Source organism: uncultured Cohaesibacter sp., from assembly GCF_963556055.3.
Taxonomy (GTDB): Bacteria; Pseudomonadota; Alphaproteobacteria; order Rhizobiales; family Cohaesibacteraceae; genus Cohaesibacter.
The window spans coordinates 113,139-162,837 of sequence record NZ_CAUVYE020000007.1 but is presented as its reverse complement, the minus strand read 5'-3'; the positions used below and the strand labels follow the sequence as shown (position 1 = coordinate 162,837).

The 49,699-nt window shown below is 51.2% G+C and carries 47 protein-coding genes and 3 pseudogenes; 26 read left to right on the top strand and 24 right to left on the bottom strand.

From position 1 onward, the window contains the following. Positions 1-439: 439 nt before the first annotated feature. The 6 genes and pseudogenes from dnaK (at position 440) to pyrF (ending at position 7,330) form a co-directional block, all read left to right on the top strand. Positions 440-2,361 (top strand): annotated as a pseudogene (gene dnaK / locus ACHZB8_RS02275) (molecular chaperone DnaK). Between the two features lie 218 nt (positions 2,362-2,579). Next, a complete protein-coding gene (locus ACHZB8_RS02270) occupies positions 2,580-3,434 on the top strand; it encodes a glycosyltransferase (protein ID WP_316858423.1) in 855 nt (284 codons plus the stop codon). A 316-nt stretch (positions 3,435-3,750) separates the two neighbouring features. Further along, positions 3,751-4,878, top strand: a pseudogene (gene dnaJ / locus ACHZB8_RS02265) (molecular chaperone DnaJ). Between the two features lie 311 nt (positions 4,879-5,189). Next, positions 5,190-5,792 carry an rRNA adenine N-6-methyltransferase family protein gene (locus ACHZB8_RS02260; protein ID WP_316858422.1) on the top strand — a complete coding sequence of 201 codons (603 nt, stop codon included), beginning with the start codon at positions 5,190-5,192 and terminating at the stop codon, positions 5,790-5,792. Between the two features lie 66 nt (positions 5,793-5,858). After that, the gene (locus tag ACHZB8_RS02255) at positions 5,859-6,443 is read left to right on the top strand and encodes an NAD(P)H-dependent oxidoreductase (protein WP_316858421.1); all 585 of its coding nucleotides are present in this window, start codon (positions 5,859-5,861) and stop codon (positions 6,441-6,443) included. Between the two features lie 173 nt (positions 6,444-6,616). Further along, positions 6,617-7,330 carry an orotidine-5'-phosphate decarboxylase gene (pyrF, locus tag ACHZB8_RS02250; protein ID WP_316858420.1) on the top strand — a complete coding sequence of 238 codons (714 nt, stop codon included), beginning with the start codon at positions 6,617-6,619 and terminating at the stop codon, positions 7,328-7,330. A 359-nt stretch (positions 7,331-7,689) separates the two neighbouring features. On the opposite strand, the gene ACHZB8_RS02245 is transcribed toward pyrF, so the two are convergent. After that, a complete protein-coding gene (locus tag ACHZB8_RS02245; RefSeq protein ID WP_316858419.1) occupies positions 7,690-8,355 on the bottom strand; it encodes a DUF3592 domain-containing protein in 666 nt (221 codons plus the stop codon). An 875-nt stretch (positions 8,356-9,230) separates the two neighbouring features. Here ACHZB8_RS02245 and ACHZB8_RS02240 point away from each other — a divergent pair. From ACHZB8_RS02240 to ACHZB8_RS02230, 3 genes and pseudogenes are all read left to right on the top strand, one after another. Next, positions 9,231-10,019 carry a glycosyltransferase family 2 protein gene (locus ACHZB8_RS02240; RefSeq protein ID WP_316858418.1) on the top strand — a complete coding sequence of 263 codons (789 nt, stop codon included), beginning with the start codon at positions 9,231-9,233 and terminating at the stop codon, positions 10,017-10,019. Between the two features lie 256 nt (positions 10,020-10,275). Further along, a pseudogene (gene dapB / locus ACHZB8_RS02235) lies at positions 10,276-11,080 on the top strand (4-hydroxy-tetrahydrodipicolinate reductase). A 160-nt stretch (positions 11,081-11,240) separates the two neighbouring features. After that, positions 11,241-11,855 carry a 2,3-bisphosphoglycerate-dependent phosphoglycerate mutase gene (locus tag ACHZB8_RS02230; RefSeq protein WP_316858417.1) on the top strand — a complete coding sequence of 205 codons (615 nt, stop codon included), beginning with the start codon at positions 11,241-11,243 and terminating at the stop codon, positions 11,853-11,855. A gap of 213 nt (positions 11,856-12,068) precedes the next feature. On the opposite strand, the gene ACHZB8_RS02225 is transcribed toward ACHZB8_RS02230, so the two are convergent. Then, positions 12,069-13,007, bottom strand: a complete 939-nt coding sequence (locus tag ACHZB8_RS02225) for a bifunctional helix-turn-helix domain-containing protein/methylated-DNA--[protein]-cysteine S-methyltransferase (protein ID WP_316858416.1) — start codon at positions 13,005-13,007, stop codon at positions 12,069-12,071. A gap of 195 nt (positions 13,008-13,202) precedes the next feature. Between ACHZB8_RS02225 and nth the strand changes: the two genes are divergently transcribed. Continuing rightward, complete coding sequence (nth, locus tag ACHZB8_RS02220) at positions 13,203-14,003, top strand: endonuclease III (protein WP_316858415.1); 801 nt, start codon at positions 13,203-13,205, stop codon at positions 14,001-14,003. A gap of 77 nt (positions 14,004-14,080) precedes the next feature. Here nth and ACHZB8_RS02215 read toward each other — a convergent pair whose 3' ends face one another. After that, positions 14,081-14,485 (bottom strand): EI24 domain-containing protein, encoded by a 405-nt coding sequence (locus tag ACHZB8_RS02215; RefSeq protein ID WP_316858414.1) that lies wholly within the window; start codon positions 14,483-14,485, stop codon positions 14,081-14,083. Continuing rightward, positions 14,442-14,768, bottom strand: coding sequence for an EI24 domain-containing protein (locus ACHZB8_RS02210; RefSeq protein WP_316858413.1), 327 nt, complete (start codon positions 14,766-14,768; stop codon positions 14,442-14,444). Before ACHZB8_RS02210 ends, ACHZB8_RS02215 begins: the two co-directional genes overlap by 44 nt. A 197-nt stretch (positions 14,769-14,965) precedes the next feature. On the opposite strand from ACHZB8_RS02210, the gene ACHZB8_RS02205 reads away from it, so the two are divergent. Beyond that, complete coding sequence (locus ACHZB8_RS02205) at positions 14,966-15,964, top strand: adenosine kinase (protein WP_316858412.1); 999 nt, start codon at positions 14,966-14,968, stop codon at positions 15,962-15,964. 87 nt (positions 15,965-16,051) lie between these two features. Here ACHZB8_RS02205 and coaA read toward each other — a convergent pair whose 3' ends face one another. The 7 genes from coaA to hisB all read right to left on the bottom strand — a co-directional run bounded on the left by coaA (position 16,052) and on the right by hisB (position 20,999). Beyond that, complete coding sequence (gene coaA / locus ACHZB8_RS02200) at positions 16,052-17,053, bottom strand: type I pantothenate kinase (protein ID WP_394706070.1); 1,002 nt, start codon at positions 17,051-17,053, stop codon at positions 16,052-16,054. Between the two features lie 178 nt (positions 17,054-17,231). Beyond that, positions 17,232-17,555 (bottom strand): phosphoribosyl-ATP diphosphatase, encoded by a 324-nt coding sequence (locus ACHZB8_RS02195; protein WP_316858411.1) that lies wholly within the window; start codon positions 17,553-17,555, stop codon positions 17,232-17,234. A 77-nt stretch (positions 17,556-17,632) separates the two neighbouring features. Next, positions 17,633-18,415, bottom strand: a complete 783-nt coding sequence (gene hisF, locus ACHZB8_RS02190) for an imidazole glycerol phosphate synthase subunit HisF (RefSeq protein ID WP_316858410.1) — start codon at positions 18,413-18,415, stop codon at positions 17,633-17,635. Further along, on the bottom strand, positions 18,409-19,161 hold the full coding sequence (gene hisA / locus ACHZB8_RS02185; protein ID WP_316858409.1) for a 1-(5-phosphoribosyl)-5-[(5-phosphoribosylamino)methylideneamino]imidazole-4-carboxamide isomerase: 753 nt from the start codon (positions 19,159-19,161) through the stop codon (positions 18,409-18,411). Before hisA ends, hisF begins: the two co-directional genes overlap by 7 nt. Beyond that, a complete protein-coding gene (gene hisH, locus ACHZB8_RS02180; protein ID WP_316858408.1) occupies positions 19,162-19,812 on the bottom strand; it encodes an imidazole glycerol phosphate synthase subunit HisH in 651 nt (216 codons plus the stop codon). Continuing rightward, positions 19,813-20,346 (bottom strand): DUF2628 domain-containing protein, encoded by a 534-nt coding sequence (locus ACHZB8_RS02175; protein ID WP_316858407.1) that lies wholly within the window; start codon positions 20,344-20,346, stop codon positions 19,813-19,815. A 59-nt stretch (positions 20,347-20,405) separates the two neighbouring features. Continuing rightward, a complete protein-coding gene (gene hisB, locus ACHZB8_RS02170) occupies positions 20,406-20,999 on the bottom strand; it encodes an imidazoleglycerol-phosphate dehydratase HisB (RefSeq protein WP_316858406.1) in 594 nt (197 codons plus the stop codon). Between the two features lie 414 nt (positions 21,000-21,413). Between hisB and hslV the strand changes: the two genes are divergently transcribed. The 3 genes from hslV to hslU are packed head-to-tail and all read left to right on the top strand — an operon-like array spanning position 21,414 to position 23,792. Next, positions 21,414-21,983 (top strand): ATP-dependent protease subunit HslV, encoded by a 570-nt coding sequence (gene hslV, locus ACHZB8_RS02165; RefSeq protein ID WP_316858405.1) that lies wholly within the window; start codon positions 21,414-21,416, stop codon positions 21,981-21,983. Beyond that, complete coding sequence (locus tag ACHZB8_RS02160; RefSeq protein ID WP_316858404.1) at positions 21,973-22,488, top strand: GNAT family N-acetyltransferase; 516 nt, start codon at positions 21,973-21,975, stop codon at positions 22,486-22,488. The genes hslV and ACHZB8_RS02160 overlap by 11 nt, the downstream gene beginning before the upstream one ends. Continuing rightward, a complete protein-coding gene (gene hslU, locus ACHZB8_RS02155; protein WP_316858403.1) occupies positions 22,485-23,792 on the top strand; it encodes an ATP-dependent protease ATPase subunit HslU in 1,308 nt (435 codons plus the stop codon). Before ACHZB8_RS02160 ends, hslU begins: the two co-directional genes overlap by 4 nt. Positions 23,793-23,898: 106 nt before the next feature. Here the strand turns inward: hslU and ACHZB8_RS02150 are convergent, their stop codons facing one another. The 4 genes from ACHZB8_RS02150 to ACHZB8_RS02135 all read right to left on the bottom strand — a co-directional run bounded on the left by ACHZB8_RS02150 (position 23,899) and on the right by ACHZB8_RS02135 (position 26,933). Further along, positions 23,899-24,300 carry a helix-turn-helix transcriptional regulator gene (locus tag ACHZB8_RS02150; RefSeq protein ID WP_316858402.1) on the bottom strand — a complete coding sequence of 134 codons (402 nt, stop codon included), beginning with the start codon at positions 24,298-24,300 and terminating at the stop codon, positions 23,899-23,901. A 54-nt stretch (positions 24,301-24,354) separates the two neighbouring features. Continuing rightward, positions 24,355-24,975: a Smr/MutS family protein gene (locus ACHZB8_RS02145; protein ID WP_316858401.1), complete on the bottom strand. Its 621-nt coding sequence runs from the start codon at positions 24,973-24,975 to the stop codon at positions 24,355-24,357. Position 24,976: 1 nt separating this feature from the next. Further along, a complete protein-coding gene (locus ACHZB8_RS02140; RefSeq protein WP_316858400.1) occupies positions 24,977-26,089 on the bottom strand; it encodes an MltA domain-containing protein in 1,113 nt (370 codons plus the stop codon). A gap of 100 nt (positions 26,090-26,189) precedes the next feature. After that, on the bottom strand, positions 26,190-26,933 hold the full coding sequence (locus tag ACHZB8_RS02135; RefSeq protein WP_316858399.1) for a Tim44/TimA family putative adaptor protein: 744 nt from the start codon (positions 26,931-26,933) through the stop codon (positions 26,190-26,192). Between the two features lie 145 nt (positions 26,934-27,078). Between ACHZB8_RS02135 and ACHZB8_RS02130 the strand changes: the two genes are divergently transcribed. Both ACHZB8_RS02130 and secB read left to right on the top strand, forming a co-directional pair. Further along, the gene (locus tag ACHZB8_RS02130) at positions 27,079-27,660 is read left to right on the top strand and encodes an FxsA family protein (RefSeq protein WP_316858398.1); all 582 of its coding nucleotides are present in this window, start codon (positions 27,079-27,081) and stop codon (positions 27,658-27,660) included. A gap of 301 nt (positions 27,661-27,961) precedes the next feature. After that, positions 27,962-28,459 (top strand): protein-export chaperone SecB, encoded by a 498-nt coding sequence (secB, locus tag ACHZB8_RS02125; protein WP_316858397.1) that lies wholly within the window; start codon positions 27,962-27,964, stop codon positions 28,457-28,459. Positions 28,460-28,594: 135 nt separating this feature from the next. Here secB and dnaQ read toward each other — a convergent pair whose 3' ends face one another. From dnaQ to ACHZB8_RS02105, 4 genes are read right to left on the bottom strand one after another with little or no spacing between them, the layout of a single operon-like run. Then, entirely contained in the window at positions 28,595-29,332 is a 738-nt protein-coding gene (gene dnaQ, locus ACHZB8_RS02120) for a DNA polymerase III subunit epsilon (RefSeq protein ID WP_394706072.1), read from the bottom strand. Between the two features lie 49 nt (positions 29,333-29,381). Then, on the bottom strand, positions 29,382-29,984 hold the full coding sequence (coaE, locus tag ACHZB8_RS02115) for a dephospho-CoA kinase (protein ID WP_316858395.1): 603 nt from the start codon (positions 29,982-29,984) through the stop codon (positions 29,382-29,384). 12 nt (positions 29,985-29,996) lie between these two features. Further along, positions 29,997-30,860, bottom strand: a complete 864-nt coding sequence (locus tag ACHZB8_RS02110) for a shikimate dehydrogenase (protein ID WP_316858394.1) — start codon at positions 30,858-30,860, stop codon at positions 29,997-29,999. Between the two features lie 3 nt (positions 30,861-30,863). Then, entirely contained in the window at positions 30,864-31,460 is a 597-nt protein-coding gene (locus tag ACHZB8_RS02105) for a Maf family nucleotide pyrophosphatase (RefSeq protein ID WP_316858393.1), read from the bottom strand. 632 nt (positions 31,461-32,092) lie between these two features. Between ACHZB8_RS02105 and hemE the strand changes: the two genes are divergently transcribed. The 8 genes from hemE (at position 32,093) to ACHZB8_RS02065 (ending at position 41,538) form a co-directional block, all read left to right on the top strand. Continuing rightward, complete coding sequence (hemE, locus tag ACHZB8_RS02100; protein ID WP_316858392.1) at positions 32,093-33,124, top strand: uroporphyrinogen decarboxylase; 1,032 nt, start codon at positions 32,093-32,095, stop codon at positions 33,122-33,124. A gap of 67 nt (positions 33,125-33,191) precedes the next feature. Next, positions 33,192-33,641 carry a protoporphyrinogen oxidase HemJ gene (hemJ, locus tag ACHZB8_RS02095; protein WP_316858391.1) on the top strand — a complete coding sequence of 150 codons (450 nt, stop codon included), beginning with the start codon at positions 33,192-33,194 and terminating at the stop codon, positions 33,639-33,641. A gap of 263 nt (positions 33,642-33,904) precedes the next feature. Next, positions 33,905-35,170 (top strand): transcription termination factor Rho, encoded by a 1,266-nt coding sequence (rho, locus tag ACHZB8_RS02090; protein WP_316858390.1) that lies wholly within the window; start codon positions 33,905-33,907, stop codon positions 35,168-35,170. A gap of 303 nt (positions 35,171-35,473) precedes the next feature. Then, positions 35,474-36,814, top strand: coding sequence for a tRNA uridine-5-carboxymethylaminomethyl(34) synthesis GTPase MnmE (mnmE, locus tag ACHZB8_RS02085; protein WP_316858389.1), 1,341 nt, complete (start codon positions 35,474-35,476; stop codon positions 36,812-36,814). Positions 36,815-37,128: 314 nt separating this feature from the next. After that, a complete protein-coding gene (gene mnmG / locus ACHZB8_RS02080; RefSeq protein ID WP_316858388.1) occupies positions 37,129-38,973 on the top strand; it encodes a tRNA uridine-5-carboxymethylaminomethyl(34) synthesis enzyme MnmG in 1,845 nt (614 codons plus the stop codon). Positions 38,974-39,068: 95 nt separating this feature from the next. Next, positions 39,069-39,722, top strand: a complete 654-nt coding sequence (gene rsmG, locus ACHZB8_RS02075; protein ID WP_316858387.1) for a 16S rRNA (guanine(527)-N(7))-methyltransferase RsmG — start codon at positions 39,069-39,071, stop codon at positions 39,720-39,722. A gap of 28 nt (positions 39,723-39,750) precedes the next feature. After that, positions 39,751-40,581 (top strand): ParA family protein, encoded by an 831-nt coding sequence (locus tag ACHZB8_RS02070; RefSeq protein ID WP_316858385.1) that lies wholly within the window; start codon positions 39,751-39,753, stop codon positions 40,579-40,581. Positions 40,582-40,668: 87 nt separating this feature from the next. Next, positions 40,669-41,538 (top strand): ParB/RepB/Spo0J family partition protein, encoded by an 870-nt coding sequence (locus ACHZB8_RS02065; protein ID WP_316858384.1) that lies wholly within the window; start codon positions 40,669-40,671, stop codon positions 41,536-41,538. Between the two features lie 86 nt (positions 41,539-41,624). Here ACHZB8_RS02065 and ACHZB8_RS02060 read toward each other — a convergent pair whose 3' ends face one another. The 4 genes from ACHZB8_RS02060 to leuS form a co-directional block, all read right to left on the bottom strand. Then, entirely contained in the window at positions 41,625-42,845 is a 1,221-nt protein-coding gene (locus ACHZB8_RS02060) for an MFS transporter (RefSeq protein ID WP_316858382.1), read from the bottom strand. A gap of 274 nt (positions 42,846-43,119) precedes the next feature. Next, positions 43,120-44,154, bottom strand: coding sequence for a DNA polymerase III subunit delta (gene holA / locus ACHZB8_RS02055; RefSeq protein ID WP_316858380.1), 1,035 nt, complete (start codon positions 44,152-44,154; stop codon positions 43,120-43,122). An 83-nt stretch (positions 44,155-44,237) separates the two neighbouring features. Next, entirely contained in the window at positions 44,238-44,777 is a 540-nt protein-coding gene (lptE, locus tag ACHZB8_RS02050; RefSeq protein WP_316858378.1) for an LPS assembly lipoprotein LptE, read from the bottom strand. Continuing rightward, complete coding sequence (gene leuS / locus ACHZB8_RS02045) at positions 44,764-47,382, bottom strand: leucine--tRNA ligase (protein ID WP_316858376.1); 2,619 nt, start codon at positions 47,380-47,382, stop codon at positions 44,764-44,766. Before leuS ends, lptE begins: the two co-directional genes overlap by 14 nt. A gap of 412 nt (positions 47,383-47,794) precedes the next feature. Here leuS and ACHZB8_RS02040 point away from each other — a divergent pair, with 412 nt between their 5' ends. After that, on the top strand, positions 47,795-48,475 hold the full coding sequence (locus ACHZB8_RS02040) for a YggS family pyridoxal phosphate-dependent enzyme (RefSeq protein WP_316858375.1): 681 nt from the start codon (positions 47,795-47,797) through the stop codon (positions 48,473-48,475). 35 nt (positions 48,476-48,510) lie between these two features. On the opposite strand, the gene ACHZB8_RS02035 is transcribed toward ACHZB8_RS02040, so the two are convergent. Beyond that, positions 48,511-49,038 (bottom strand): L,D-transpeptidase family protein, encoded by a 528-nt coding sequence (locus ACHZB8_RS02035; protein ID WP_316858374.1) that lies wholly within the window; start codon positions 49,036-49,038, stop codon positions 48,511-48,513. Between the two features lie 354 nt (positions 49,039-49,392). Between ACHZB8_RS02035 and cowN the strand changes: the two genes are divergently transcribed. Continuing rightward, positions 49,393-49,689: a N(2)-fixation sustaining protein CowN gene (cowN, locus tag ACHZB8_RS02030; RefSeq protein ID WP_316858373.1), complete on the top strand. Its 297-nt coding sequence runs from the start codon at positions 49,393-49,395 to the stop codon at positions 49,687-49,689. Positions 49,690-49,699: the final 10 nt, after the last annotated feature.

The window sequence follows — 49,699 nt, the reverse complement described above, 5'->3', positions numbered from 1 at the left end:
GTATGGTAAAAGCAATTTTCTTCATTCGAGTTCCTCCGTCGGGTGCCAGCACTGGCGATTCATGTGATTCAAAATGGGTCCTGCCATTTTCCCATTGCCAGGTGACGCTTTCATAGTAGCGGTTTATTTGTCCACGAACACAAATGAAAGCGTGAGATGTGGGGACTATATGTAATTAACTTCAACTTAACTCCCTTACCCCCCTTTATTTTGTCGCAGCTCTCTTATAAGAGGGGTGCCATTTTCATCTGTCGTAAAAAAGCGGCGAATGTGATGGGAAATGCGCCTTGCAGACCGCTTTGGCGGCTCCTATATGTCCCTTGAATGTAAATGTAACCCGCGCGTCTGACGCGCATCTTCATGGGGGCCGGGCCGACTTTGTCGGCGCTCGATAACCGCTTTCATAGGGTTAGACCGGCCTGCCGAAAAGGAGAAACAAATGAGCAAAGTCATTGGTATTGACTTGGGTACCACAAACTCGTGCGTATCCATTATGGATGGTAAAGAACCAAAGGTCATTGAAAACGCGGAAGGGGCTCGTACCACACCTTCCATGATCGCTTTCACTGACGATGGCGAACGTCTTGCTGGTCAGCCTGCAAAACGTCAGGCCGTGACCAACCCGCTGAATACCCTGTTCGCTGTGAAACGCCTGATCGGTCGTCGCTACGATGATCCTGCCGTTTCCAAGGACAAGGATCTGGTGCCGTACAAAATCGTCAAAGGTGACAATGGTGATGCCTGGGTGCAAGTCGAGGGTGAAAAATACTCTCCTTCACAGGTCTCGGCCATGATCCTTCAGAAAATGAAGGAAACCGCTGAAGACTATCTCGGTGAACCTGTTACTCAGGCCGTCATTACCGTTCCTGCCTACTTCAACGACGCACAGCGTCAGGCAACCAAGGATGCGGGCAAGATCGCCGGTATGGAAGTGCTTCGTATCATCAACGAACCGACCGCAGCGGCGCTGGCCTATGGCCTTGACAAGAATGACGGCAAAACCATCGCGGTTTATGACCTTGGTGGCGGTACCTTCGACGTGTCCGTTCTGGAAATCGGTGATGGCGTTTTCGAAGTAAAGTCCACCAATGGTGATACCTTCCTTGGTGGTGAAGACTTTGACATGCGTCTTGTCGACTATCTGGTTGGTGAATTCAAGAAAGAGAGCGGCATTGATCTGAAAAACGACAAGCTGGCTTTGCAGCGCCTGAAAGAAGCTGCCGAGAAAGCAAAGATCGAGCTCTCCTCTTCCACTCAGACCGAGATCAACCTGCCATATATCACGGCTGATGCTTCCGGTCCGAAACACCTGACCCTGAAACTGACCCGCGCGAAATTCGAAGCGCTGGTTGACGATCTGATCAAACGCACCATCAAGCCTTGTGAAGCCGCTCTGAAAGACGCTGGTCTGCGCGCTTCCGAAATCGATGAAGTCGTTCTGGTCGGTGGTATGACCCGTATGCCCAAGGTTCAGGAATCGGTGAAACATTTCTTCGGCAAGGAGCCACACAAGGGTGTGAACCCTGATGAAGTGGTTGCCATGGGTGCTGCCATTCAGACCGGTGTCTTGCAGGGTGACGTCAAAGACGTTCTGCTGCTCGATGTGACCCCGCTGTCTCTCGGTATCGAAACCCTTGGCGGTGTGTTCACGCGCCTTATCGATCGCAACACCACGATCCCGACCAAGAAGAGCCAGGTTTTCTCCACTGCCGATGACAATCAGAATGCAGTGACAATCCGGGTCTTCCAGGGTGAACGCGAGATGGCTGCCGACAACAAGATGCTTGGCCAGTTCGATCTGGTTGGTATCCCACCGGCACCGCGCGGCGTTCCGCAAATCGAAGTGACCTTCGATATTGACGCCAACGGCATCGTCAATGTGTCGGCTCTCGACAAAGGCACCGGCAAGGAACAGAAAATCTCGATCAAAGCTTCTGGTGGCCTCAGCGACGACGAAATCGAGCAGATGGTCAAGGATGCAGAAGCCAACGCCGAAGCGGACAAGAAACGCAAGGAGCTGGTTGAAGCGAAGAACCAGGGCGAAGCCCTCGTGCACTCTGCCGAGAAATCTCTCGCCGATTATGGCGACAAGGTCTCCGAAGCCGACAAGTCTGCCATCGAGGCAGCAATTGCCGAGCTGAAAACGGAACTGGAAGGCGACGATCTGGAAGCCATTCAGGCCAAGACCGAGGCCATGACACAGGCTTCCATGAAGCTTGGCGAAGCCATGTATGCCGCCCAGCAGTCCGATGAGGGAAGCTGCTGCCGCTGCCGACGCTGCTCGTGGATGCGGCCAAGGATGAAGACATTGTTGACGCGGACTTCGAGGAAGTTCACGAAGATGATGAGAAGAAATCCTAAGGCCTTGTTCGAGCTGATTTGAACTGAGCGAAGGCCGACATCTCACTGGTGTCGGCTTTCTCCTGTTCATCCGGCTCAATTACCTGACGCGTAGGAGCCGACATGATCGTCATTACGGCACAGGCTTTCCCACCTCGCAAGGGGGGCATTCAGAACTTGCTGGCCGGCACGGCGGACTATTGTGTCAAGGCCGGGCATGAGGTTCTTGGTGCTGGCTGATGGTGGGTGGCGATGCTCGTCAGTGGGAACAATCGGCCGGTCTTCCCTACAAGGTCGAATGGTTTTCGGGGCCCCGACCAATCCGGCGCTGGCGCAAGGCCCGCCGTATTAAGCAACTCGCAAAAGAAGGCGTCATTGATGCGCTTTATGCCGACAGCTGGAAGAGTGTCGAGTATCTCAGTGGCAAGTTCGTTTTTCCAGTGATCAGCTGGGCCCATGGCAATGAATTTCCCAACGTGGCCAACAAGGCTCTGCGCATCCGCAAGGCCTTCAGCAAGGCTGATCATATCCTGTTCAATTCCGAGGATACGAGAAATCGGGCCAGGGCATTTACCCCTGAGACAATCGGTTATTCGATCGTCAACCCACCGATTTTCAAGCCCGAAGAACCTTCTCGGGATGATCTTGATCGAACAGCAAAGATCTGGGCAGACCATCATCCCAGATTGCTGAGCATTTGCAGGTTGATCGACTGGAAGGGGCTTGATCAGGCCATTTCGGCGCTGGCCGCCATCCGGTCTCGCTATCCCGAGGCAAAACTCGTTATCGCCGGTCAAGGCAACGATCTTGATCGTCTCAAAGGTCTTGCCCAATCGCTTGGCGTTTCTGATTCCGTCGATTTCATCGGCTGGGTTGAGGGGGGATTCAAAACCGCCCTACACCGAAGCGCAGACCTGTTTCTGCAACCCGGCAGACAGTTGGTCGAGGAACGGGAAGGCTACGGTATCAGCTATGTGGAAGCCGCATTGCAGGGCCTGCCGACCATTTTCAGGCAATGCTGGCGGTGCGCCAGAGGCCATTCGACAAGGCGAAAGTGGTTTGGTCATCGACCGCCACCGACCTTGCCAATGTGAAGGACGCGATTCTGTCTGTTCTTGATGACCAGAGACCGCTATGACGCCATGTGCGCTGCTTCAAGGGCCCACGGTGAGGCGTGTCTTTGGGAAAACCAGGATAGAAGCTGTTCTTGCCCCTTCGGATTGAAGCCGGTTTGTGATCCGGCAAAATTAGACAGAGGCGGCACAAACTCTTAACGCATGTCCAAGCGCTTTGTTTTCTGCGCGGGACAAATGACATGATTCGACGGCAAAGGCAGGATCCGAGGAGCGCGCTCCCGACACGATCTGTCTTGACATCGGTCCATTGAATGAAAAGGTGGAAGAAGCAAAAATGTCCAAAGCCGATTTTTATGAAACCCTCGGCGTGTCCCGTGGGGCTGACGACAAGGAGCTGAAAAGCGCTTTCCGCAAGAAAGCCATGCAATTTCACCCTGACCGCAATCCCGACAACCCGGACGCCGAAGCACGTTTCAAGGAAATCAACGAAGCTTATGAGATCCTGAAAGATCCTGAAAAACGAGCCGCCTATGATCGCTATGGCCATTCGGCCTTTGAGCAGGGTGGTATGGGACAGGGCTTCGGTTCGGATTTTGGGTCCTCAATGTCGGATATTTTTGAAGACATTTTTGGCGACATGATGGGCGGAGGTCGTCGTTCACGCGGGCGCGAGCGCGGTGCAGACCTGCGCTACAATATGGAAATCACGCTCGAGGAAGCCTTCCATGGCAAGACGGCCGAGATTGAGGTTGCCAACGTCGGTCACCTGTAACAGCTGCTCGGGCAGCGGTTGCCAAACCCGGCACCTCGCCCAAAGCCTGCCCAACCTGTGGCGGCATGGGCAAGGTCCGTGCAACACAAGGCTTTTTCACCGTCGAGAGAACCTGTCCGACCTGTCCATGGCCGTGGTGAAATCATCGATGATCCTTGCGACGTGTGCGGTGGAGTGGGACGAACAACGGAAACCCGCAAACTGTCGGTCAATATTCCGGCAGGGATCGAGGATGGCACACGCATACGGCTTTCCGGCGAAGGCGAAGCGGGCGTTCGTGGCGGGCCTTCGGGCGATCTCTATATTTTCCTCACCCAGAAACCGCATGACCTGTTCCAGCGTGATGGGGCCGATATTTTCTGCCGCGTACCGATCTCCATGACCACCGCCATACTGGGCGGGCAGTTTGAAGTTCCGACCGTTGATGGTGGCAAGACGCGCGTTCGGGTGCCAGAGGGTACCCAGACCGGAAAACAGTTCCGCCTTCGTGGCAAGGGAATGCCCGTTTTGCGCAGTGCCCAATATGGAGACATGTATATTCAGGTGGAGGTGGAAACACCGCGCAAGCTCTCCAAGAAGCAGAAGGAGCTTATTCAGGAATTCGAGTCGCTCAGTGATGATGACAATCATCCGGACAGCACCGGCTTTTTCGCCAAGGTCAAGGATTTCTTCGAACGCATTGGCGAGTGACTTTTTAGCCGAAACATCGAAAGGGCATCAATCTGATGCCCTTTTTACATGGCCAGATATCCATCTCTCCGTTTTTTTCTATGTGTTTCTACTGGCTTCGCGTTTTTACTTAGTCTAAATTGATGTCAAAAAGGCGCTGTTTGTAAAAAATATCATGCGCTATTGCAAGAAAGGTCTTTTATCGACGCAGGATTAGACCTACATCGATGAAGTACGTTCATTGTTGAAGACATTGATGTGCGTTGCCACATCTCCACGCTGTCAGATTGATATATCATACTGTTTCTGATTGCGCCTATTTTGAGGTTATCATGCTTAAGCAATTGCTAGACCGCCCCCTCATTCCAACCCTGCCAGATGAAATCCGTTTTTTGCGTCAATGGTTCGACAATCCCTTGAAAACCGGAGCCGTGGCACCGTCAAGCCCAGCGCTTGCCAACAGGATGGCATCTTATATCGATCTTTCCAAACCGGGCCTCGTCCTCGAGCTAGGGCCGGGAACCGGGTCCGTCACCTCTGCCATTATCAAGCATGGTGTTGATCCTTCCCGTATTCTGGCGGTTGAATATGCGCAGAATTTTGTGACCATGTTAAGTGATCGGTTTGCCGGCGCCACGGTGATTCAAGGCGATGCCTATGACTTCGAGGCCATTCGGCAATCACATATCCATGAGCCACTGGCCGCCGTTGTTTCTTCGCTTCCCCTTTTCACCAAGCCAAAGGACATGCGAAAACGCCTGATCAACATGTGCCTTGACGCGATGGAGCCGGGTACGCCCTTCATTCAGTTTTCTTATGCTCTGGTGCCGCCTGTCGCGCAGAAGGAGGGCGATTTCACCATTGAACGCAGTTCCTGGATATTGGGCAATCTGCCACCGGCAAGGGTTTGGGTCTATCGTCGGCCAGCCAAATAGCCTGCTTCAGGCAAGGCTTGTCAGGTATTGACAAGCCTCCTTCTTTCCTGAGCGAAAGGAAATACCATGCAACCTCCACGCCTTTTGTGCTTTTCTGGCTCTATTCGATCAAACAGTTTCAATCAGGCTTTGGCAGGCGCAATGGCCAAGCAGCTCAGCCTCATGGAAGCCGATGTCACGTTCCTGTCATTGGCAGATTATCCGTTGCCGCTGTTCAATGCGGATGACGAAGCCGAACATGGGCTCCCGGAAAACGCGGTAAAACTGGCCAGGATGCTCGCGTCCCAGGATGGTGTCTTCTTCGCCGGGCCAGAATATAACGGTTCCGTAACACCCCTCACAAAAAATACGCTCGACTGGATTTCCCGCGTACCTGTCGAGACGCATCACCCCTTCAGGACACCTGTTTATGCCATTGGAGCGGCTTCGCCGGGCAAGCTTGGCGGAATGCGTTCCCTGTCGCATCTGCGCGATATATTTGTTGCATTGGGTGCTCTTGTCATTCCCGAACAGGTAAGCATTGCTTCTGCTGCAACAGCTTTCGGTGAAAAGGGAGAATTGCTGTCGGACCGGGATGCTGATTTCCTTGGAGGATGTGCGGCTGCACTCATTCGCATGGCAAAACTCAATCAGGCCACCCATTGGCATTGAACCGCAGTGGTGGCCATGCTTTGTCGAAGTGCTGGACCTTGGCAGACTGATTTGATAGGAAGACCTACGCCTTTCTTCTCAAATCAGTTTTTATAAGCATCATTCGACCATTGCCACATGAAGTTTCCTTCACGTCATCGCAATGGTCGCGCTTTACAGGGATCTATTCGACCATGACTCTTGCTCCACGCGACCGCCTGATTGTGCCACTCGATGTTCCTGGTCTCGATGAGGCTCGGGCCATTATCAAAGATCTCGATGACAGTGTGAGCTTCTACAAAATCGGATATCAACTCGGGTTTGCAGGCGGCTTTGATCTGGCCCGGTCGCTGATTGAGGACGGCAAAGATGTCTTCATGGATCTCAAGCTTCTGGACATCGACAACACGGTTGAAAAAGGTGTCGTATCTGTTGCGAGCCTTGGCGCCAAATTCCTGACGATTCACGCTTATCCAAAGGCCATGCGGGCCGCTGTGGCAGGAAAGGCGGGCAGCGAGCTGAATCTGCTTGGGGTCACGGTCCTGACCTCCATGGACGATGCGGACCTTTCTGACGCCGGATATTCGTTGACCGCCACTGAGCTTGTTGCCAAACGAGCAGCCGATGCGCGTGCTGCGGGCATGGATGGCATTGTCTGTTCCGCACAGGAAGCCACAGCGATGCGAACCATTGTCGGGGCCCATATGGCCATTGTCACGCCCGGTATCCGGCCAGAAGGAACTGATGTCGGAGATCAGAAACGCGTCATGACACCCTCTCGTGCCATTGCAGCGGGTGCAGATTATCTTGTCGTCGGGCGACCCATTCTTGAAGCGGATAACCGCAAAGCCATGGCGCGCCGGATCGTTGCGGATATCGAAGAGGCGCTTGTCTCTCGTCAGGCGTAACACATTCCTCCTCGTAATGGCTCACGAAAGCTCTCTTCCATGGGCGAGGGTGCACCACTCTCGGCGGAGATTATAATCATCCGGACATTTCATTTCGGCATCGAAATGAAATGTCCGGAATCACGGAATCGTGCCTGTCACTCGATATGGAACCAGCTTCGCCTTAAGGAAAATTGAGACCAAGTTTTTCTAATGGTGACAATCATTCCCGACCCTGGACGGCGAAGATACTGATTTGGCTTGTTTTTCTACCAGTAAGGAATAAGTCATCCGTGAGAACAGGTACCATTTTTGAACCTTGTCCTCTCATGGGCTTCCGGTTTGAACCAACAGAATCCGGATGCCAACAACAAAGAGCATCAGCCCTTTCTACTATTCCATGAAACCGCAACCGGGACAGGCTTGAGCACGCGACCCCTGAATTCACCAAAGCGCCAGGCTTCCCGCTCATCATTCATCTTCCGGAAACGCTGTATCTGGCCAATCGCCAATCCCATGGCCAACAAAGCCAGACCCGGAACGATCAGTCCGTAGAGATAGGTTTCGGGGAAAGTATGAAGGTAGGCCTTGGCAGGCTTTGCCGGATTGATATGTGCAAGAACGGTTCGGCCAACCTTATAGGCTGCGATTTGCCGTTTGACCGCGCCGGGCGACTTGGACCGGATTGGCCTCAGCGACAAACGATCGCCTTTCATGATCTTGCCATTTTGCGAATATTGATACTCAATTTCTGCCATGAAAATGGGGGAACCATCAGTCTGTCCAGACCGCACCACTTTTGCTTTGGTGATGGTAACAGGCAGTTGCTGCCAGCTTTTTGCTTCCTTGGCAGTGAAGAAATGAGCCATACCGACAAGCAGGAAGAAAAGACCGGCAATGACCAGAGAGAATTTTGTCAGAGCAATCAAACTGGGACGTCGACCAACCAAGCTCGGAATCCTCAATTTGAATTCCCTGCGCTTTTCAACAGTGGACCGATGAAAATTGCGAGATCCGGGATAATGATAGGCTGCTTGATAACGCATGGCACCGAGCTCTAAGACATGAAAGATAAATTTGAATTTTATGATTAACTATTTTTTAACATTATATATCACAAGAACATCTCAGAGTCCGCGCTATTGTTTTGAGTCTTTATAATTTTTTATTTTTAACCTTTATCGTAGAATTGGATTCCTACATTAGTTTTAATTTGACGCCTTATTTCCACAGAGTCTTCACAGAATCTCATTTTCGATGAAACTTAATCGGTGGAGTCATAAATATTTCATGGATCCACTCTGGCTCTTTTAAGACGAAAGAATATTTCGGATCTATCACAAATATATGTATTGTGCTCACTTGTTTCACGAAATGGATTCATCCATCTTAATATAAACTTTGATATGAAACTATAGATGTCATATCTTATATGTACATATTTTGAATATTGAATTTTTCCGCATGTCTTGACAGTTTTACCGTGTGAAATACTTTGTCATAAGGTGGGCAAATTCAGTGAAGTCACCCTATAGTCAGCTGTTGTTTCATCGCTGTTCTGTTCACATTGACTAAAAAGCCTTTCAAAAGTCTTTCCCATCTTTGTTTGTTGGGAATTTTCGACTTGTTTCTTTGCCTGATTGATCAACTTGCCTTTCGCTGTTCAGCTCCGTCATAGCTGGGCATTTGTGGATCGAAATTTGGCGGCTAGGTCATTCTAGAGATGGTTACGCAAAATGCTGGGTAAACATGACAGTGACATAATTCAGCAGTCGCTTGGCCAGTGCCCTGAAATGGCCGTTTGCACACACACATTTTCCTTGTTAATGGCCAATATTACAATTTTTGGTTGCTTGTAAATCTCTCGTCGGTTAAGTAGCTCACGAACTGGATCTTCCTTTCCGAAGAGGACAAACATTCCGTGACGTCAAGGCCCCCTGTTTCCGCTTTCATTATCGCTCAGGACGAAGAAGACAGGATTCTGTCAGCGATCAACAGCGTGAAAGATTGGGTCGACGAGGTGATTGTGGTCGATTCCGGATCAAAAGACCGAACCGTTTCCGTGGCAGAAGCCGCAGGAGCCAAGGTTTTTTTCAATGCCTGGAAGGGATATGGCGAGCAAAAGCGCTTCGCTGAAGATCAGTGCAGAAATCAATGGCTGTTGAATATTGACGCCGATGAAGAGATTTCGCCCGAACTTGCTGACGAAATCAGGACCCTGTTCGCCCCGTCTCCGCGAAAGGACATTTATGAAGTCCATATCGTAGATGTCTATCCGCACGAAACCAAATCGCGAAAATGGGCCTATGGCAATTGGCAATATCGGCTTTATGACCGAACCAAGGGGCGGTTTTCGCCATCAACTGTGCATGACACCGTCAGGCCGGATGCCGGCGCAACAACGGCCAAGCTCAAGGGCAAGGTCAACCATCGCTCTTTGCGTTCAATTCAGTTCACGGTTGAAAAACTCAATCGCTATTCCGACATGCAGGTTCAGGATGGCGTTTCCCGAGGCCGAAAAATTTCTCCTTTCAGACTTCTGGTGGAATTTCCCTTTTCATTCCTTAAAAGCTATCTCATCAGAAGAAGTTGCCTTTATGGCTGGTGGGGGCTTGTCGTTGCGACCAACTATGCCTATTCGCGTTTTGTCAGAATCGCCAAATTCTATGAACAGCAACTGATTGCCACCACTCGCGACAAAAGCGATTAGGCCCGCCATGCGGCGTTGTCTGCCAGCTGACCATGTCGACCACCGATCCGGTCCATCACATAACCCGGCCCAACGAACAGGGATTTGGTTGGCAGCTTTCATGACACGGTCATATTCTCAGCTTTATAACGGATTTTTCTGCCCATAATTGTCAAACCCTTCATGCCCGGCCAATCTGCTCTTGCACCTTTATGCTATGGTGTTTACAAGAAGCACGATCTTTTCCTTCCGTTAGAGGAATGATGACATGACAGACATGAGATTTGTTGTTGTAGGAGCACGCGGACGAATGGGGCGCGCGCTCATTGCTGCCATCACTGAGCAGCAAGGTGTCTGTGTTAGCGGCGCAATTGAACAGCAAGGCTCGGACTGCATCGGCATGGACGCCGGAACATTGGCAGGCCTGCAACCTCTTGATGTTGCGGTGAGCAGTGATCTGGCTGAGGCACTGGATAATGCAGATGGTGTCATCGACTTCACCATTCCGGCCGCCACGCTCGCATTTGCAGAAATTGCTGCCCGGAAAAACAAGATTCATATCGTCGGCACCACCGGTCTTGACCCGGACGCGGAAGCCAGACTCAAGGCCATTGCAGAGAGTGGATCCGTGATGGTCAAATCAGGCAATATGAGCCTTGGCGTCAATCTGCTGAGCAAACTCGTTCAGCAGGCAGCCCAGTCTCTGGATGCCGATTTTGATATCGAAATTGTTGAAATGCATCACAAGCACAAGGTCGACGCTCCTTCGGGCACGGCTCTGTTGCTTGGCGAAGCTGCTGCGCAGGGGGCGCAGCATCGATTTGCAATCCAACGCCGTGATGAGCCGTGAAGGCATTACCGGCGCGCGGGACCGTGGCAGCATAGGCTTTGCCACATTGCGCGGTGGCTCGGTTGTTGGTGAGCATAGTGTGATTCTGGCGGGGGAAGGTGAGCGCATCGAGCTCACGCATAAGGCTCAGGATCGCTCGATTTTTGCGCGCGGTGCCGTGAAAGCGGCACTTTGGGCAAAAAACAAATCCGTTGGCTATTACACCATGATGGATGTTCTGGGTCTTAATTGACCAAGGCCACCTCATGGCAGGAGATGGAAACCGCAATTGGAGTTTTTTCGGGATCAATTAAGCCCTGAAAATTGCCGAAAGCATTCAAACATGGCGTTTTCCCGTGACCGGTAGGTCATTTCAAAAGGGAGACGTTTATCGCAGTGAAGGAGTGGATCCGATGGAACGGACACTAGTGCTGGTACGTCACGGCCAGAGCGACTGGAATTTGAAAAACCTTTTCACCGGCTGGAAAGACCCGGACCTGACCGAACAGGGCGTTACCGAGGCAATTTCTGCTGGCAAGAAACTTAATGATCTGGGCATGAAATTTGATGTTGCCTTCACTTCCGACCTGCAACGCGCGCAGAAAACCTGCCAGCATATTCTGGATGGCGTTGGCCAGTCTGATCTGACCACCTACCGCGATCTGGCGCTCAACGAACGCGACTATGGCGATCTGTCCGGCCTCAACAAGGATGATGCCCGCAAAAAATGGGGTGACGAACAGGTTCACATCTGGCGCCGGTCCTATGACGTTCCTCCTCCGGGCGGTGAAAGCCTGAAAGACACCGCAGCGCGCACCCTGCCTTATTTCATCACCGACATTCTGCCTCAGGTGATGGCTGGCAAAACCGTTCTTTGCGCAGCACACGGCAACTCCCTGCGTTCCATCGTCATGGTGCTGGACCGTCTTTCCAAGGAAGAAATCCTTGAAGTGAATTTGGGCACCGGTGTTCCGATGATCTACAAATTCAACGACGACACGACCATCGCTTCCAAGGAAGTCTTGTAAGAATTGGGTCATTTATGATCCGAGAGAAAAGGGTGACGTATGTCACCCTTTTTTATTGGCAAGCTTTCGAGAACGTGAACAAGTGCGCCCATTTTATCGACAGGGCATCATGCAGGTCCTTGTTTTATCAATTCTCTGCCTGACACGATCTGAAAACTCTGTCTCGTCTGCCCACTCGCTTTCTGTCAAGCGCCCGAGATATCTGATCTTTTGTCAGCGACTGTCTTTGACATGCCCCTGTTCCCAACCCAGAATCGCCCGCTTTCGCGTCAACCCCCAGTGGTACCCGCAAATGGACCCGCCCTTGCCCAGGACACGGTGACAGGGAACAACAAAGGAAATCGGGTTTTTGCCAACCGCCGTGCCCACCGCTCGCGCAGCTTTTGGTTTGCCAAGATGGTTCGCAATCGTGGAATAGGTGGTCATGTTCCCCAGCGGAATTTTCAGCAGCATTTCCCAGACGCGTATCTCGAAGTCCGTTCCGATCAGAGTGATCCGCAAGGGCTGTTCTTCCTGCCATTCCTGCGGTTCAAATATCCGATTGGCAAAGGAACGGGTGCCTTCTTCATTCTGACGATAACGTGCATTGGGCCAGCGCTCGGACATATCTTCAAGGGCAGCCTGTTCATCTCCCGGATCGGCAAAGGCAAGTCCTGCCAACCCGTAATCGGTTACCATCACGAGGGCCAGGCCAAAGGGACTGGGATGGAAGCCATAGTCGATGACCAGTCCTTCCCCCTTCGCCTTGTAGGCACCGGGCGTGATGGCTTCGTGAGTGACAAACAGATCATGCAAACGGGAAGAACCTGACAGGCCAACTTCAAAGGCTACATCCATTACGGAAGCGGATTGTTCCAGTAATTGCTTGGCATGATCAAGGGTAACAGCCTGAATGAAACCTTTCGGAGAAAGCCCTCCGGTCCAGCGCGTGAAAAGCCGCTGAAGGTGATGGGGAGACAGGCCTACATGATGCGCAAGCCGCTCCAGGCTTGGCTGTTCACGCCAGTGCTCGGTCAGAAACTCGATAGACCGTCTGATCGTGTCATAGTCTCTGATGGCGTCCTGCCTGTCCGTGAGGCTCGCCTGTGCCTCTGTCAGAATTGGCAGATCGCCACTGAGCGGCAAGATTTTTGGCATGGTTTCAGTCTGCATGGTCATGACTTCCATTTGTTGCTGGTGCTGATGCTACCTTGCCTCCAGCAATTGAGCCACCCGATTCTTGCGCTCAGTTTCAAGATCGATCGCACAAAGGGGAAAGCTCGAGGCTCTTGCTCTTGGATATGGGTGCCAAGAGGGATATAGACACTGTTGGGTATCAGCAATAGCATCGGGCGAAAGGACTCTGTCATGGCCGAGAAGAAAGAGCAGAACAAGCCAGCAGCCAAGCGCACAGCATCAACCAAAAAGCCGGTTCGCCGCCGCAAATGGAGCAAAATGCCCAAAGAAGATATCGAGCTGCTGTTTCAGCGATTTTCAATGCAACGGCCCAATCCCCGCGGTGAACTCGATTATTCCAGTGCCTTCACCTTGCTGGTTGCCGTTGTCCTTTCCGCGCAAGCCACCGACGTCAGCGTCAACAAGGCAACCGGACCACTCTTTGCCGTGGCTGATACTCCCGAAAAAATGGTGGCGCTTGGACAAGCCCGCCTTGAGGATTATATCAAGACCATCGGCCTTTACAGGAACAAGGCGAAAAATGTCATATTGCTTAGCCAGAAACTGATTGACGACTTTAACAGCACGGTGCCCGCAGATCGGGATGCTCTGGTCAGCCTGCCCGGTGTAGGCCGAAAAACCGCCAATGTGGTGCTCAACATCTTTTTCGGGCAGCCAACCATTGCCGTTGACACCCATATCTTTCGGCTTGCAAACCGGCTCGAACTTGCTCCCGGCAAAACGGTCGAAGAGGTGGAAATGGCGCTTGAAAAGGTGATCCCGTCCGCCTATGTCCGCCACTCCCATCATTGGCTTATTCTTCATGGACGCTATGTCTGCAAGGCCCGAAAACCGGACTGTCAGAAATGCATCGTGGCTGATTTGTGCCGCTACAAGGAAAAGACCTATTCGGTGCCCGCGCCGATAGTGGAGCTCGATGCCTATGAAAACAAGCAGAGCGATCCGAGCAAGACGGGAGAAGTCGGGCAATAGAAAAACGCCAAAGCTTACCCCGCATGCCACCCGGCTTGTGAGTGACCCTCAGTTACAGAGCCAACGCGGCAACCACCTCACTCTGTGATCATCGGGCGCGACCCTGTCACCCGTTTGTGCACATGAACCATGAGCGCGGTGGCAAACAACGGTGTCAGCAAGTTGAGCAGTGGAACCGCAACAAAGCCGGCGATCAGCAGGCCTGACATGAAAATCTTGGCTCCATGTCGGGCGCGAAGCTCCTTGACCTCTGCCTTTGTTCTGAATCGCAAGGCCGCCTGCTCGAAATATTCCCTGCCAAGCAGATATCCGTTGGCAACGAAGAAGAGCGGAATCCCCAAACCCAGAAACGGGATCAGGATAAGAACGACCAGGTTCACGAGGATAACGACACCAAGAAACTGAATGGTATAGAGAATCGCATCCATCATCGGCAGATCACGGCCATGCGGCTCGTGCGCATAATGGGGTGCTTTCGACAATGCGGCTGACCTCATCAAGATAGAGGCCCGCCACCACCGCAGAAACCGGGATGATCAGGAACCACAAACCGAAAACAAGACCAAGGCCGGCCAGAATACTCGCCGTGGACTCTGCCCATCCGGGCAACACGCTCTCAAGACTGAGAAGATATTCAAGCCCTGCTTCCATTCCAATCCCGACAAGCAAAAGAAGCAACAAAGTGATGCCCAGCATCTTCCAGAGTATGGAGCGGAAAGGCTTGGAGAAAAGCTGTTGCAGAGCCAGAATGGCGGGAGATAACATATGCAGGGTCTCGTCTTATTCGGATTTGTTTCACTCAACCAGCAGATAGGCGGGCAAAAGAGAAGATACAAGAGCAAATGGCCGAAATTCTCAGTTGCCATAGGCTTTTGGCTTTCTATACTGCGTCGAGTTTTTCAAACATACAAACGCCAGCGGTCGCGATCATACAACTCGGATCGAAAGGGCGGGAGACAAGAATGACAGCACCACATTTTGATGTCTTGGGAATTGGCAATGCGATCGTGGATGTGCTCGCACGCGTGGAAGAAGACTTTCTGGTTACCGAGAATCTGCACAAGGGCTCAATGAACCTCATTGACGCAGAGCGCGCCGAATATCTGTATTCAAAGATGGGGCCAGGGATCGAAGCCTCGGGCGGCAGCGCGGGCAACACGATTTTCGGACTTGCCAGCCTTGGTGGCAAACCTGCCTATTTCGGCAAGGTCGCCAATGACCAGCTTGGCGAAATCTTTGCCCATGACATGCGCTCGCTTGGTGCTCATTTTAACACCCCACCCCTTGTTGGTGGCTCCCCGACCGCTCGCTGCATGGTGCTGATTTCCCCAGATGGCGAACGCACGATGAATACCTATCTGGGAGCGTGCAGCGAATTGGTGCCGGATGATATCGATGAGAGCGTGGTTGCCAATTCCGATATTGTCTATATGGAAGGGTATTTGTGGGACAAGGAAAACGCCAAGAATGCGTTTCGCAAGGCCGCAAGGATTGCCCATGAGGCAGGCCGTCAGGTTTCAATCACTCTATCCGACAGTTTCTGTGTCGACCGCTTCCGGGACGAGTTTCTCGAACTGATCCAATCCGGTCAGGTGGACATGATTTTTGCCAACGAACCGGAAGTGAAATCCCTTTTTCAGACCGCAGACCGGGCAACGGCCCTCAATGCGCTGCGCAGAGATACAAAGCTCTCTGCTGTCACGCTCGGCTCAGAAGGGTCCGTGGCAATCTCTGGCAATGAAACCTATCATGTCAAAGCCTGCAAGGTGAATAAAGTGGTCGATACCACCGGCGCGGGCGATCTTTATGCGGCGGGATTCCTGTTCGGGCTTTCAAAAGGAATGGAGCTTGAACGCTGCGCGATGCTGGGCAACTTCTGCGCTGCGGAAGTCATCCAGCATATCGGCCCTCGCCCTGAAGTTGACTTGAGACAGGCAGCGGAACAGGCACAATTGCTTTGATGGTCATTCCGGTCTTATTCGAATAACAAAGGCGGCCTTGTAGCCGCCTTTTTCATGATTCCGAAACCGAAATGACCATCGAAAACGCTACAGTTTTCTCAGCATGACGGTCTTGATGGTATGACCATGTTCCTTGCGCAAGACAAGATCCGCCCGAGGCAGGGTCGGGTAGATGTTTTCTCGCAAATTGACCAGGTTGATCGACATCCACAAATCATCGGCAATGCGACCCACTTCCTTTTCCTCGATCAATGAATAGCGATGAAAGTAGGATTCAGGATCCCGGAAAGCCGTGCTTCGAAGTCGCATGAAGCGCTCCAAATACCAGCGATGGAGCATTTCCTCATCGGCGTCGATATAAACCGAGAAATCGAAGAAGTCGGAGACGAACGGAATCTCCTTGCCATCCTTGGGCAATATTCCGGTTTGAAGAACATTCAGACCTTCAAGGATGAGAATGTCCGGCTGATCGATGATCTGCGCCTGATCCGGCATTACATCATAATAGAAATGGGAATAGACGGGAGCCTTCACCTTGCGTTTGCCAGCCTTGATATCGGTCAGGAACTGCAACAGGGCCGGCCGATCATAGCTGTCGGGAAAGCCCTTGCGACGCATGAGGCCCTCGGCTTCCAGAATGTCGTTGGGCAGCAAAAACCCGTCGGTTGTCACCAGATCGACCTTGGGACTTGCAGGCCAACGCGACAGAAGCGTTTGCAGCAGGCGCGCGGTCGTTGACTTGCCAACGGAAACCGAGCCCGCAACACCGATGATAAAGGGTGTTTTTGGTTCATTGGTGCCCAGAAAATGCTGTGTTGCATTGTTCAGGCCCTTGGCAAACTCCACATAGAAGCTCAATAGCCTGGACAAAGGCAGATAGATCTCTTCCACTTCTGTCAATGAAATGGGATCATTCAGACTCTTGATCTTTTCAAGATCCTGTCTGTTCAGGGTCATTGGCGTATCGGCACGAAGCGTTGCCCATTCTTCGCTTGTGAATGTCCGGTAGGGAGACAGCTGCCGGTCTGCTGTTTCTTTCATCTTATCCTCGGGGCCGGGTGATCGACTATGCGTCGATTTCTTGTTCATGCTCCCCTTCCCTGGTTGTGCTTTTTGCTTTGCACAAATTTCTGCGGAAAATTCAAGACACGAAAAGGTTCAGCGGGTGCACACTAGCTATAGAAGACGAACGTGAGGTTGATCAGGCTCAATTTCTACAGACTTTTTTGCATCTGCGAACTTGTCTATTAGTGGCAAAATGTCAGTTTTAGTCTGCTTTTCTCGATGCTTTTTCTTCCAGACCTGTTTGTGCCGTCCGCCGTTCGAGCTCAACCATGACGTCTTTGAGCCTGACGTCCGAAATCTTGAGCACGACAAGCAGGTGATAGAGCAGGTCTGCAGTCTCGCAAATCAGCTCCTTCTTGTCGCCCTTCATGGCGGCAATAACGCTTTCGACCGCCTCTTCGCCAAGTTTCTGGGCGCATTTTCCAACGCCCTTGCCAATCAGCTTGCGGGTATAGGATTTTTCATCGTCTGAGCTTGCCCGTTTTTCAACGATGCGCTCAAGAGTCTTCAATGTGAAATCAGTCAAGGATCTCTTCCTTCATGGAATAATGTCGAGGCTACCCCTTAAAGGTGAGCCAGGCGAGAGGGACGATCTGATCGCTTCTATTTGTCCATATCCATCCGCATTGGTATGCCAGCCTTGACCATATGCTCCTTGGCTTCAGCGATGGAATATTCGCCGAAATGAAAAATGGAAGCCGCCAGAACAGCGGTTGCATGACCATCGCGCACCCCTTCGACAAGATGATCGAGGGTGCCAACACCGCCTGAAGCGATCACGGGCACTTGAACCATATCCGCAATCGTGCGGGTCAATTCGATATCGAAACCAATTTTTGTGCCATCCCGGTCCATGGATGTCAAAAGGATCTCGCCGGCACCCAGCTCGACAACTTCCCTCGCATATTCGATGGCATCGATGCCGGTTGGTGTGCGACCGCCATGAGTGAAAATCTCCCAGCGCAGTGGCTCCCCGTCTCCCGACACGCGCTTGGCATCGACGGAAGCAACAATGCATTGGGCGCCAAATTTCTCAGAAGCTTCCCTGATGAAGTCACGCCGGAGAACAGCGGCGGTATTGATCGAAACCTTGTCCGCTCCGGCTTTCAGCAGATCGCGGATATTATCGGTGGTGCGGATACCGCCACCGACGGTTACCGGCATGAAGCATTCTTCTGCGGTTCGGCGCACCACATCGAAAATGGTATCCCTGTTTTCATGGCTGGCCGTAATATCAAGGAAGCAAAGCTCATCGGCTCCCGCGGCATCATAGGCCTTGGCGCTTTCGACCGGATCGCCTGCATCCTTGAGATCGACGAAGTTGACGCCTTTGACAACACGACCGTCTTTTACGTCAAGGCAGGGAATGACACGGGCTTTCAGCATTTTTCTTCTCCTGCGGCTTTGCTTTGAGCGACAAGGCCAAGGGCCTCGTCAGGATCAAGGCGGCCATCATAAAGAGCGCGGCCGGTTATTGCGCCTTCAAGAATGGCGCAATCAGGTTTGATCAGGCGTTTGACATCCTCAATAGAGGCGAGACCACCCGAGGCGATGACGGGAATGGAAACGGCGTTGGCCAGTTCAAGCGTCGAGGGGATATTCAAACCCTTCAAGATGCCGTCGCGATCAATATCGGTATAGATAATCGCCGCAACGCCAGCATCCTCGAACTGTTTTGCCAGATCAACCGCCGTCAGTTCGGACGTCTCGGCCCAACCTTCAACGGCGACCTTGCCGCCCTTGGCATCAATACCGACGGCAACACGACCGGGAAACAGTTTGCAAGCCTGTTTGACCAATTCGGGATCGCGCACAGCAACCGTGCCCAGAATCACCCGGCTAATCCCCTTGTCGAGCCAATGCTCGATACCGGCAAGATCCCGAATACCACCACCCAACTGAACCGGATTGGTGGTGTTGGCCAAAATGCTTTCTACCGCTGCGCTATTTTCCGACTTGCCTGCAAAGGCACCATTGAGATCCACCACATGCAGCCATTCAAAGCCCTGTTCCTGAAAGCGCCGGGCCTGATCACCGGGGTCTGTGTTGAAGACGGTTGCCTGATCCATATCGCCAAGCTTGAGGCGAACACAGTGACCATCCTTGAGATCGATAGCGGGAAAGATGATCATTTAAGGTCTCCATTTGAGGAAGTTGGAAATGAGCGCAAGGCCCAGTTTCTGGCTTTTTTCAGGGTGGAATTGCGTGCCGACGATATTGTCCCGGCCGACGCAGGCGGTCACGGTCTGGGCATAGTCGGCGGTTGCCAGAACATGTTCCGGATGGGTTGGTTCAAGATGGTAGGAATGGACAAAATAGGCATGCAATCCGTCAGGCCCGGTCTCGATACCAGCCCAAACTGGGTGATCATTGACAACAGTCACCGTGTTCCAGCCCATATGCGGGATTTTGAGAGATGGATCGTCCGGTTTCAGTGCGACAACATCACCTGGAATCCAGCCAAGGCCCTCGGTAATCTTGTGTTCCAGACCGCGAGTCGCCAGAAGCTGCAAGCCCACACAAATGCCAAGAAAGGGCCGTCCACCTTCAATCACAGCCTCATTGAGCGCCTCGACCATACCGCCGACAGCATCAAGTCCGGCGCGACAATCGGCATAGGCCCCAACACCGGGCAGAACAATGTGAGAGGCTTTGCGAACATCATCCGGCTTGGAAGTAACAAGAACATCAAGGCCAAGACCATTTTCCCTTGAGGCACGCTCAAACGCCTTGGCAGCCGAGCAAAGATTGCCCGAGCCATAGTCAATGATTGCGATATGCATTTATTTAAACTCCCGGGACGCTTCGGGCGCTGGAAACAGGCCAATGACCGATTCCCGCAACGCACTGTCTCGCAGTCCTGTTTTTATCGAGTCCGAACCACCTTGCTGAACCGGCTGGGTCCCTGTGGCAGGCGCTTTTCTTGTTTCTACTCTGTTTTTGGCCGCTTCAAGCCGGGCGGCAACATAGCGGCGCTCACAATGATCCTGATCTTCGGCAAACAGGGTTGCCACTTCCACAAACCCCCTGCGCTCCAGCGACCAGCCGATGAAACTGGGCGCTTCAACGCTGACCCACAGGCTGATGATCAGCGTGATCAGCATTTCACCCCAGGTTGGCAAAATGTCATTGAGAGACCATAGCGGGATCATGAACAGACAATAGCCCAGCAGGACCCACCACTGACGCTTGAACACCATCCAGACCACAGGCAGCACAAACGCCAGCGTTGAATATTCATTCTTGATGACCACCGCGCTTTCAATGGTGTCTTCCAAAGAAAGCCCCGGTTTTTCATAGATTGTGTAAGACGCCACGGCTTTGCCTCTGTTGTCCCTTTTCTCCATTTCTCTTATAGAGCGGGAATCTAAAGAAATTATCCGTTCAGTGTTCCTTTGGTGGAGGGCACGCGGTCGGCCTGTCGCGGATCGACTTCAACGGCCATTCGCAGCGCTCGCGCAACAGCCTTGAAACAGGTTTCCGCAATGTGATGGTTGTTGGTGCCATAAAGGTTGGCAATATGCAGGGTTATTCCGGCATTCTGGGCAAAGGCCTGGAAAAATTCCTGAAACAACTCAGTGTCGAAGTCTCCAACCTTGTCACGTGTGAAACTCACATCCCAAACCAGAAACGGGCGGCCTGACACATCAACTGCCGCGCGGGTCATGGCTTCATCCATGGGCAAATGCACGTCGGCATAACGGGTGATGCCCTTTTTATCGCCCAAAGCCTGCTTGAAGGCCTGCCCCAGAGCAATTCCGACATCTTCGGCGGTATGATGGGCATCGATATGCAAGTCACCCTTGGCCTTGATGATCATGTCGATAAGCGAATGCCGCGACAGCTGATCGATCATATGATCAAGAAAGCCAATGCCGGTATCAATCGAATAGTCGCCCGTGCCATCGAGATTGATGGTCAGGGAAATATCGGTTTCATTGGTGCTGCGCGTGATCGATGCTTTCCGCATGAAGGTCTTCCTTCCCTCTATTCAGTCAAATCGATATGTATCAGGGCCTTTTTGACAAATCCATAGCGTGTGATGGCCAAAATGAAGATGATCAGCAGATTCATGACGGTTTGAGACCAATATCACTGCTTTGTTGATGCATCCTCTGCCAAGGCAGGCCATAGTGTGGCAAAATCTCTGGCCAATTGGCCATGCTGGCGTTGGCGCAAGGCTGGCGGGATCCGTTGGACGTGTTTGACAAAAGCACAGCAAGATTGAATTTTGATGCCCGATGCTTACATTGAGCCAGAATAGCTGTTTGAAAATGAGAAAACGAGCAGCAACCATCCTTGAGATGGTCCGGGCGGCGACAGCCCAAAGTCCGGTTTATCGGGTTTGCGAAAAACAAACCAACAGAATGGAATAGAAAGCCTCATGACAGATCAGTCTTCTAACACTCAAGCATTTCCCGGTTGGCGCGGTACCACCATTTTGACTGTTCGCAAGGGCGGCAAGGTTGTGATTGCCGGTGACGGACAGGTCAGCCTTGGGCAAACCGTCATCAAGGGCAATGCACGCAAAGTCCGCCCTCTTGGCAAGGGCAATGTCATCGCCGGATTTGCTGGCGCAACAGCTGACGCCTTTACCCTGTTTGAACGGCTCGAGAGCAAGTTGGAGCAATATCCCGATCAGCTGACCAGAGCATGCGTAGATATGGCCAAGGATTGGCGCACAGACCGCTATTTGCGCCGCCTTGAAGCGATGATGATCGTCGCCGACAAGGAGGTGTCTCTTGTGCTGACAGGAACCGGTGATGTTCTGGAACCTGAAAATGGTGTAACGGCCATCGGGTCTGGTGGCAATTATGCGCTGGCAGCGGCCAGAGCCTTGATCGATACGGACATGGATGCAGAGGCCATTGCACGCAAGGCCATGGCGATTGCCTCGGAAATCTGCATCTATACCAACGATCATCTGACTGTTGAAATTCTTGATGCCAAATAGGGGTAACATCGGTTTTCGTCCGGTTGAGAAACCGGATCTGCCCTTGCTTCATGACTGGTTGTCAAAGCCACATGTTGCAAAATGGTGGGATCCGGCGGAAAAGGCCATCCGTTCCATTGAAAGGCATATCGGTGATGACGCTGTCACGCCGCTCATGGTTTGTCTTGACGAAAGCGCCTTTGCCTATATGCAGCTTTGCGAGCTTGATGTTGACCGGAATGAGGATAATGTTCCTATTGAATGCCCTGTGGGCACAATCGGGCTGGATCAGTTCATCGGCCCTGAAGACAAAGTCGGGATCGGTCTTGGTCCCCGCTTTTTGAAATTGATTACAACAAAGCTCTTTTGTGAAGGAACACCCGCTGTTCTGGTTGATCCGGATCCTTCCAACCTTTTCGCAATCAGAGCCTATGAAAAGGCCGGTTTCAACCGTTTGAGACAGGTCGATAAAAAGAATGGTCCGACTTTGTTCATGGTCCGGACCTCTCAGGAGAACCCGCAATGACCAATTTTTCCCCTCGCGAAATCGTCTCCGAGCTTGATCGCTTCATCGTTGGGCAAAAGGACGCCAAGCGTGCCGTGGCGATTGCGCTTCGAAACCGCTGGCGGCGGCAACAATTGGATGATGACCTCAAGGAAGAGGTATTGCCAAAAAACATCTTGATGATCGGCCCGACCGGGGTCGGCAAGACCGAAATTTCCCGTCGCCTTGCCAAGCTTGCCAATGCACCTTTCATAAAGGTGGAAGCGACGAAATTCACCGAGGTGGGCTATGTTGGCCGCGATGTCGACCAAATCATTCGCGACCTGATCGAAAGCGGGCTTTTCCTCACTCGGGAAAAACGACGCAAGGATGTGCAGGCCAAGGCTCATGGCGCGGCGGAAGAACGCGTGCTCGATGCCCTTGTGGGACCAGGGGCTGGCCCGTCCACCCGTGACAGTTTCCGCAAGAAATTGCGCGATGGCCTGCTGGACGACAAGGAAATCGAGGTTGAAGTGAAAGACACCGGCTCTCCGATGTCGACCTTTGAAATTCCAGGCATGCCCGGCGGGTCCATGGGCGTGATGAATTTGTCGGATATGTTTGGCAAGGCCTTTGGCGGGCGAACCAAACAACGCAAGATTAGCGTGAAGGATTCCTACGAGCTGCTTATTGCCGAGGAATCGGACAAGCTACTCGATGAAGACCAGATCGTTTCGGAAGCGATATCATTAGTGGAAAATAGCGGAATTGTCTTCCTGGACGAGATCGACAAGATCTGTGCCCGCGAAGGACGGGGCGGTGTTGATGTCTCACGCGAAGGAGTGCAAAGAGATCTGTTGCCGTTGATCGAAGGCACGACGGTAACGACCAAATATGGCCCGGTGAAAACCGATCATATCCTGTTCATCGCCTCGGGTGCCTTCCATGTCTCCAAACCTTCGGATCTGTTGCCCGAGCTTCAGGGCCGCTTGCCAATCCGCGTCGAATTGCAGGCTCTTAGCCGGGAAGATTTCCGCGCCATCCTGACCGATACGGAAGCCAATCTGCCAAAACAGTATTCAGCTCTGATGGCAACTGAAGAGGTCACCCTGACTTTCAGTGATGATGCCATTGATTCCATTGCCGATATCGCTGTTGAGCTGAACAATTCAGTTGAAAATATCGGTGCCCGTCGCTTGCAAACGGTGATGGAAAAGATTTTGGAAGAGATTTCCTTCGAAGCGCCGGATCGTTCAGGCGATACAATCGAAATTACGGGAGATTTTGTGCGCGAGAATGTTGGTGAGCTGGCCAAGAATACCGATCTCAGTCGCTATATTCTCTAGCATGATTGCAAACGCAGTTGCTAAAAGGGGGCGTCTTGCAAGGCGCCCTTTTTGATGAAATCGCGAAAGAATCGGGGGAGGGGAGGTTGCCCGGGAATTCCAACTCTCAATGCTGATCGCGCAGATCATAGGTGCCCAGTCCCCCGCCACGAGAGGATGCGGAGCGCACTTGCAGAATAAGGGCCTCAAGGCTTTCCTTGTTCAGCTGATCAATGCGCTCGGCCAACAGATTGGCCAACTCTGTCGCCTGCGGTTCAAGCCCAGCGGTGCGGATGGTCGGGTTCGGATCGGAAATCTCGGCCAGACGTTGCAACTCCTCTGCTTCATCCCAGATCACATTGAAATAGGCTATGATCCGTTGAATGAGAAACCAGGTGGGCTTGCCACGTTTGCCATGTTCGAGCGCAGACAGATAGGCACTGGAGACATCGAGACGGTCTGCCATTTCTTTCAGTGTGATTTTGCGCTCTTTGCGCATACGCCGTAATTTTGCTCCAAATGGAGTCATGGCCTGCAATCCTTGCTGTCCTGCCCCTTATCGGGTTTTCTACTGTCCCCAAGTCTATTTGTTACGCCGCCTCAAACGGATATGCAAGGCACCTGCGCCACCAAGTGAGCGATGTGCTTCTTCAAATCCAACAATGATGGACCTGATATCCGGTTCGGAAAGCCACTTGGGAACGACGCGCCGCAAGACTCCCTTTTCAGGACCGATCGAGTAGGTTTCCCTCTCGCCTGCGCTGCCCTTGCCGGTTATGACAAGCACATGCCTGTGATCTTGCAGATGACAACTGCGGAGAAATCCAAACAAGGCTGAATGAGCCTCTTTCTGGGTCATGCCATGCAGATCAAGCCGCGCATCGATTGACTTCCGCCCCTGAATGATCCGTTTTTTCTCCCTGCGATCAAGCCCGGCTAAAGGTGGGATTTTCTTGGCATTTTCAACGCCACTGCCTCGAATACCTGCTTCTTTCAGAAAGTTGAGCTCAGCCGCACTGGCTCTTTTCCGCTGTGCGGGATGTTCCGGATCTGCTTCGCTTTCCGGTTTTCGTGCGTGCTGATGATCAAGGGTCTTGATGAGCGCTTTCAGTTCGGCGGATTTACCATCAAGAGGCGTCACCGTGCTGGCAACCTTGTGCCAGAGCTTTATGTCCTTGCGGCTGAGAGGGGGCTTCCTGGCCATATCAGTGCCTCTCCCAACCGACTGAGCCAGTGTCCTGTCTGGGCATCAGGCATGTAAAACGGGTTTTCTGCTGAAGTTTCCCCGCCAAAATCCCGGCATCCGGCCCTGTCCCAACAAACAGGTCGCCTCTGGCCGCACCCTTGATCGCCGATCCCGTATCATGGGCAAAAACAAGCTGCTGAAAGGGTTGGTCTGTCCCTTGTCGGTCTGGCAGTGTGGTTTCGAGCCAGAATGGCAAACCGAATGTGTGGCGATGTCGGTCCACGGCAAGGGAGCGCATGGGCGCAAGCGGAACGCCTGCGGCTGCCTTTGGCCCATATCCGGGGGTGGTTTCATTGCTCTCAGAGACGGCCTTGAAAAAGATATAGGACGGATTTTGCCGTAACAGATCGACACCTTCTTTGCCTGTATCGCGCAAATACTGAATCAATTTATCCATAGTTATTGCATTTTTTGTAAAAATACCTTTATTAATCAAATACTTACCTAATGACTGATAAGGATGGCCAGATTTGCCATCAAAGGCAATGCGTAAGGTCTTCCGATTGCCGAGGTCTATTTGTGCTGAGCCCTGAATATGAATGACAAACGCATCGAGAGGATCTTTCAACCAGATCAGTTCGAGATCCTTGCCATCCAGAGCGCCATCCATCACCTCGGCACGATCATAATGAAATTCAAATCCCTGATCCGTCTTGCGCGCAAAACTCGTCTCTTCTGTAAAGCCCGCTGCCTTTGCATCCTCGGATGAAAGAGCAACCAGATCATCAGGGCGCTTGTGAAGAGGCACGTAGAATATCTCGTCCCGCTTCACTCTTCCTTCCACAACCGGTTCATAATATCCGGTCAGCAATCCGGGCTTATCAATGAAAAAGGGTTCGAAGTGGGTCTCGAAAAAAAGCCGCGCTGCATGCTGATCAAGGATTTTAGGCTGTGTGAGTGCCTCCTTGGCGATACGCAAGAGGGCGTCTGCCCTGGCACTGCCAACGCGGCTGGTTGGAGGCTTTTGCAGCAAAGGAGCAGCTGAATCACAAAAGACGGCAAATGCCGTCTTATGATCGTGAGCGTACCATCCGGCAAGGTCGTCAAAATCTGTCTTTTTGAGACCTGCCATCAATCCTGCCGCTCCTTGCTTTTCTTCGCATCCGCTTTTGTCCGCGCATTTTTCATCAAACGCGGACATCTCTTACCATTTGAGCAGCAGATGTAAAGAATTATTGAGCCGACTCGGTTCCGATCAGCTTCCAGTTCGGGTTGCGGCTGGTAACATCGCGGCTGAATGTCCAGATATCGGTGACTTCTTCCACTGCATTGGGATCGCCTTCGATGACATGGCCGATGTCATCCTTGGTGCAAGAGGTGATAGATGAGACAAAGCGAACGGTGATCTGAGCATCTTTGCCAGCCACTTCCGCTTCGATAATGGAAGATTTGTCGATTCCGATGAAAGTGAATTCAACGCGCAGCTTGTTGGCCTCGCGCTCATCGAGAGCAGCACTGAAACCGGTAAAAACATCTGACGCCAACAGCTTTTTCAACGTCTTGCGATCCCCCTGCGCATAGGCGGTCACAATCATTTCGTAAGCTGTGCGGGCACCAGCGATGAAGGATTTGGGATCGAAATTCCTGTCCATGGCCATCAACTGGCTAAGGGCCTTGTTAAGAGATGAGCCAGCAGGCGCGATCTGTTCGATCCGTTTGGTCTTCTCTTCCTCGCTTTCCTTTTCACTCTCATTCCGATCCGGCAAGGCAATCACATTGTCGCCGACATCATCATGGACTGGATCACTCTGTCGCGGTGCCTTTTCTTCGGCAGATTCCCGATCAGCGAATGGATCGAAAGGATCCGCTTCGTTGCCTGTTCTTGTGCCCAAGACATCTCGTAATCGCAAAAACAAGACAACCGCAATGATGAGGAAAATAATCGAAGTGACATCGAAACCGAGGAATTGTGACATAAAGCTCGCCTTGATCCATTTGTTTTGCAGAAAAGACCTGCAAGTTTCATAATTCTATCTATATTTAGGGAAGGGTTCCTTGCAAATCTATATTGGATGACGAAAGGAGCAGAATAAACACAGACTTTTTAGGAGAATGTAAAAAGTGCCTCAACGATCGCTCTTTCCTTTTGTCCCGTTTTTACTGTTGGCAGTGCCGATTCTGGAAATTTGCGTTTTCATTCTCCTGGGCCAGCAAATCGGCGTCGTCTATACATTGCTCGGCATTCTGCTCACCGCCATGATCGGAACCGTTTTGTTACGGCATCAGGGTTTTGCACTCTTTGGCCAGGCACAACAGCAAATGAATGCCGGCAAGCTTCCGGGACGTGAACTTGCCCATGGAGTCATGCTGCTGGCCGCAGGGCTGTTGTTGCTGACACCGGGTTTTGTCACAGACACTTTTGGTTTCCTGCTATTGGTCCCTGCCATACGGGATGCCATTTTCGCCTATTTCAAAAGCCGCGTTTCCTTTACCACCATGCAAGGTCAGACATTCTCGCAAAGCTATGATTCCTCAAGCGGCACCCATTATGAGACCCACAGCTATCAAAGCTACTCCGGCAACTCGAAATCGGATGATCCTTCCATCATTGATCTTGATGAAGATGACTTCAACGAGGTAGCTGATCATAATGTCATCTCAAACGGGAATTCCAACCATTCCCCTTGGAACAAGAATTCCTGAACCCTGTTTCGGGATATTGTTCAATTGGCATTGTATGATAGCATAACAATAGGCAAATTGGGCAAATGCAGCCGTTCAGCAGGCCTTTTCCTTGTTTCAGCCTATCCATCATGCTACAGGCTGGTTTCAAGACGTAATCGTCTTCACGATTGCACCCGAAGTGCCCAGCGGATCAAACAAAGTGTAAAATCAATCGCCCGACTTGCGATTCATTCAAAATTTTGGATTATGGGCGCTGAAACTATGTGGGTTCCAATTGGAATCAGGACTTGTTCAACCCAATCTATCAGGAAACAGTTTAATGAGCGACGCAACTGAAAATGGCTCAGCGGCCGGCGAACAAATGCAACTGCCTGGCCTCAGAATTCTGGCCCAATATATCAAGGATCTGTCTTTCGAAAATCCAAATGCTCCAGATTCCCTGCGTCCTCGCGAGAAAGCACCGGAAATCAACGTTCAGATCAATGTGAATGCCACTCCGCTTTCCGAAAGCGAATTTGAAGCAGAGCTGACGCTGAACGCCACTGCAACCAGCGAAGACAGCACCCTGTTCAATGTCGAGCTTCTATATGCCGGTATTTTCTCGATCTCCAATGTGCCTCAGGAGCAATTGCATCCATTTGTGATGATCGAATGCCCTCGCATGCTTTTCCCATTTGCCCGTCAGATCATTTCCGACGCAACCATGCGCGGCGGCTTCCCTCCCTTGAATGTGGATCCGATTGATTTTGCAATGCTGTATCGTCAGCGGATGATGGAAATGGCCGCTCAGGAGCAGGCAAAACAGACCGAACAATAAGGGTTCAGCCCTTTCTGTTGCACCGATTGAAAAAGCCGACCTTCTTGATAAGGTCGGCTTTTTCTTTTTAATCCGAGAATAAACTCGGTAAAATTTTAATCTGGTTTCACGTGAATCCAATTCGCTTGCGCGTATCTATGTCTCTTCTGTCTTCAGATCCGGCAGATACTGCGCCCAAAGGCTTTCACCCTTCATTTTCGCTATGAATGCCAGATGTGCTTCCAGATCTTCATCCTGCAAGCGGGATGGAAGGTCTTGCGAGCGTTGTTTCGCCCGTGGCCGATTATTGAGACTGCTCTCGTCCTCATCGGTATGCGCGCTTGAAAGATCCTTGTCTTCACCCGAAAGCAGAAGGCTCGTCTGTCGTCCACCAATCAGCTCAAGATAGACATCGGCTAGGATCTCACTATCGAGCAGGGCGCCATGCAGGGTTCGCTTTGAGTTGTCGATGCTGAAGCGATTGCACAATGCGTCAAGGCTGTTGGGCCCGGCGGGAAATTTCCGCTTGGCCATCGCCAGGGTATCGATCACAAATTCGGGCTCGATTTTCGCAAAGCCAGCCTTTTCCAATTCCCAATTGAGAAATTTGACGTCGAATTTCGCATTGTGCGCGATAATCACCGTATCCTTGATAAAGGCGTGAAAGCTTTCGGCAATTTCGGCAAATTTCGGTTTATCGGCGAGGAATTCTTCCGACAGACCGTGAATCTTGTAGGCCTCTTCGGGCATATCCCGTTCAGGATTGATATAGACGTGAAAATTGTTGGTCGTGGGCAGGTGGTTGATCAGTTCCACACAGCCGATTTCCACCACGCGATCACCGCTGAAGGGATCAAGGCCCGTGGTTTCCGTATCGAAGACAATTTCTCGCAAAGCCATAGAAAATCCGTTTCTTGAGCCAAATCAGTTGGCGAATTATCGACTATTTATCCCGGTCTGCAAAGCGGCTTCTGATATCGTCAAGAATTGCGTCCACCTGTTCCTCGGCGGCCTTGAGACCTTGTCCGGTATCAAGACTGTAATCCGCTCGTGCCTGCTTTTCCGCGTCTGGCATCTGTCGGGCCAGAATTGCTTCAAACCGCTCGCTGGTCATGCCGGGACGAGCCAGAACGCGTTCGCGCTGCACCTCTTTGGGAGCCGTCACAACCAGAGTCACATCGACCCGGTTTTCGGCACCCGTTTCGAACAGGAGAGGGATGTCGAGCACAACAATCTCGGCACCATCGAGTCGGGCCTGTTCGAAAAATTCCTGCTCCTTTTCCCGCACCAGGGGGTGAATCAGAGCCTCAAGCCTTTTCATGGCATCTGCATTACCCAACACCCGTTTTGAAAGAGCAGCGCGATCGACCCCTTCCGGCCTTGTCGTTCCGGGAAATTCCGCCTCGATGAGCGGTACTGCTTCCTGTTCATAGAGCGCATGAACGGTGGCATCTGCATCATGCAGCGGACAGCCGCGCGCGATAAACATCTTGCCCGTGGTTGTCTTGCCCATGCCTATGGAGCCGGTTAGGCCGATTTTGATCATTATTTCAACCTGTTATTTGGTTTCCAAAACCTGCTCACGCAATTGATCGGTTACTGTGGGGCGGACGCCGAACCAATGTTCAAAGCCGGGAACAGCCTGATGAAGCAGCATGCCAAGACCATCAACGACCCTGTTGCCCGCTTTTCTTGCCTGCCGCAAAATGCCGGTTTCAAGCGGATTATAAACGATGTCTGTCACCAGAGCAGAGCTTTGCAACCCTTCGAGCGACATCTCGAGCGGAGGCTGACCTATCATGCCAAGACTGGAGCAATTGACGACAAGATCGATATCTTCAAGCTCAGCTGAGCGGTTATCCCAGTCGAGAACCGAAACGCGTGAGCCAAATCCGAGATTTGCAAACAGCGATGCCAACTCCTGTGCCCGCGCCATGGTGCGATTGGTAATGACAAGTTTGTCAAAGCCTCGTTCAAACAGTCCGTTGATGATGGGTCTGGTTGCGCCGCCCGCACCCAGTATCAGGGCCTTACCCCTGTCCAGTTGATCCCAGCCCGGTGCCTGTTGATCAAGATTGGCAAGAAAGCCATAACCATCGGTATTGTCCGCATGAAGCTGACCCTCTTCAAACCAAAGGGTATTGGCCGCGCCTAGTCTTTCGGCCGTCGGGTGAATGACATCCACATGAGCCAGAACAGCCTGTTTGTGAGGGATGGTCACATTTCCCCCGACAAAGCCTTGATTCTTGAGCGATGAAATGAAGGATGCCAGATCATCCGGATGCACTGCTATTTTTTCATAAGATCCTTCAAGACCATGCAGCTTTAGCCAATGACCATGAATGATCGGGGATTTTGACTGTTCGATCGGCCAGCCAATAACAAAGACTTTTTTTGTTGGATTGTTCGACTTATTCACCACGATTTACAACTCCAGACCCTGTTCCTCTCGCAAATAGCGCAAAAGCGGCAAAAGCGGCAATCCCAGAATCGTAAAATAATCCCCTTCGATCTTCTCAAAGAGTTGAACACCAAGACCCTCCAACTGATAACAGCCAACACTGGAGCGGACCTGATCTCCGACGCGGGCCATATAATGACCGATTTCAGCCGGGCTCAGCGCGCGCATGGTCAATGTTGCGGTGGATGTATGGCGCCAGAGCGTTTCGCCATCTTTGACAATCGCGACGGCAGAATGCAACTGATGATCTTGTCCACGCAAATCGAGCAGTTGGCGACGTGCAGCCTCATCATTTTCAGGCTTGTTGAACCGCTTGTCCTTGAAACCAAGGGTCTGATCAGCCCCTATTACAAGATGTCCGGGATTGCGGGACGAAACATCCTGGGCCTTCACTTCTGCCAATAGTGCCGCAATATCCTGAGCTGGCGCACCGGTCGCCAAAAGGGGTTGTTCTGCCGCCCGTTCATCAATTTCGGCCGTACAGCATAGAAAAGTGAGGCCTGCATTCGTCAACAAATTGGCGCGTGCCTGGCTTTTGGAAGCGAGAATCAATGGAAGCATGGATTTATCCGCATCGGTTTCATGTATGCCCTGTTTATTCCAATCCGTTGAAAAGGGAAACCGGACAAGAAATGCAAAAGCGTTTCTGGTTTTGGAAAAATCCGGCTATTTGCAAGAAAAATGCGACCAAGCGTCACGGAAATGTCGTCTTGACATTGTACATGCTGGCTCAAGCGATTCTTCCCCAAGGGCTGTGTGTAATGGGGGATAAATCTTATCCAAATTGCGGGGATGCGATTTCATGCTTGTTGTCGTTATTTTCATCCCCAAGCAGCATGAAGCCCGGGTCAATTTGTTAACACTCTGTTAATCGAGATTAACAAACAGTAAATACACAAACTGTTAAATTTTGATTAATTTGTTATCTCCCAAACATACCCAGACTTGACCACAGGCTTGTTCGCGGAAAAACACGCATGAAGGCATTTGTCCCCGGAATTCAAAAAATCAATTCCAGACATTTTCCGTCTGCTTTTTTTCTTTCCACGAGGGGACTGTGGGGAAAATGTGACCGAAAATGAACTCCCACAATCCACGGCCTAAAAGAATAAACAAAAAATTAATATAAAAATTTTATTAGGTCCCGTTTTGGGAATCATGCTCAGATACGCTGGCAAACGGAGAAGAAAATCGTGACCAACAGACGTTTATTGAATGTCCTCAATGGGCAAACCGAGACGATACCGCCAATTTGGCTCATGCGTCAGGCAGGTCGATATCTACCGGAATACAGGGCTATTCGAGCAGAAGCTGGCAGTTTTCTCTCTCTTTGCTACAATCCTGATTTCGCGACCGAAGTGACATTGCAACCGATCCGTCGATTTGGTTTTGATGCGGCAATCCTGTTTTCCGATATTCTGGTTGTTCCTGATGCGATCGGCCGATCTGTTCAGTTCGTTCATGGCGAGGGACCCAAGCTTGATCCCATTTCTGTCGAGGAGATCAATGATCTTGTTCCGGCAATGGTCTTGAGCAAATTGTCTCCGGTTTACGAAGCCGTTGAGAAAATCCGGGACAAACTGCCCGATGAAACCACCCTGCTGGGATTTTGTGGCGCACCATGGACCGTTGCGACCTATATGATTGCCGGCCAGGGAACGCCTGATCAGGCACCGGCGCGATTGTTTGCCAGAAAAGAACCCGAAGCCTTTTACATGCTGATCGACAAACTGGTGGAAGCATCCGTTCTCTACCTCGTCAAGCAACTCGAAAGTGGGGCCGATGCGGTACAGATTTTTGATAGCTGGGCTGGCGTGCTGGATGATGACCTCTATGTCAAAGCTTCACGGGATCCCATTGCGCGTATCGTCAAGGGTGTACGCGAGAAAATTCCTGGTGCCAAAATTATCGGTTTTCCAAAAGGAGCCGGTTTGAGATTGCCCGATTTTGTCAAAGAAACCAAAGTCGATGCAATCGGGCTTGATTGGACGGTTCCACTTGATTGGGCGAGAGATAATCTGCAATCCCATGTGGCCTTGCAGGGTAATCTTGATCCGACCTTGCTTGTCAGTGGCGGAGATCAACTGGACGCTTCCATTGATCGGATCATGCAAGCATGGAGCAGTGGACCCTTTATTTTCAATCTCGGACACGGTATTTCCCCGCAAGGCGATATCGATCTGGTGCACAGGCTTATCAACCGCGTTCGTTCATACGCTTCGTGATTCAAGATGAAATCTTCTTGCGAAGAGATTTGTCATGATTGGAACTTTGTTTTTCTGAGAGCTGATAATGGAATTTCTACAATTTCTTGATTATAGCTGGACTAAAGCACTGCATATCATATGCGTGATTACATGGATGGCAGGTATTTTTTATCTACCAAGACTGTTTGTCTATCATGCGATGACTGAAGTTGGATCAGAGAAATCTGAAATATTTAAAGTGATGGAAAGACGCCTTCTGAAAGGCATCATGAATCCGTCTCTTATAGCCACCTGGATATTTGGACTTTGGCTGGCCTTTCCGCATGGTATCTGGACGAGCGATGCTATTTGGCTTCATATCAAGTTTTTACTTGTCTCTTTAATGACCATTTATCATATGTTTTGTGCCAGATACGTAAGAGTATTTGCAAATGACGCGAATCAGAAGAGCCATGTCTTTTATCGTTATTTTAATGAAATACCGACATTGTTAATGCTGGCGATCGTTATTCTGGCTGTCGTCAAACCTTTTTAGATCCCGATTGACGAAGTTTTTATGCTAGCAATTGGTCTCAATTTACCTCTTTAGATTGGTGTTTCGCAAAAATTTTGTAATATAGGGCTTGCCCGGGTTTGGCGAAACAGCTATGTTCCGCCAAATCGTTAGACAACGAATTTGCTTGAGAGCGTTTCCTACTCAACTCTCAAGTTCACTGCAAAGCGTAAGAACAAAATAAGCGCTTTGTCTCTCCTTACTTTTTCCCTTGGTTGCTTATCCCCTTATAAGAGAGTTTCGCTATGCGCGAAATGAAACTAAAAGAACTCAAACAAAAATCCCCAACAGAGCTATTGAACTTTGCCGAAGAGCTCGAGGTTGAAAATGCCAGCACGCTGCGAAAGCAGGAGCTGTTGTTTGCCATCCTCAAACAGTTGGCAGAAAAAGAAACTGATATCATTGGCGAAGGCGTCGTCGAGGTATTGCAGGATGGCTTCGGCTTCTTGCGTTCTCCTGATGCCAATTATCTTCCAGGGCCGGATGATATTTATATTTCTCCTTCCCAGATCAGGCGTTTTTCCCTCAGAACCGGTGATACGGTCGAGGGTCATATTCGCAGTCCCAAGGAAGGCGAACGCTATTTTGCGCTGTTGAAGGTCAACAGTGTCAATTTTGAAGATCCGGAAAAGGCTCGGCACAAGGTTCATTTCGATAACCTGACGCCCTTACACCCGGATGAACGGTTCCAGTTGGAATCAACCGATCCTGCCGGCAAGGATATGTCCAGCCGAGTGATTGATCTGGTTGCTCCGCTTGGCAAGGGTCAGCGCGCGCTGATTGTCGCGCCGCCACGGACAGGTAAAACCGTTCTTTTGCAAAATATTGCCAAATCCATCACGGCCAATCATCCCGATAGTTGTCTCATCGTTTTGCTGATCGATGAACGGCCTGAAGAGGTGACCGACATGAAACGGACGGTCAATGGCGAAGTGGTTTCGTCCACCTTTGATGAGCCAGCCGCTCGCCACGTTCAAGTGGCTGAAATGGTGATCGAAAAGGCAAAGCGTCTGGTTGAACATGGACGAGACGTGGTCATTCTGCTTGATTCCATTACGCGTCTCGGGCGTGCCTACAACACCGTTATTCCTTCCTCTGGCAAGGTTTTGACCGGTGGTGTTGATGCCAATGCCTTGCAGCGTCCAAAGCGCTTTTTTGGTGCCGCTCGAAATATCGAGGAAGGCGGGTCGCTGACCATTATCGCGACGGCTTTGATCGATACCGGTAGTCGCATGGACGAGGTGATCTTTGAGGAATTCAAGGGCACCGGCAACGCCGAGATTGTTCTGGATCGCAAAGTTTCCGACAAGCGTATTTTCCCCGCGATGGATATTCTCAAATCCGGTACCCGCAAGGAAGAGCTTATGGTGGACAAGAAAGATCTTCAGAAGGTCTTTGTTCTTCGTCGTATTCTGAGCGCCATGAGCAATGTGGATGCCATCGAGTTTTTGCTCGACAAGCTGCGTTCAACGAAAAGCAATGCCGAATTCTTCGACAATATGAATACCTGATCGGGTTTTCAAAGGTCGTTTTGGGCTTGCCCAAAAGACGTCAAGAGACTAGAAAGCCGTTTGACACTGGTCGAACGGCTTTTTCATTTGCACCTGTGCCTTGTCTTGTGACATCAAAACCGGCTCTGCAACGGAGCATGTTTGTGCATTATGTAAACTGTTTTCAACTCAAGACATATCTCGATCAAGGCAAATCGCGTATTTTGCCTTTGCTTGTCGTTTGAACTGTTTGCCTTGAAGGGCTGACAGTGTCTGAGAGGGAGAAAAGCGGTTCAGCTTTGAAGTTTCGCAAGGATCAATCTTATGGATAGAGATACCATTTTCGCTCTGGCTAGCGGCGCCGTACCTGCGGGAATCGCAGTCGTCAGGGTTTCGGGGCCAAAAGCGCGGGATGTCATGAACCAATTGGTTGATAGCGAACCAAGCCCGAGATTTGCTGCCTTGCGTTTTGTGACTGATCCGGCCAATGGCAGAGTCATTGACCAGGCAATCATACTGTTTTTTCCAGCGGAAAAGAGCTTTACCGGTGAGGAATCCGTAGAGTTCCACTTGCATGGTGGTCGAGCTGTGGTGCGGGCGATGTTTGATCTTTTGTCCGGCTTTGAAGGATGCCGAATGGCCGAAGCTGGCGAGTTTACACGTCGGGCTTTTGAAAATGGCAAATATGATCTGACCGCTGTCGAAGGGCTGGCCGATCTTATTCACGCCGAGACGGAAAATCAGCGAAAACAGGCCATGCGACAAGCGAGTGGTGCGCACAAAAGCGTCATTGATGGCTGGCGGGAAACATTGCTTTACTCTCGAAGCATGATTGAAGCAGAGCTTGATTTTTCTGATGAAGAAGACATTCCGGGCGCTGTGTCCGATGTTATTTGGCCAAAGCTTAAACGGCTTACCACCGAAATGGAAAGCCATCTTTCCATGGCGGATCGCGGTGAGCGGTTGCGAAACGGATTGACGGTTGTCCTTGCCGGGCATCCCAATGCTGGCAAATCCTCCTTGCTCAACTGGTTCGCAAAGCGTGATGTAGCCATCGTTACGGATGAAGCGGGGACAACGCGCGATTTGCTTGAGCTGCATCTGGATATCGAGGGATATCCCGTGACGATGATCGATACGGCTGGCTTGCGCGTTTCTAATAGCAAGGTCGAGAAAGAGGGTATTCGCCGGGCTCTGGAAAAAAGCGAGAATGCCGATTTGTTGATCGAAGTGATCGATGGCACGGATCCAAATGCCAGGGTCAAACTCAATAGTCATGCCGAGCGGATGGTTTTGTTTAACAAGCAGGACAAGGTGGGCGAGGGGGCTGACTCGCAGATTTCTGAGGATCCGGACGAAAATTCCTATTTTGTATCAGTCAAGGCGGGCACAGGAATGAATGATTTTTACGAATCATTCGTGAAACAGATCCAAAATCTGTTTGATGGTGCGGAAGATGTGCTGATTACGAGAAAGCGGCATGAAGAGAGTCTTCGTTCGTGTGTGGAAAACGTTAACAAATCCCTTACATCCACAGAATTGCCATTGGAAATTCGATCCGAGTTCTTGCGTATGGCTGGGGACGACCTGGGGAAAATCACTGGACGAATTGATGTCGAGGAAATGTTGGGCGTGATTTTTTCACAGTTCTGTGTGGGTAAATAGTGGATCGTTTCACGTGAAACATTGAATCTGAGATTCGGACTTGACTCTGTTTCACGTGAATCACGAAAAACGTCAATCTTCTGAGTTTCACGTGAATCCGTTCGCCTGTATCCAAGGCTAGCATGTGAAATGTAAACAAGTTCTGAAGAAAATGGCCCGTAGAATGGGATGTAGCAATCGACTGCGCTTATGAAATGGGCTGATATCTGAATTATTGGGGCGACACCAACCAGAATCTGATAGTTTGAAAAGAAAAATACAGGTGATCGCAAGTTTGAGCCGAACAGGATTTCGGTCAATCGTAGAGGAAGTCAATGAACCGGTTTGATGTTGTTGTGATAGGCGGTGGTCATGCAGGAGCAGAGGCAGCGGCGGCGGCGGCGCGTGTTGGTGCGTCTGTTGCCCTTGTTACCCAGAATCGAAATACCATCGGTGTGATGTCGTGCAATCCGGCAATTGGCGGTCTTGGCAAAGGACATCTGGTTCGGGAAATTGACGCGCTTGGTGGGATTATGGGGCTTGCTGCGGACAGGGGCGGTATTCAGTTCCGCCTGTTGAATCGGCGCAAAGGGCCAGCCGTACAGGGGCCAAGAGCACAGGAAGACCGAAAACTGTATCGTGACGCTGTTCAATCGCTGTTGTTGGAGACGGGCGGTCTGGAGGTCATTGAAGAAGAGGTTTCGGATTTGTCCATCGTCGATGGGCGTGTCACTGGTGTCACCTTGTCGGATGGCCGGGATATTTCGTGTGGTGCTGCCATTCTGACGACCGGTACGTTTCTGAGGGGACTTATCCATATCGGCGAGAGAAGTTTTTCCGCCGGACGTATGGGAGATCCTGCGGCAAATGATCTTTCCATGCGATTAATGTCGGAAAAGTTTCGCCTGGGTCGGCTGAAAACCGGGACTCCGGCGCGTTTGAATGGCAATACGATTGATTACAGCGCACTTGCAAAACAGCCCGGAGATGCCGAGCCTGTTGCGTTTTCCTATTTGACACAGGCGATTTCGACGCCACAGGTGGATTGTCATATCACTCGGACGATTGACAAGACGCACAAGATCATTCGCGACAATATGAATAAGTCGGCGCTGTTTTCCGGGAAAATCGAAGGAATCGGGCCGCGTTATTGTCCTTCGATCGAGGACAAGATTTCGCGCTTTGGCGACAGGGACGGACATCAGGTCTTTCTTGAGCCTGAAGGGCTTGATGTTGATACGGTCTATCCAAACGGGATTTCAACATCGCTGCCGGAAGATGTGCAGGATGCCTATATCCGTTCCATTCCGGGCCTCGAGAATGTCGAAATCAAGCAGTATGGTTATGCAATTGAATATGACTATATCGACCCGACGGAGTTGAAATCCACGTTGGAGACCAAGAGGGTGTCCGGGCTTTATATGGCCGGTCAAATCAATGGCACGACCGGATATGAAGAAGCTGGCGCACTTGGCTTGATTGCCGGTCTCAATGCCGCCCGACAGTGTGGGGGGCAGGATGGTATCACGCTCAAACGCTCGGACGCCTATATCGGTGTGATGATTGATGACCTGATTACAAAGGGTGTTGTCGAGCCTTATCGGATGTTCACGTCACGGGCCGAATATCGTTTGTCTTTGCGTGCTGACAATGCCGATCAGCGTTTGACCGAAAGGGCGGATCAGTGGGGTTTGATCAATGATGAGCGTCGGCGGTCCTTTTCTGCGAAAAAGCAGGAGATTGAGGCCATTACTGCATTGGCCAACGAAAAGAGCCTGACACCCAATGAGGCCGAAAAGCATGGTCTGAAAATCAACAAGGATGGGCAGAGACGCTCGGTCTATGAATTGCTGGCCTATCCGGATCTTGACCTTGATCGTCTTACGGAAATTTGGCCGGAGTTCGGGAGTTTCTCGAAAACCGTCCGTGATCAGCTGGAAATCGAGGCGCTTTATCAGGTTTACATGGAACGGCAAATCGATGATATTGAGACTTTCAAAAAGGATGAAGCGCTGAAAATACCGGCGAGTTTGAAGTTTGATGAGATCAATGGATTGTCAAATGAGCTGAAGCAGAAATTGTCTCATGTTCGTCCGCAAACGCTGGGTCAGGCGTCGCGTATTGATGGAATGACACCGGCTGCCCTTACCTTGGTTCTGGCACATAGCAAGCGCTTATGATGCCTTGAGATTTTGCTTTTTGGCATTTTGTAGCCAAAGGGCAGGGCGGGCTTGTCTGCTGTTTTTTTTCGATCCCGAGAGGAGTGACTTTGTAAATGGATTTGACATCGAAACAACGGGGTGTCGAACTGATCTCTTCGATGGTAGAGGTTTCACGTGAATCGCTCGAAAAGTTCGAGGCCTATGAGGCTTTGGTGCGTAAGTGGCAGCCTGCACAGAATCTCGTTGCGGCCAAGACGCTGGATGAAATCTGGGAAAGGCATATCGCGGATAGTGTTCAGATTTATGCCGCTTGTCCCGACGCGCGCCACTGGGTTGATCTGGGGTCTGGTGCCGGGTTTCCGGGCCTGGTGACAGCCATTTTGCTTGATGGTCTTGAAGAGGATTATCAGGTGCATATGGTGGAAAGCAACGGGAGGAAGGTTGCCTTTCTGAGAACTGTGGCGCGTGAGCTTGATTTGAAGGTGAAGGTGCACAGCGAGCGGATCGAATCAGTGTTGTCCGAGTGGACTGGTCCGATAGATGCATTCAGTGCGAGAGCGCTGGCATCGCTCGAGAAATTATGCGAATTTGTATATCCTTTCATTACCGAGACTTGTGTGGGTGTTTTCCACAAAGGGCGTGACTTTGAGCGAGAATTGTCTGAGGCTAGTGTGCGGTGGAATATAGATCTGATACAAGAAAAAAGCAGAACTGATCCAGAAGCTAGAATCGTTATTTTGCGCCGCTTATCACCCAAAAACGCATAGTGAAACAAATGCGAAGTGAGGCTATTTTATGAGTTCACTGCCAGAATCTCCCCGCGTTCTTACCCTTGCCAACCAGAAGGGTGGAGTGGGAAAAACAACGACAGCTATCAATTTGGGAACCGCGTTGGCGGCGATTGGTGAAACCGTTCTGATCGTTGATGTGGATCCGCAAGGTAACGCCAGTACGGGTCTGGGTATTGATCGTCAATCTCGCAAGATTTCAACGTCGGATCTTTTGCTCAATGAAGCAACATTGATGGAAGCAGCGATTCCCACCGCGGTGCCGCGGCTCTCTGTTGCTGCCTCGACAATGGATCTTCTGGGTCTTGAACAGGAGATCTCGGGGGAAAAGGATCGTGCCTATCGGTTACGACGCGTGATCGAAAAGCATGGTGAATTGCGGGACAAAATCCCGGAAGACAAACGCTTCACCTACATCCTGATCGATTGCCCGCCGTCTCTGAACCTCTTGACCATCAATGCAATGGCGGCAGCGCATTCCATTCTGGTTCCCTTGCAGTGCGAGTTTTTCGCGCTTGAAGGTTTGACGCAGCTTATTCAGACGGTCAATCAGGTAAAAGGTGCCCTCAATCCGGACTTGTCAATTCATGGGATTGTGATGACCATGTATGATAGCCGGAATAATCTCTCGAATCAGGTGGTGGAAGATGTGAGAGAGCATATGGGGGAAAAGGTTTACGAGACAATCATCCCTCGAAACGTGCGTGTGTCGGAAGCGCCGTCTTATGGCAAGCCAGCGCTTTTGTATGATCTGAAATGTTCGGGCAGTCAGGCCTATCTGAAGCTTGCGTCCGAGATTATTCAACGTGAGAAGAAACTGCGAAACAAGGCTGCCTGATCGGGCAGTTGGTCTTGGGGCTACATAAAAGAGGGAAGCTGAACCTGTCCATTTGGGTCAGATTGGCAGGTTGGCTGGAATGCGGAAATGACAAAAAAACCTGGTGATGGAAAACGCTTGGGGCGCGGTTTGGCCGCTCTGATCGGTGATATGGATAATGAAGCGCAAGCCGTAGATCGGGCTCGATCCCAGCGCCGTATTCCAATTGAATTTCTTCGTCCCAACCCAAGAAACCCTCGTCAGGATTTTGCTCAGGTTGATCTTGAAGATCTGACAAGATCGGTCAAGGAAAAGGGTATCATGCAGCCAATCCTCTGTCGTCCGGTGGCCGGCGAGGATGATTCCTATGAAATCATAGCCGGTGAACGTCGCTGGCGCGCCGCTCAAGGTGCCGGGCTGCACGAAGTTCCTGTTCTCATTCATGATGTCAATGACAAGGAAGCGCTTGAGCTTGCCATCATCGAAAACGTTCAGCGCGCTGATTTGAACGCTTTGGAAGAGGCTCTTGGTTATGATCAGCTGATTGCCGAGTTCGACTATACGCAGGCTGAGCTGGCCGATGTGATTGGCAAGAGCCGTTCGCATGTTGCCAACACCTTGCGTCTTCTGAAACTGCCCGAAAGCATCAAGGATTATCTGAAAAAGGGCGAGTTGACTGCCGGTCACGCTCGGGCCTTGATTACTGCTGAAAATCCCGAAGAACTGGCTCGACGGATCGTTGAGGACGGAATGACCGTTCGTGACGCGGAAAAAGCCGGGCAGGAAAAGGACAAGGATAAGAAGGAGCCCAAGGCGAAAAAGGAAAAAGACGCCGATACCGTGGCTCTGGAAAAACGCCTGACGGACCGTCTGGGCTGGAACGTGTTTATCTCGCCGAAGAAAAAGGGTGGTGAACTCAAGATCCAGTATAAATCTCTGGAACAGCTGGATGCGATCATTGCTATCCTTGAAAGCTGATATCAGTCTTCAAACCTTGAACAATAGTCATCGGGAAGCGATCATGGGGGCCATCTGGCTCCCTTTTCATTTGTCGTCTTGCTGGGTTATGCGCCTTTGTTTGCACGAATGAGGGGGATAAGCGCGAGAAAGCAAATCAGGGCTGCGAAGCCGAAGACGCCTGCCGGGTGGTAGTATCTGTGGTGATCTTTTGTGAAGAGATAAAAGACCTGGGTCATGATGAGGGGGCTGAAAATCGTTGTGAGACTCATCACACTGCTGATGGCACCTTGCAGCTGTCCTTGATGGGTATCTGCCGTTCGTTGGGTCAAAAGGGCCTGAATGGCGGGCATGGTTAGCCCGCCAAGGGCGGAGAAGGGCAGGAAGAGATAGACAATCCACCCCTCGGATATGAACAAAAAGGTGATCATGATCAAGGCCGTTGATAGAATTCCAAAGACGGCTATGGCTGTTTCGCTCATTCTTCTAAGCAAAAAGCCAATAACGAAAATCTGTGTCAAAGCGTGGAAGAATCCGAAAATTGCCAAGGTGAAACCGACCTGACGACTGCCCCACTGGAAGGCTTCGCGGGTATAGAAAGGCCAGACAGATACATAGCTGTGATCGGCCATGTTGAACAGGAAGAAGGCCAATAGAAGCAGTCCTACGGCAGGTGCTTTCATTGATGTCAGGATGGCGTCGAATGGGTGCAGGCCGCGGAGTGTAAAAGATCGTCTTCTGCCTGCTGCCAGGCTTTCGGGAAGGATGAACAGGCCATAGAAGAAATTCAGTAAAACAAGGGCAAAGGCTGCGAAGAATGGCACGCGCACACCATATTCAGCCAACAGCCCACCTATCAGCGGACCGGCGACAAAGCCGGCACCAAAGCTGGCACCAAGAAGACCAAAATTCTTGGTGCGCTGTTTACCGGTTGAAATGTCTGTCATGAAGGCAGATACGGTGGCAGGTGTTGCCCCAAAGATACCGGCAATCAGTCGTCCTGCAAAAAGGATCGACAGGCTACCGGCGAAGCCAAGGATCAGATAGTCAATGGCGAGCGCTGCCAGTGAAATCAGCAATACCGGCCGGCGGCCAATACTGTCCGACAGGTTTCCCAGAATGGGAGCGAAGATGAATTGCATTGCTGCATAGACAAAGGTGAGATACCCGCCATATGTGGCCGCTTCACTTATGTTGGTATGTGTCAGATTCTGGAGCAGTTCAGGAATGATCGGTGAAATGATACCGATTCCCACTGCGTCGAGAAAGACGGTCATGAGGGCAAAATAGGCCGCGTGGTCAGTGACTTTATTATTGGAATGAGGCATTCAATTGCTCGCAAGCCAATGCTCTATTGTGCTTGTTCCGATTATTGACAAAAGGCGAAGGTCCAGATCTGGATCAAGTGACAATCCAATTCATTTAAGACCCAAGGGGTGAGTGTATTCATTCAAGGTCGTATGCGCGGTTGATTCACGTGAAACGACTTGTCCAAAAAGATCAGGTTCCTTGCAGTGCTTGTCATCAGTTGACGGATGTAACGGCAGTGAATGACAGGCTTTGGCACGGCAATTTGGCGCGTTTTTCAAACATATGCGACGGTTACTGATTGCTTCTCTGGGCCGTTGCAGCGATCATCAGAAGGGTTTCCGAAACCACGGTTGCAGATAAATGATAGTGTTTTCGGCTGTTGGATTGGCTTTTGAGCAAAAGCTCGCAGGCGCGAGATGCTTTGTTTGTTGACCATTTGCGCAGCTGATTTTGAACGAGCGGCTTGCGTTTGAAATGCAGCATCGGAGCCGCCTTGTCGAGGGCAGCTTGCGGGGCCAAGCCTTTGTCCATCAGATTGAGACAACGCTCCAATATCTGAAAATGCCTGAGGGCTGCAAGCGCAATAACCGATGGATGTTGCCCGGTTCCAAGGATCTGTTCCAATCGCCGATCCAGCTCTCCGGTTTGTCCAAGAGCCGCCGCGTCGATGATCATGTCTATTTGCTGGTTGGATGCATCACCGACGATATCTTCAATATGCTGAACGGATATGTCTTTGTCATTCAAGGCATAAAGGCAGAGTTTCTGAACCTCTGCACGGGATGCCATTCTGTCGGCACCCAGATTGTCGAGTAGCAGATTTCTCGCATCTCGGGATATCGAGAGACCGGCGAGGGTGATTTCTTCGTCAATGATGCCATTGAGCGCTTCACGAGCGTCCATATAGCAGGGCAGGGCAACTGCGCTTGACGATTTTTCAATCGATTTTCGCAAGGGGGAGGTTTTTTTCAAGTCTCCGGCGCGAATGATGATGAATGAGTCTTTGGGTGGTGTGGAGAGAACCGGCTCCAGTGCTGGCTGGATTGACTTGCTGCCGCTCATCTGGATGGTGATGACCCGGCTGCCTCCAAAAAGGGCAATGGTATTGGCTTCATCTGCCAGACGAAGAGGATCGGCTGCAAGTTCCGTGGAATCCATACGAATCGTGGCAAAGGGGTCGCTATTGTTCCGCAGATAGATGCGGGCCAGACGTTCGGCGCGTTCGGAGACCAGGCCAGTATCTTGCCCGTAAATCAGTATCACTCTATGGGAAAAGTTGGGTTTATGCAGATAGGCATCAACCATATTGGCTTTGATTTGTGCCATCGTCACATCCCTTGATTAAGCTCCTGAGCTGCCCTTCGGGCCGAGTTGGAAGGCTACCGATCAAATAGCGGTAGCCTCCATTTTCAGATGCCTGATGCCAGGAATGCGGAAAGGCGAAGCTCAATGTCATTGGCGACCTGGGCAGCAGCGCGATTCTCAGCGTCAATTTCAGCCCGATCATTTGTGAAGAGCTGGGTGCTTTTTGCGTAAGTCGCGGTGAAGAAGCTTGAACCCTTGGTGACAATGGTATTGTTGGAAAGGCGGACCAGTCGATATGTGGTGGTCAGGCTGACACGCCGTGATTTGGCAAGGCCCGTACCGCTCTCAATCGACAGATTGGTGCTGGACGATCTGGTTTTCATAAGCAGCTTGTAGGCCGGGATGCCCGCTTCACCACCACCTGTAAAAGCAAAGATCAGATTGTTGCGAATTTCCTGATCAACGCGATTCTTGGCCGGTTCAATCTCGATGGTCGACAGGGCTTCACTGAGCGTTTGGCCGGTTGTCGTATTTGTTGAATAGAGGGGCCTGACCTGACAGGCAGACAGCGCCGTCAGTCCCAGCCCCAGGCAAAAAGCCAGTGCAATTTTCTTTGACAGATGGAATCGACTAAACAACAACATTGACAATCCTTTTCGGCACGACAATGACCTTGCGAGGTGCTTTGCCATCCAGCGCCTTGATAACAGGTTCAGATGCCAGTACGGCCTTCTCAATTGTATCTTTATCTGCGTCGGCGGCAACGGTTATTTCACCACGCTTCTTGCCATTGATCTGGATGGGAAGCATGATTGTGTCTTCCGTCAACAGTGCAGGGTCGGCTTGCGGCCAGGGCTGGGTAGAAACCAGTCCTTCTTTACCGATCTGGTTCCAGCATTCTTCGGCCAGATGCGGCATCATTGGTGAACACATCAGGAGGAGCAGTTGCATGGCTTCGTCAAGTGCAAAGGCGAGGGAAGAATCTTTTTCAAGATTTTCCTTTTTAGCAATTCCAGCAATTGAGTTAACCAGTTGATATATTTGTGCAACAGCTCTGTTGAAGCCGAGGTTCTCGATGTTGGATTCAACGGTTGCCAGTGTCTTGTGTGCGTCTTTGCGCAAGGACAGGGCCTGATCGGAGAAACTGTCCGGTTTGGCAATTGATGCCGAACCGAGGAAGTCCGAGACATCGAGTGCCAGACGCCAAATGCGCTGGATAAAGCGATGTGCTCCTTCGGCGCCAGCTTCGGTCCAGATGACGTCGCGTTCCGGAGGGCTGTCAGAGAGCATGAACCAACGAGCGGTATCTGCACCATAGGTTTCGATGATGTCTGTGGGGTCCACAGTGTTCTTCTTGGACTTGGACATTTTTTCGATCGAGCCAATGGTGATCGTTTCGCCGGTTTCCTTGTGAGTGGCGGCGCGTTTGCCGTCTTTCTCGATGATGGTGATTTCCATCGGAGACACCCAGCGGCCGTCTTCACCCTTGTATGTTTCATGGACGACCATGCCCTGAGTGAAGAGGCCCTTGAACGGTTCCTTGACGGTCATATGGCCAGTTTCGCACATCGCACGGGCAAAGAAGCGGGAATAGAGCAGATGCAGAATAGCATGCTCGATACCGCCGATATACTGATCGACCGGCAACCATTCATCGACCGCCTTCTTGTCGGTCGGTTCGGCATTGCGTGGCGCGGTGAAGCGGGCAAAATACCAGGAGCTGTCCACGAAGGTGTCCATGGTGTCCGTTTCACGCCGGGCTGGCTTGCCGCATTTGGGACATGTACAGTTGCGCCAGGTGGGATGACGATCCAGCGGGTTGCCCGGTTTGTCGAAATTGATGTCGTCGGGCAGCTTGATTGGCAGATTCTCTTTTTTCTCGGGAACCACGCCACAATCATCGCAATGGACCATGGGGATCGGGCAGCCCCAATAGCGCTGACGGGAAATGCCCCAGTCACGCAAGCGATATTGGGTGACCCATTCGCATTGCGGCTTGCCTTCGATCATCACCTCGCCGAGCTTGGCAGCGACTGCGGCCTTGGCGTCCTCGATGCCCATGCCGTCGAGGAATTGCGAGTTGAAGATGGTTCCTTCCCCGGTATAGGCTTCGTCAGCGATTTCGAAGCTGTCTGCGTCTTCGCCGGTTGGCAATACGACAGGGGTAACCTTGAGGCCATATTTACGGGCAAAATCAAGGTCACGCTGATCGTGGCCCGGGCAGGCAAAGATGGCGCCGGTGCCGTAATCCATCAGAATGAAGTTGGCGACATAAACGGGCAGTTCAATTTCCGGATCAAGCGGATGGGTTACTTTCAGGCCAGTGTCGAAGCCGATTTTCTCGGCCTTTTGAACTTCTTCTGCGGATGTGCCGGTCTGGTGGCACTTCTTGACAAAGTCCTGAAGATCCTTGTTGTCTGCTGCAAGAGCTTTTGTCAGAGGATGGTCGGCAGACAGGCCCATGAAGGAAGCGCCAAACAGCGTGTCCGGGCGCGTTGTGAAGACCTCGATTTCTGAATGATCGTGACTTGCCTCTGTCAACTGGAAGCGAATCTTGGCACCGCCGGATTTGCCGATCCAGTTCTGCTGCATCAGGCGAACCTTGTCGGGCCAACGGGTAAGATTGTCGATCTCGTTTAGCAGATCTTCGGCAAAATCGGTGATCTTGAAGAACCACTGCGTCAACTCGCGCTGTTCCACTTCAGCACCGGAACGCCAGCCTTTGCCGTCGATCACCTGCTCGTTGGCAAGAACCGTCTGATCGACCGGATCCCAGTTGACCTTGGCGTTTTTGCGATAGGCCAGACCCTTCTCGACGAAGTCGAGGAACAGCATCTGCTGTCTGTGATAATATTCGACATCACAGGTGGCAAATTCCCGATCCCAATCCAGCGACAGGCCCATCAGTTTCAGTTGGGCGCGCATGGATGCGATATTGTCGTAGGTCCAGTCCTTTGGATGAATCTTGTTTTGCATGGCTGCGTTTTCAGCCGGCATGCCGAACGCGTCCCAACCCATGGGATGCAGCACATTGAAGCCTTTGGCGCGTTTGAACCGGGCTACAACATCGCCCATGGTGTAGTTGCGGACATGACCGATATGAATGCGACCAGACGGATAAGGGAACATCTCCAGGACATAGTATTTTGGTCGTGGGTCGTCGTTGTTCGTCTTGAAGATTTCCTGGTTGTCCCAGGTCTGTTGCCAGCGAATTTCCGCTTCGCGCGCGTTGTAGCGTTCATTAGCCATGGATGCTTGCCAATGCCTCATATCGGGATCCTTGCCGGGCAATCATGTGATCGTTCCGGATGATCCATTCTTTGTATTATGCGCATTCTTTTCAAAATGTCTGGTTTCTTGCAAAAGGATGCGCCCTCAGTCAACTTCAGGCCCGACCATCAACAGAATTCATACCTTGCGTCAAGCCCTTTACGCCCAGATAAGGCTTTGAAGTGGTTCAATCTTGCGATGTAGCATCGTTGCGGCTAATTTATCGTGCATAATGCCGGGAAATTAGCGAATAAAGTGTCTAGACCGGTGAACAACTGCTCCATATGATATGGCAGGTTGGAGTGCTGTATCCATCGGGCAAAAAGCATGTTTTCATCGCCGTTTCTGTAGGCAGTGGCGGGCATGCTGTAGAGAGGTTTTGAAAAACAAGATGAATATATCGTCCCATTTGGCGCAAGTGCAAGAAGCCATTGCGGAGTGCGAAAAGGAAGCCGAACGGGAGGAGGGAAGCGTTTCACTAATCGCTGTTTCAAAAACCTTCGATGCCGATGTTATTCGAAAAGCGTTGGAAACCGGTCACCGGGTTTTCGGTGAAAACAAGGTGCAGGAAGCCAAGAACAAGTGGCCCGAGTTGCGCGAGGATTTTCAGGATGTTGAATTGCATCTGATCGGGCCATTGCAGTCTAACAAGGCCAAGGATGCCGTGGCGCTGTTTGACGTGATTCATACGATCGATCGCAAGAAGATCGCACGTGCCATCCGTGTCGAGATGGAAAAGCAAAGCAAGACACTTGAATTGTTTGTGCAAATCAACACCGGAGCCGAACCGCAAAAGGCTGGTGTTCTGCCAGATGAGGCGGATGATTTCATCGGTTTCTGTCAGGTGGAGTTGGGTCTGGTGATCCGCGGCTTGATGTGTATTCCGCCGGTGGATGAAGAACCGAAGGTTCATTTCAAGCTGCTCAGAAAAATCGCCAAGCGCAACAATATTCGCGAATTGTCGATGGGCATGAGTTCAGATTACAAGGATGCGATCAAGCAGGGCGCGACCTATGTTCGGGTTGGCAGCGCAATCTTTGGTGATCGGAAGAAAAAGCAACAAGAGCAATAAGTCGCGTTATCAGGCCTTCGGTCCGTATTTTGCGCTTATTGAGCAATTTCCATCATGGTTCTATCCGAGAGATGCTTCAGCAAAAGCTTGAGATTGGCTTTTGACAAGGCGATGCAGCCTTCGGTCGGAGTGTAGTTTTCTCGGGCGACATGCATGAAAATGGCGCTGCCCCGGTCCTTTATACGCGATGTGATATTGATATCGAGAACGATGACCAGGTCATAAAGGGAATCATCGCGCCACATGATTTCGTGCGAAGCTTCAAAGGGTCGGCGCACCAGACGGTTATAGCTTGGATGTCTGCTGTCATCACACCAGCCCATGTCGGGTCTTAAGGGGTGAAAGGCAAGTGTCGAGCGAGGTCTTGCCTCCCGATCCGGACGATAGAAGCCGTACAGGGCGCGCGTCCTGATCACCGGTGTTGCGCCATTGCCTTCCTTTTTGAAAATGCTTATGCCGCTGCGGCCCAATGCGCAAGGGAAGCGATAGGACCCGCACACTATAAGGCCCTTTGTTTGACATCCCGGTTTGGCGCGGATCGAGATTTTTTCAACTGATGACATGATGTTTCCATCTTTGTTTGGGGCGGCCATTGTCGCAAGTGGAACCAAAGCCATTGTCAAAATGTCGCTCTTTTCGAGGGTTTGTAAAGAGCGCCGCTTTCTATCATGCTGCGATTTGGTATCCTTCGTCCATTGAGAATGGAGGAGAAATGCCGCATTCTCCCTGTTTTTGCCTCTATTCCTTTCATCACTCTTACAGAATTGGAGAGAGCGGCACTTGTTTTGCATGTTGACATTCAGGCCAATCGATCAAGCAGTTACCAGATTTCATCTTGAATTCAGAGCTTCATTGAAAAGGTGGATTTGCAGCCTCATCAAGGAGTCAGGTCTGGTCGGATTGCAAAGGAGTGAGAAATGGAAAATGGACAAGTGCCGGATCGCTATGTCAGTTTTGTGGGCATTGAGTGCGACAGGAATGCAGAGCGGATCGTGGAATTTATTGAGCGGCTGGCAACGGGTGCCGCAAAGGAAAATGCCTATTGGCAGCAATTTCTGACAAAAATCGAGAAGAGTCGTGCCGGGGACGTCAAAACCGGAGATGCGCTGTTTCTTGTTCATTCCCATATCAATCTGATCCGGGATCTGTTTGAGGAGTATGATGACAAGGAGGCGATGGCTTTGCTGGAAAAGGTCGAGATCGAATGCTGCTAGGTCTTGGCCA

Excerpts from the sequence above, each read along its gene's own strand:
- coaA (WP_394706070.1), bottom strand. The coding sequence starts at position 17,053 with ATGAACAAGAAATCGACGCATAGTCGATCACCCGGCCCCGAGGATAAG.
- ACHZB8_RS02160 (WP_316858404.1), top strand. The coding sequence starts at position 21,973 with ATGCCAAATAGGGGTAACATCGGTTTTCGTCCGGTTGAGAAACCGGAT.
- mnmE (WP_316858389.1), top strand. The coding sequence starts at position 35,474 with ATGGATAGAGATACCATTTTCGCTCTGGCTAGCGGCGCCGTACCTGCG.
- ACHZB8_RS02140 (WP_316858400.1), bottom strand. The coding sequence starts at position 26,089 with ATGGCAGGTCTCAAAAAGACAGATTTTGACGACCTTGCCGGATGGTAC.
- leuS (WP_316858376.1), bottom strand. The coding sequence starts at position 47,382 with ATGGCTAATGAACGCTACAACGCGCGCGAAGCGGAAATTCGCTGGCAA.
- mnmG (WP_316858388.1), top strand. The coding sequence starts at position 37,129 with ATGAACCGGTTTGATGTTGTTGTGATAGGCGGTGGTCATGCAGGAGCA.
- coaE (WP_316858395.1), bottom strand. The coding sequence starts at position 29,984 with ATGATCAAAATCGGCCTAACCGGCTCCATAGGCATGGGCAAGACAACC.
- ACHZB8_RS02060 (WP_316858382.1), bottom strand. The coding sequence starts at position 42,845 with ATGCCTCATTCCAATAATAAAGTCACTGACCACGCGGCCTATTTTGCC.
- hslV (WP_316858405.1), top strand. The coding sequence starts at position 21,414 with ATGACAGATCAGTCTTCTAACACTCAAGCATTTCCCGGTTGGCGCGGT.
- ACHZB8_RS02210 (WP_316858413.1), bottom strand. The coding sequence starts at position 14,768 with ATGTTATCTCCCGCCATTCTGGCTCTGCAACAGCTTTTCTCCAAGCCT.
- ACHZB8_RS02065 (WP_316858384.1), top strand. The coding sequence starts at position 40,669 with ATGACAAAAAAACCTGGTGATGGAAAACGCTTGGGGCGCGGTTTGGCC.
- ACHZB8_RS02035 (WP_316858374.1), bottom strand. The coding sequence starts at position 49,038 with ATGTCATCAGTTGAAAAAATCTCGATCCGCGCCAAACCGGGATGTCAA.
- ACHZB8_RS02230 (WP_316858417.1), top strand. The coding sequence starts at position 11,241 with ATGGAACGGACACTAGTGCTGGTACGTCACGGCCAGAGCGACTGGAAT.
- ACHZB8_RS02205 (WP_316858412.1), top strand. The coding sequence starts at position 14,966 with ATGACAGCACCACATTTTGATGTCTTGGGAATTGGCAATGCGATCGTG.
- holA (WP_316858380.1), bottom strand. The coding sequence starts at position 44,154 with ATGGCACAAATCAAAGCCAATATGGTTGATGCCTATCTGCATAAACCC.
- hisH (WP_316858408.1), bottom strand. The coding sequence starts at position 19,812 with ATGCATATCGCAATCATTGACTATGGCTCGGGCAATCTTTGCTCGGCT.
- secB (WP_316858397.1), top strand. The coding sequence starts at position 27,962 with ATGAGCGACGCAACTGAAAATGGCTCAGCGGCCGGCGAACAAATGCAA.
- ACHZB8_RS02145 (WP_316858401.1), bottom strand. The coding sequence starts at position 24,975 with ATGGCCAGGAAGCCCCCTCTCAGCCGCAAGGACATAAAGCTCTGGCAC.
- cowN (WP_316858373.1), top strand. The coding sequence starts at position 49,393 with ATGGAAAATGGACAAGTGCCGGATCGCTATGTCAGTTTTGTGGGCATT.
- ACHZB8_RS02135 (WP_316858399.1), bottom strand. The coding sequence starts at position 26,933 with ATGTCACAATTCCTCGGTTTCGATGTCACTTCGATTATTTTCCTCATC.
- nth (WP_316858415.1), top strand. The coding sequence starts at position 13,203 with ATGGCCGAGAAGAAAGAGCAGAACAAGCCAGCAGCCAAGCGCACAGCA.
- rsmG (WP_316858387.1), top strand. The coding sequence starts at position 39,069 with ATGGATTTGACATCGAAACAACGGGGTGTCGAACTGATCTCTTCGATG.
- ACHZB8_RS02245 (WP_316858419.1), bottom strand. The coding sequence starts at position 8,355 with ATGCGTTATCAAGCAGCCTATCATTATCCCGGATCTCGCAATTTTCAT.
- pyrF (WP_316858420.1), top strand. The coding sequence starts at position 6,617 with ATGACTCTTGCTCCACGCGACCGCCTGATTGTGCCACTCGATGTTCCT.
- hemJ (WP_316858391.1), top strand. The coding sequence starts at position 33,192 with ATGGAATTTCTACAATTTCTTGATTATAGCTGGACTAAAGCACTGCAT.
- hisF (WP_316858410.1), bottom strand. The coding sequence starts at position 18,415 with ATGCTGAAAGCCCGTGTCATTCCCTGCCTTGACGTAAAAGACGGTCGT.
- ACHZB8_RS02260 (WP_316858422.1), top strand. The coding sequence starts at position 5,190 with ATGCTTAAGCAATTGCTAGACCGCCCCCTCATTCCAACCCTGCCAGAT.
- hslU (WP_316858403.1), top strand. The coding sequence starts at position 22,485 with ATGACCAATTTTTCCCCTCGCGAAATCGTCTCCGAGCTTGATCGCTTC.
- lptE (WP_316858378.1), bottom strand. The coding sequence starts at position 44,777 with ATGTTGTTGTTTAGTCGATTCCATCTGTCAAAGAAAATTGCACTGGCT.
- ACHZB8_RS02070 (WP_316858385.1), top strand. The coding sequence starts at position 39,751 with ATGAGTTCACTGCCAGAATCTCCCCGCGTTCTTACCCTTGCCAACCAG.
- ACHZB8_RS02105 (WP_316858393.1), bottom strand. The coding sequence starts at position 31,460 with ATGCTTCCATTGATTCTCGCTTCCAAAAGCCAGGCACGCGCCAATTTG.
- hisB (WP_316858406.1), bottom strand. The coding sequence starts at position 20,999 with ATGCGGAAAGCATCGATCACGCGCAGCACCAATGAAACCGATATTTCC.
- rho (WP_316858390.1), top strand. The coding sequence starts at position 33,905 with ATGCGCGAAATGAAACTAAAAGAACTCAAACAAAAATCCCCAACAGAG.
- ACHZB8_RS02270 (WP_316858423.1), top strand. The coding sequence starts at position 2,580 with ATGGTGGGTGGCGATGCTCGTCAGTGGGAACAATCGGCCGGTCTTCCC.
- hisA (WP_316858409.1), bottom strand. The coding sequence starts at position 19,161 with ATGATCATCTTTCCCGCTATCGATCTCAAGGATGGTCACTGTGTTCGC.
- ACHZB8_RS02225 (WP_316858416.1), bottom strand. The coding sequence starts at position 13,007 with ATGCAGACTGAAACCATGCCAAAAATCTTGCCGCTCAGTGGCGATCTG.
- ACHZB8_RS02150 (WP_316858402.1), bottom strand. The coding sequence starts at position 24,300 with ATGACTCCATTTGGAGCAAAATTACGGCGTATGCGCAAAGAGCGCAAA.
- ACHZB8_RS02255 (WP_316858421.1), top strand. The coding sequence starts at position 5,859 with ATGCAACCTCCACGCCTTTTGTGCTTTTCTGGCTCTATTCGATCAAAC.
- ACHZB8_RS02040 (WP_316858375.1), top strand. The coding sequence starts at position 47,795 with ATGAATATATCGTCCCATTTGGCGCAAGTGCAAGAAGCCATTGCGGAG.